General features: G+C 62.8%; 59 protein-coding genes (2 of these 59 cut by a window edge). 37 read left to right on the top strand and 22 right to left on the bottom strand.

Annotated features, from left to right (window positions below):
• On the bottom strand, positions 1-193 hold the 5' portion of the coding sequence (locus tag BLU15_RS06390; RefSeq protein ID WP_034789298.1) for a nuclear transport factor 2 family protein. It extends 203 nt beyond the left edge of the window; the window shows 193 of its 396 coding nt (coding positions 1-193); it begins with the start codon at positions 191-193; its stop codon lies beyond the left edge, outside the window.
• Entirely contained in the window at positions 190-804 is a 615-nt protein-coding gene (gstA, locus tag BLU15_RS06385) for a glutathione transferase GstA (RefSeq protein ID WP_060516537.1), read from the bottom strand. The genes BLU15_RS06390 and gstA overlap by 4 nt, the downstream gene beginning before the upstream one ends.
• Positions 805-941: 137 nt before the next feature.
• Here gstA and BLU15_RS06380 point away from each other — a divergent pair, with 137 nt between their 5' ends.
• Positions 942-1,373 carry a winged helix-turn-helix transcriptional regulator gene (locus BLU15_RS06380; RefSeq protein WP_051659156.1) on the top strand — a complete coding sequence of 144 codons (432 nt, stop codon included), beginning with the start codon at positions 942-944 and terminating at the stop codon, positions 1,371-1,373.
• Here BLU15_RS06380 and BLU15_RS06375 read toward each other — a convergent pair.
• The gene (locus tag BLU15_RS06375; RefSeq protein WP_090294693.1) at positions 1,333-2,265 is read right to left on the bottom strand and encodes a LysR family transcriptional regulator; all 933 of its coding nucleotides are present in this window, start codon (positions 2,263-2,265) and stop codon (positions 1,333-1,335) included. The genes BLU15_RS06380 and BLU15_RS06375 overlap by 41 nt on opposite strands.
• Positions 2,266-2,400: 135 nt before the next feature.
• Here BLU15_RS06375 and BLU15_RS06370 point away from each other — a divergent pair, with 135 nt between their 5' ends.
• The 3 genes from BLU15_RS06370 to BLU15_RS06360 all read left to right on the top strand — a co-directional run bounded on the left by BLU15_RS06370 (position 2,401) and on the right by BLU15_RS06360 (position 4,074).
• Positions 2,401-2,673 carry a DUF2798 domain-containing protein gene (locus tag BLU15_RS06370; protein WP_060516228.1) on the top strand — a complete coding sequence of 91 codons (273 nt, stop codon included), beginning with the start codon at positions 2,401-2,403 and terminating at the stop codon, positions 2,671-2,673.
• A 164-nt stretch (positions 2,674-2,837) separates the two neighbouring features.
• Positions 2,838-3,203 (top strand): SH3 domain-containing protein, encoded by a 366-nt coding sequence (locus tag BLU15_RS06365; RefSeq protein WP_090294691.1) that lies wholly within the window; start codon positions 2,838-2,840, stop codon positions 3,201-3,203.
• A gap of 112 nt (positions 3,204-3,315) precedes the next feature.
• A complete protein-coding gene (locus tag BLU15_RS06360; RefSeq protein ID WP_090294690.1) occupies positions 3,316-4,074 on the top strand; it encodes a class I SAM-dependent methyltransferase in 759 nt (252 codons plus the stop codon).
• Positions 4,075-4,138: 64 nt separating this feature from the next.
• Here BLU15_RS06360 and BLU15_RS06355 read toward each other — a convergent pair whose 3' ends face one another.
• Together BLU15_RS06355 and BLU15_RS06350 are read right to left on the bottom strand one after the other, a co-directional pair.
• Complete coding sequence (locus BLU15_RS06355) at positions 4,139-6,298, bottom strand: inverse autotransporter beta domain-containing protein (protein WP_162731932.1); 2,160 nt, start codon at positions 6,296-6,298, stop codon at positions 4,139-4,141.
• 166 nt (positions 6,299-6,464) lie between these two features.
• Positions 6,465-7,304 carry an SDR family oxidoreductase gene (locus tag BLU15_RS06350; protein WP_090294686.1) on the bottom strand — a complete coding sequence of 280 codons (840 nt, stop codon included), beginning with the start codon at positions 7,302-7,304 and terminating at the stop codon, positions 6,465-6,467.
• Positions 7,305-7,434: 130 nt separating this feature from the next.
• Here BLU15_RS06350 and BLU15_RS06345 point away from each other — a divergent pair, with 130 nt between their 5' ends.
• Positions 7,435-7,791, top strand: a complete 357-nt coding sequence (locus BLU15_RS06345; protein WP_090294685.1) for a winged helix-turn-helix transcriptional regulator — start codon at positions 7,435-7,437, stop codon at positions 7,789-7,791.
• A 61-nt stretch (positions 7,792-7,852) separates the two neighbouring features.
• On the opposite strand, the gene BLU15_RS06340 is transcribed toward BLU15_RS06345, so the two are convergent.
• Entirely contained in the window at positions 7,853-8,731 is an 879-nt protein-coding gene (locus BLU15_RS06340) for a VOC family protein (protein ID WP_090294683.1), read from the bottom strand.
• Positions 8,732-9,031: 300 nt separating this feature from the next.
• On the opposite strand from BLU15_RS06340, the gene BLU15_RS06335 reads away from it, so the two are divergent.
• On the top strand, positions 9,032-9,454 hold the full coding sequence (locus BLU15_RS06335; protein WP_029742913.1) for a universal stress protein: 423 nt from the start codon (positions 9,032-9,034) through the stop codon (positions 9,452-9,454).
• A 65-nt stretch (positions 9,455-9,519) separates the two neighbouring features.
• Complete coding sequence (locus tag BLU15_RS06330; protein WP_029742914.1) at positions 9,520-9,864, top strand: TraR/DksA family transcriptional regulator; 345 nt, start codon at positions 9,520-9,522, stop codon at positions 9,862-9,864.
• A gap of 2 nt (positions 9,865-9,866) precedes the next feature.
• Here BLU15_RS06330 and BLU15_RS06325 read toward each other — a convergent pair whose 3' ends face one another.
• Positions 9,867-10,337: a GNAT family N-acetyltransferase gene (locus BLU15_RS06325; RefSeq protein WP_090294680.1), complete on the bottom strand. Its 471-nt coding sequence runs from the start codon at positions 10,335-10,337 to the stop codon at positions 9,867-9,869.
• Positions 10,338-10,580: 243 nt separating this feature from the next.
• Between BLU15_RS06325 and BLU15_RS06320 the strand changes: the two genes are divergently transcribed.
• Positions 10,581-11,237: a PAQR family membrane homeostasis protein TrhA gene (locus BLU15_RS06320; RefSeq protein WP_029742916.1), complete on the top strand. Its 657-nt coding sequence runs from the start codon at positions 10,581-10,583 to the stop codon at positions 11,235-11,237.
• Positions 11,238-11,244: 7 nt separating this feature from the next.
• Here the strand turns inward: BLU15_RS06320 and BLU15_RS06315 are convergent, their stop codons facing one another.
• From BLU15_RS06315 to BLU15_RS06305, 3 genes are all read right to left on the bottom strand, one after another.
• Positions 11,245-11,769 carry a hypothetical protein gene (locus tag BLU15_RS06315; protein ID WP_060604052.1) on the bottom strand — a complete coding sequence of 175 codons (525 nt, stop codon included), beginning with the start codon at positions 11,767-11,769 and terminating at the stop codon, positions 11,245-11,247.
• Between the two features lie 106 nt (positions 11,770-11,875).
• Positions 11,876-12,283, bottom strand: a complete 408-nt coding sequence (gene msrB / locus BLU15_RS06310; protein ID WP_034789321.1) for a peptide-methionine (R)-S-oxide reductase MsrB — start codon at positions 12,281-12,283, stop codon at positions 11,876-11,878.
• A gap of 85 nt (positions 12,284-12,368) precedes the next feature.
• The gene (locus tag BLU15_RS06305) at positions 12,369-13,961 is read right to left on the bottom strand and encodes an EAL domain-containing protein (RefSeq protein ID WP_244546711.1); all 1,593 of its coding nucleotides are present in this window, start codon (positions 13,959-13,961) and stop codon (positions 12,369-12,371) included.
• Between the two features lie 423 nt (positions 13,962-14,384).
• On the opposite strand from BLU15_RS06305, the gene BLU15_RS06300 reads away from it, so the two are divergent.
• Genes BLU15_RS06300 through mnhG form a run of 7 tightly spaced genes read left to right on the top strand, consistent with a single transcriptional unit; the run spans position 14,385 to position 20,317 of the window.
• Positions 14,385-16,745, top strand: a complete 2,361-nt coding sequence (locus BLU15_RS06300; RefSeq protein ID WP_090294679.1) for a putative monovalent cation/H+ antiporter subunit A — start codon at positions 14,385-14,387, stop codon at positions 16,743-16,745.
• Positions 16,742-17,161, top strand: coding sequence for a Na(+)/H(+) antiporter subunit B (locus BLU15_RS06295; protein ID WP_034789325.1), 420 nt, complete (start codon positions 16,742-16,744; stop codon positions 17,159-17,161). Before BLU15_RS06300 ends, BLU15_RS06295 begins: the two co-directional genes overlap by 4 nt.
• Complete coding sequence (locus tag BLU15_RS06290) at positions 17,161-17,538, top strand: Na+/H+ antiporter subunit C (protein WP_060604062.1); 378 nt, start codon at positions 17,161-17,163, stop codon at positions 17,536-17,538. The genes BLU15_RS06295 and BLU15_RS06290 overlap by 1 nt, the downstream gene beginning before the upstream one ends.
• Before the next feature lie 7 nt (positions 17,539-17,545).
• On the top strand, positions 17,546-19,108 hold the full coding sequence (locus BLU15_RS06285) for a Na+/H+ antiporter subunit D (RefSeq protein ID WP_090294677.1): 1,563 nt from the start codon (positions 17,546-17,548) through the stop codon (positions 19,106-19,108).
• The gene (locus BLU15_RS06280; protein ID WP_034789330.1) at positions 19,105-19,581 is read left to right on the top strand and encodes a Na+/H+ antiporter subunit E; all 477 of its coding nucleotides are present in this window, start codon (positions 19,105-19,107) and stop codon (positions 19,579-19,581) included. Before BLU15_RS06285 ends, BLU15_RS06280 begins: the two co-directional genes overlap by 4 nt.
• Entirely contained in the window at positions 19,578-19,961 is a 384-nt protein-coding gene (locus BLU15_RS06275) for a cation:proton antiporter (protein ID WP_090294676.1), read from the top strand. Before BLU15_RS06280 ends, BLU15_RS06275 begins: the two co-directional genes overlap by 4 nt.
• Positions 19,958-20,317: a monovalent cation/H(+) antiporter subunit G gene (gene mnhG, locus BLU15_RS06270; protein WP_060584314.1), complete on the top strand. Its 360-nt coding sequence runs from the start codon at positions 19,958-19,960 to the stop codon at positions 20,315-20,317. Before BLU15_RS06275 ends, mnhG begins: the two co-directional genes overlap by 4 nt.
• Positions 20,318-20,438: 121 nt before the next feature.
• Here mnhG and BLU15_RS39840 read toward each other — a convergent pair whose 3' ends face one another.
• On the bottom strand, positions 20,439-20,630 hold the full coding sequence (locus tag BLU15_RS39840; RefSeq protein WP_210187433.1) for a hypothetical protein: 192 nt from the start codon (positions 20,628-20,630) through the stop codon (positions 20,439-20,441).
• Positions 20,631-20,718: 88 nt separating this feature from the next.
• On the opposite strand from BLU15_RS39840, the gene mucR reads away from it, so the two are divergent.
• On the top strand, positions 20,719-21,150 hold the full coding sequence (mucR, locus tag BLU15_RS06265) for an exopolysaccharide biosynthesis transcriptional regulator MucR (RefSeq protein ID WP_034789336.1): 432 nt from the start codon (positions 20,719-20,721) through the stop codon (positions 21,148-21,150).
• 132 nt (positions 21,151-21,282) lie between these two features.
• On the opposite strand, the gene BLU15_RS06260 is transcribed toward mucR, so the two are convergent.
• The 3 genes from BLU15_RS06260 to BLU15_RS06250 form a co-directional block, all read right to left on the bottom strand.
• Positions 21,283-21,705, bottom strand: coding sequence for a SufE family protein (locus BLU15_RS06260; RefSeq protein ID WP_034789482.1), 423 nt, complete (start codon positions 21,703-21,705; stop codon positions 21,283-21,285).
• Positions 21,706-21,879: 174 nt separating this feature from the next.
• Positions 21,880-22,590 carry a hypothetical protein gene (locus tag BLU15_RS06255; protein WP_090294674.1) on the bottom strand — a complete coding sequence of 237 codons (711 nt, stop codon included), beginning with the start codon at positions 22,588-22,590 and terminating at the stop codon, positions 21,880-21,882.
• A gap of 185 nt (positions 22,591-22,775) precedes the next feature.
• On the bottom strand, positions 22,776-23,222 hold the full coding sequence (locus BLU15_RS06250) for a DUF5330 domain-containing protein (RefSeq protein ID WP_060604068.1): 447 nt from the start codon (positions 23,220-23,222) through the stop codon (positions 22,776-22,778).
• A 641-nt stretch (positions 23,223-23,863) separates the two neighbouring features.
• On the opposite strand from BLU15_RS06250, the gene BLU15_RS06245 reads away from it, so the two are divergent.
• The 5 genes from BLU15_RS06245 to BLU15_RS06225 all read left to right on the top strand — a co-directional run bounded on the left by BLU15_RS06245 (position 23,864) and on the right by BLU15_RS06225 (position 27,789).
• The gene (locus BLU15_RS06245) at positions 23,864-25,429 is read left to right on the top strand and encodes a sensor histidine kinase (RefSeq protein ID WP_082572955.1); all 1,566 of its coding nucleotides are present in this window, start codon (positions 23,864-23,866) and stop codon (positions 25,427-25,429) included.
• Positions 25,401-26,363, top strand: coding sequence for a peptidoglycan-binding domain-containing protein (locus tag BLU15_RS06240; RefSeq protein WP_060584318.1), 963 nt, complete (start codon positions 25,401-25,403; stop codon positions 26,361-26,363). Before BLU15_RS06245 ends, BLU15_RS06240 begins: the two co-directional genes overlap by 29 nt.
• Before the next feature lie 78 nt (positions 26,364-26,441).
• Positions 26,442-26,801: a DUF1491 family protein gene (locus BLU15_RS06235; RefSeq protein ID WP_090294672.1), complete on the top strand. Its 360-nt coding sequence runs from the start codon at positions 26,442-26,444 to the stop codon at positions 26,799-26,801.
• 65 nt (positions 26,802-26,866) lie between these two features.
• Complete coding sequence (locus tag BLU15_RS40820) at positions 26,867-27,403, top strand: MerR family transcriptional regulator (protein WP_090294671.1); 537 nt, start codon at positions 26,867-26,869, stop codon at positions 27,401-27,403.
• A complete protein-coding gene (locus BLU15_RS06225; protein ID WP_143034201.1) occupies positions 27,319-27,789 on the top strand; it encodes a hypothetical protein in 471 nt (156 codons plus the stop codon). Before BLU15_RS40820 ends, BLU15_RS06225 begins: the two co-directional genes overlap by 85 nt.
• Positions 27,790-27,851: 62 nt before the next feature.
• On the opposite strand, the gene BLU15_RS06220 is transcribed toward BLU15_RS06225, so the two are convergent.
• The gene (locus BLU15_RS06220) at positions 27,852-28,925 is read right to left on the bottom strand and encodes a DUF2336 domain-containing protein (protein WP_090294808.1); all 1,074 of its coding nucleotides are present in this window, start codon (positions 28,923-28,925) and stop codon (positions 27,852-27,854) included.
• Between the two features lie 294 nt (positions 28,926-29,219).
• Here BLU15_RS06220 and BLU15_RS06215 point away from each other — a divergent pair, with 294 nt between their 5' ends.
• From BLU15_RS06215 to BLU15_RS39465, 3 genes are all read left to right on the top strand, one after another.
• Complete coding sequence (locus BLU15_RS06215; protein WP_090294668.1) at positions 29,220-29,921, top strand: SH3 domain-containing protein; 702 nt, start codon at positions 29,220-29,222, stop codon at positions 29,919-29,921.
• A gap of 154 nt (positions 29,922-30,075) precedes the next feature.
• Entirely contained in the window at positions 30,076-30,357 is a 282-nt protein-coding gene (locus BLU15_RS06210) for a hypothetical protein (RefSeq protein ID WP_060516210.1), read from the top strand.
• 322 nt (positions 30,358-30,679) lie between these two features.
• Positions 30,680-30,850 carry a hypothetical protein gene (locus tag BLU15_RS39465; protein ID WP_164475067.1) on the top strand — a complete coding sequence of 57 codons (171 nt, stop codon included), beginning with the start codon at positions 30,680-30,682 and terminating at the stop codon, positions 30,848-30,850.
• A 182-nt stretch (positions 30,851-31,032) separates the two neighbouring features.
• Here the strand turns inward: BLU15_RS39465 and BLU15_RS06205 are convergent, their stop codons facing one another.
• The 3 genes from BLU15_RS06205 to BLU15_RS06195 form a co-directional block, all read right to left on the bottom strand.
• Positions 31,033-31,578: a DUF1254 domain-containing protein gene (locus tag BLU15_RS06205; protein WP_034789350.1), complete on the bottom strand. Its 546-nt coding sequence runs from the start codon at positions 31,576-31,578 to the stop codon at positions 31,033-31,035.
• Complete coding sequence (locus tag BLU15_RS06200) at positions 31,571-32,158, bottom strand: DUF1214 domain-containing protein (protein WP_034789353.1); 588 nt, start codon at positions 32,156-32,158, stop codon at positions 31,571-31,573. Before BLU15_RS06200 ends, BLU15_RS06205 begins: the two co-directional genes overlap by 8 nt.
• 156 nt (positions 32,159-32,314) lie before the next feature.
• Positions 32,315-34,531, bottom strand: a complete 2,217-nt coding sequence (locus BLU15_RS06195; protein ID WP_090294666.1) for a transglycosylase domain-containing protein — start codon at positions 34,529-34,531, stop codon at positions 32,315-32,317.
• 152 nt (positions 34,532-34,683) lie between these two features.
• Here BLU15_RS06195 and BLU15_RS06190 point away from each other — a divergent pair, with 152 nt between their 5' ends.
• Complete coding sequence (locus tag BLU15_RS06190; RefSeq protein ID WP_034789489.1) at positions 34,684-35,151, top strand: YcgN family cysteine cluster protein; 468 nt, start codon at positions 34,684-34,686, stop codon at positions 35,149-35,151.
• 56 nt (positions 35,152-35,207) lie between these two features.
• Here the strand turns inward: BLU15_RS06190 and BLU15_RS06185 are convergent, their stop codons facing one another.
• Both BLU15_RS06185 and BLU15_RS39460 read right to left on the bottom strand, forming a co-directional pair.
• A complete protein-coding gene (locus tag BLU15_RS06185; RefSeq protein WP_034789357.1) occupies positions 35,208-35,546 on the bottom strand; it encodes an MmcQ/YjbR family DNA-binding protein in 339 nt (112 codons plus the stop codon).
• Positions 35,547-35,859: 313 nt separating this feature from the next.
• Entirely contained in the window at positions 35,860-36,000 is a 141-nt protein-coding gene (locus tag BLU15_RS39460) for a hypothetical protein (protein WP_164475066.1), read from the bottom strand.
• A gap of 808 nt (positions 36,001-36,808) precedes the next feature.
• Between BLU15_RS39460 and BLU15_RS06180 the strand changes: the two genes are divergently transcribed.
• The 12 genes from BLU15_RS06180 (at position 36,809) to BLU15_RS06125 (ending at position 51,302) form a co-directional block, all read left to right on the top strand.
• Complete coding sequence (locus tag BLU15_RS06180) at positions 36,809-37,063, top strand: hypothetical protein (protein WP_034789359.1); 255 nt, start codon at positions 36,809-36,811, stop codon at positions 37,061-37,063.
• Positions 37,064-37,203: 140 nt separating this feature from the next.
• A complete protein-coding gene (gene feuP, locus BLU15_RS06175) occupies positions 37,204-37,875 on the top strand; it encodes a two-component system response regulator FeuP (protein ID WP_034789361.1) in 672 nt (223 codons plus the stop codon).
• The gene (locus tag BLU15_RS06170; protein ID WP_034789363.1) at positions 37,865-39,250 is read left to right on the top strand and encodes an ATP-binding protein; all 1,386 of its coding nucleotides are present in this window, start codon (positions 37,865-37,867) and stop codon (positions 39,248-39,250) included. Before feuP ends, BLU15_RS06170 begins: the two co-directional genes overlap by 11 nt.
• Positions 39,251-39,487: 237 nt before the next feature.
• On the top strand, positions 39,488-39,928 hold the full coding sequence (locus BLU15_RS06165; RefSeq protein WP_034789364.1) for a membrane protein: 441 nt from the start codon (positions 39,488-39,490) through the stop codon (positions 39,926-39,928).
• A gap of 130 nt (positions 39,929-40,058) precedes the next feature.
• Complete coding sequence (gene ccmI / locus BLU15_RS06160; RefSeq protein WP_034789365.1) at positions 40,059-41,201, top strand: c-type cytochrome biogenesis protein CcmI; 1,143 nt, start codon at positions 40,059-40,061, stop codon at positions 41,199-41,201.
• Entirely contained in the window at positions 41,198-41,650 is a 453-nt protein-coding gene (gene ccmE, locus BLU15_RS06155; RefSeq protein ID WP_034789366.1) for a cytochrome c maturation protein CcmE, read from the top strand. Before ccmI ends, ccmE begins: the two co-directional genes overlap by 4 nt.
• A complete protein-coding gene (locus BLU15_RS06150) occupies positions 41,647-43,635 on the top strand; it encodes a heme lyase CcmF/NrfE family subunit (protein WP_034789367.1) in 1,989 nt (662 codons plus the stop codon). Before ccmE ends, BLU15_RS06150 begins: the two co-directional genes overlap by 4 nt.
• Positions 43,632-44,087 carry a cytochrome c-type biogenesis protein gene (locus BLU15_RS06145; protein WP_034789377.1) on the top strand — a complete coding sequence of 152 codons (456 nt, stop codon included), beginning with the start codon at positions 43,632-43,634 and terminating at the stop codon, positions 44,085-44,087. Before BLU15_RS06150 ends, BLU15_RS06145 begins: the two co-directional genes overlap by 4 nt.
• A gap of 327 nt (positions 44,088-44,414) precedes the next feature.
• The gene (locus BLU15_RS06140; protein WP_090294665.1) at positions 44,415-45,974 is read left to right on the top strand and encodes a Do family serine endopeptidase; all 1,560 of its coding nucleotides are present in this window, start codon (positions 44,415-44,417) and stop codon (positions 45,972-45,974) included.
• A 189-nt stretch (positions 45,975-46,163) separates the two neighbouring features.
• Entirely contained in the window at positions 46,164-46,862 is a 699-nt protein-coding gene (locus BLU15_RS06135) for a response regulator transcription factor (protein WP_034789385.1), read from the top strand.
• A complete protein-coding gene (locus tag BLU15_RS06130; RefSeq protein WP_090294664.1) occupies positions 46,859-48,265 on the top strand; it encodes a sensor histidine kinase in 1,407 nt (468 codons plus the stop codon). Before BLU15_RS06135 ends, BLU15_RS06130 begins: the two co-directional genes overlap by 4 nt.
• A gap of 82 nt (positions 48,266-48,347) precedes the next feature.
• Positions 48,348-51,302, top strand: a complete 2,955-nt coding sequence (locus BLU15_RS06125; RefSeq protein WP_090294662.1) for a bifunctional [glutamine synthetase] adenylyltransferase/[glutamine synthetase]-adenylyl-L-tyrosine phosphorylase — start codon at positions 48,348-48,350, stop codon at positions 51,300-51,302.
• 59 nt (positions 51,303-51,361) lie between these two features.
• Here BLU15_RS06125 and BLU15_RS06120 read toward each other — a convergent pair whose 3' ends face one another.
• Complete coding sequence (locus tag BLU15_RS06120; protein ID WP_060604093.1) at positions 51,362-53,689, bottom strand: PAS domain-containing sensor histidine kinase; 2,328 nt, start codon at positions 53,687-53,689, stop codon at positions 51,362-51,364.
• A gap of 182 nt (positions 53,690-53,871) precedes the next feature.
• Positions 53,872-54,546: the 3' portion of an aminopeptidase N gene (pepN, locus tag BLU15_RS06115; protein WP_090294806.1), read on the bottom strand. 1,974 nt of this gene lie beyond the right edge of the window; the window shows 675 of its 2,649 coding nt (coding positions 1,975-2,649); its start codon lies beyond the right edge, outside the window; its stop codon occupies positions 53,872-53,874.

Here is a 54,546-nt window from a genome sequence, read left to right as displayed (position 1 = left end):
GTTTTTCGACGATCGGAAAGTACCTGTTCATGTCGAGTTCGAGCAGGGTTCCGTCCGTTGCGGTGGCATAGAGCGCCTTCGGGTGGAAGACTTGCCTGAGAATGTCGGTGTCGCTGCGATAGAGCCCGTCGAAGTAGCGTTGCAGGACGTGGACGATGGCTGCGAACTGCGGATCCTTCGGTGACGCGCTCATGCCGCGACCAGGCCTTCCGCCTGCATTGCGCTGCGCACGGCAGGACGTGTGCCGATCCGTTGCATGTAGGCTGCGAGATGCGGCCATTGCGTGAGCGCGATCCCGGTGCCGCTGCTCCAGTTGACGACCGTGAAGAGATAGGCGTCGGCGACGGAGAAGACCTCCCCGAGCAGGTAAGGGCGCCCGTCCGCGAGCAGGCTTTCGACATGGGTCAAGCGTTTCGCCACCTGCAGCGTGGCTGCCTCCTTTGCATCGGGGGATGCGGTCGGGTCGAACAGCGGCGAGAAGGCCTTGTGCAGTTCCGATGAGATGAAGTTCAACTGTTCCTGAAGGCGGGTGCGCGCCAGCGTGCCGTTTTCAGGCGCAAGTTTCGCCGCCGGAAAGCGATCGGCGATGTACTGCACCACAGCAGCACCTTCGGTAACGACCTCGCCGCTTTCCAGCACCAGCGCCGGTACGTAGCCCTTGGGGTTGACCGCCTTGTAATCCGCACCGGTCTCGGTGCGATGAGTCTTGGTATCGACCCGGACGATCTCGAAATCGGCACCGGCCTCGTGCAGGCTGATATGGGGGGAAAGCGAACAGGCGCCGGGGGCGTAATAGAGCTTCATCATCTGGTTCCTTCTGAAATGATTGTCCGTTTGTCGAGGACGGCGGAACCTAAGCGGAAGCGGTAACCTTTGTATATCAGATAACCTTATGTTACCTCCCTTTCCGGTTTCCCCGCGGTAACTGGAAAGTTTTGCCCATGAGCTTGAAAATTCGGAAAAATCGGGCCGCGGCCTTGCCGCCGAACTGCCCGGTCGGCGAGTGCATGGTGCTACTCGGCGGCGCATGGACGCCGAACATCCTCTGGTCCTTGAGCGCCGGGCCGCGCCGCTTCAGCGAACTGAGGATCGACGTGCCCGGTATTTCGGCAAAGGTGCTGAGCACTCGGTTGAAGGAACTTGAGGAGAAGGGTGCTGTCGAGCGGCGGATCATGCCGACGTCGCCGCCTTCCGTGGAATACAGCCTCAGTGAGCTCGGCGCGGAGTTCATCCCGGCCATCCATGCCATCGTCGAGGTCGGCTATCGGCTGAAGCAGCGGCGAGGCGTCGAGGTCGTGCGCAAGGAAACGGCTGCCGCTCCGGTCCCGGTCACTACCAGCGCCCCTTCAGGCTCTGCACCGCATGCTCGATGAACGCGCGCACCTTCGGCGTTTGCGCCTGGCGGTCGGCAAAGCAGGCATAGAAATCGAAGGGCTCGTGGTCGGTGCTGGCCAATCCCTCCTGCGGCAGTTCGCCGAACAGCGGCACCACCAGCCCGCGTTCGATCAGCGGCGCTGCGATGAAGGCGCCGAGCCGGGTGATGCCGGCGCCGGCGATCGCCATCTCGGCGAGCGTGTCGATATCGTTGCTGACGATCGTCGCCTTCAGTTCCGGCTCGAAGCGCAGGCCGTCGCGGGTAAACGCCCAGCGAAAGATCCGGCCATGCCCCGCATAGCGGTAGACCAGGCAATCGTGGTGCACGAGATCTTCCGGTTGCTGCGGGCGGCCGCGTCGCTCCAGATAGGAGGGGGCTGCACAGATGATCATCGGCACGGAGGCAAGCTTGCGGGCAATCAGCCCCTGTTCGAGCTGCAGACCGAAGCGCACGCTGATGTCGATGCCTTCGCCGATATGATCGATCTCGCGGTCGGTGACGACGAGCTCGATCGAGACATCCGGATACCGGGCGGCGAAGGAGGGAACGAGCGGCGCCACCACATGGCGGCCAAAGGCGACGGATGAGGCGATCTTGAGCGGCCCGCGCGGCTCGGTGCTGAGTGCCGAAACGGCGGCGGCTGCAAGCTCCAGCTCGTGTACGACGCCGCGCACCCTCTCGTAGTAAATCCGCCCGCTCTCGGTCAGGCCCAACTGGCGCGTGGTGCGGCTGAGCAGCCGGCTGCCGAGCGTTCGCTCCAGGCGGGCGATGTTCTGGCTCGCGGAAGCGGGTGTAATCCCGAGCTTTCGTGCCGCCGCGGCGATGCTGCCTTCCTCGACGCTCCTGACGAAACTCTCGACGCCGCGCAAAGTGTCCATAATCCAAACCATCGAATAGAAACATCCATTCGATGGTTTTGCCTGTTTCTGAACAAGGCTGCAATGGCCTACCTGGCTGCGACGCGATCCGTATAGTGCGGCCAGAAACGAGGGGGTGGTCCCCTCGATCAAACCAGGAGACTTCTGATGGAAGACACCCTATCGGCGCCGCGGCTCGCGCGCAGCCGCAAGCTACCGCCGCGTGCGGCCCCCGTTGCCTTCGCCTTCTTCATGTCGGCGATCATGGCGTTCCTGATGTGCTGCGTCATCGTCGGCGTCAACACCGGCATCGACGCCGGCTACCCGGCCCGCGTGCTCGGTTCCTACGCGCTCGCCATGCCCGTCGCCTTCGTCTGCGTGCTCATGGTCCGCCCCGTGGTCGCGCGGCTGGTCGGCGTCGTCTGCCGCCTGCCGGGCTGACAAGACCCCGTCCCGGAAAACCGGGGCGGGCGGCATGCCCACGTCGTCATGGGATAAGGGGCGCTCTCGTCGTGAATCCATTCAGTTGCAATTCAGCCGAGGGGTCGCATTCTGTTTTCTGCCGCAACGACTGGCGGTCTGATCAAGGGGCAATGGAGATGGGCATGTTGAACAAGCTGGTGCAGGCGGCCATTCTGGCCGGGTCGCTCTCCACCGCACTTCCCGCTACCGCAAGCACGTTCGCCGCCTGGGAAGTGTCCGGGGTCGACTGGAACGACGTACTCAACGCGCGCGCCTGGCCATCCTCCTCCTCGGCGATCCGCGCCGGCTATCCCAACGGCACGAAACTGCAGATGACCGGCCGCTGCATGAACGGTGTCGATCTCAAGCGCATCGCCCGCTGGTCGGCTTCGGCCCAGCGCCAGGCCGTGCGGGCCACCTGGTGCCAGATTTGGCACGATCCGCAGCGCAGTGGAAACTGGCAGGAGGGCTGGGTTTACGGCAAGTTCATCCGGCCGGCGCGCTTCTGACACGTTTGGGCGGTGACGATAAAGCGTCGGCGTGGCTGGCAAACAACAGCCCTGGTCGCATACTCCCGTATAAAGCACAGCGTTGCTTTGTTTTATCGGGAGCAGAGGTATCGTGAACAATACCTATGGCAGACTTGCCTCTCATGTTTATAATTTAGACAAATATATTGGTAAGTCTTTCGGCGACATCGAGTATTATCGGCAGAGGCTCGAGGGCTATCGTGGGCCGATCCTCGAACCAGCCGTCGGCAACGGCCGAGCGCTGATCCCGTTGCTGGAGGCCGGTTTCGATGTCTGCGGGTTTGATGCCTCGCAGGACATGCTCGACTATTGTCTCGCCCAATGCGCCGGCCGCGACTTGGCGCCGGCCCTGTCTCGCCAGACCTTCGAGACCTTCACCTATGCAAAGCGCTTCGATGCGATTGTCGTGCCCGCCGGTTCGTTGCAGCTGATCGCCGACCATGCAGCGGCATCAGCCGTGCTGAAGCGCTTTTACGATCACCTGGCGCCGGGTGGTCGATTGATCTTCGATCTTTACCCGGGCGACATGGTCGCCGACCTGCAGCCGAATATCCGCAGCTGGCAAACGGAGGCGGGCGACGTTTTGACCCTGACCAGCCAGCGGGTGAAGACCGACATCCTCGGCCAGACGACCGTTTCGCACCTGCGCTACGACCTCTGGCAAGAGGGACGGCTGGCGTCGAGCGAGCTCGAATTCTTCACCATGCGCTGGTGGGGCGTTCAGGAAATGGCACTGACGCTGCAGGCAGCCGGTTTCGCCGATATCGTCGTTTCCGGCGATTATGCCTTCGGTAGAGTTCCACGAGATGGTGACCACGTGGTCACCTTCGAATGCCGACGCCCGGTATAGATCGCGCGGCGAAGCAAACCGGACAAAAGAGCCACGCCCGGTCGCCCGGGCGTGGCTTCGGTTATCAGCGGCAACGGGCCGCGGCGTTGCCCTGATCGAGCTTCACGCCGTTGACGGTCAGCACCGAACCCGGCGACTGGGTAATCGTCCCGGCCGACCAGCCGTTGTCGAGCAGGCAATCCTTCGGCGTGTTGCTCACGCTGACATTGCCGACGATGTCTTCGGTCGGGCCCGAGAAGTAGAGGCCCGCCTTGCCGGCTTTGTCGACGGTCATGTTCTTCAGCACGACGTCGCGCACCGGTCCTCCAAGGAACTCGAACTCGTTGCCGTAGATGAAGGCGCCATAGGTGCCGGCATTCGTTACCTTGACGTCCTCGAGCGAAATCCCGGAGACGGGATTGAAGAAGATGCCGGCGTTGCGGGTACCGTCGACGGTCAGTCCCTTGACGTTGACGTTGGTGGTCGTCGCATCGAGGTTCGGGCTCGAGACCAGCATCAGACCGTTGATGCCGCCAAAGAGCCGCATGTTGTTGATCGCGACGTTGGAGGTGCCCTGCAGCACAACGAGATCCATGTCCCGGTCCTGCTTGGCATTGTCGACCGTTACACGGTTGAGCCTGACATCCTTGCCGGCGACGAGCAGCACGCCTTCGCGGCGGGAGTTGCTGATCGTCACGTTGTCGAGCGTGACGTTCTGCGTGCCGGTGACCAGTTCGTAGTCTGTCCGTCCGACCTTCCTGAACTCGCCGCCGGCAAAGACCCCATAGGTGACCTTGTCGATGACAGTGTCGCGCACCGTCACGTTTCGGCTGCCGACGGAGCTGACGGCGGCATAGGGCGCCTTGTTGGGGTTGTAGATCGAGAATTCGCAGGTCGTGTTGTTCTCGCAAATGTAGAGGTCGTGGATGCGGCTGTCCTGAACCAGTGCGCCATTAACGCGCGTGAAGCGAATGCCGTCGTGGTTGGTGGCGGCAATGTCGACCTTGTCGACGGTGACATCTGCGGCGTTCGTGGCCGAAATGCCGGCTAGGCCGCCGCGGACCGAAAGCGACGAGATGGTGCTGCCCGACGCCATGGCAATCACGTCCTGGGCCGGGTTGTAGCCGGTGATCGTGGTGGCCGCACCCTGATTGACGAAGGTTGCGGTCGCGCCGCTGCGCGCGCCGCTAACGGCAATTGCGCCGCCGCCGCCAAGGAGTGTCTGGCCGTTGCCGAGCGCGAGTGTGCGGTCGAGACCGAGGTTGCCGTCCGCGAGGATCAGCGCGTCGGCGCCGGCAGCCCCGATCAGGGCGTTGATGTCGGAGGCATTGCCGGAAGCCGAGGAAACGGTCACCACCCGGCCGGCGTTACGGCCGGTGCCGGCAAGCTGCGCGGCCTCGACATCGCCGGTGGCGCCCGCATGGGTGCGGATGCGGGTGGCGCGCTCGACACGCTGGGTCATCGGATCGAAGGCGTCGGCGGTCGAGCCGGTCGCGCCGAACGGGATGCGCAGCCGTGCCATGACGGCGCCCTTCAGCTTGTCCTCGTTGTCATAGGTGCCGGTCACGCCGAGCGAGACGGTCGATCCCTCGGAAAGGCCCGGCAAGTCGGCAAAGGTCAGTTCCGCACGCAGCTTGGCGCCGAACATGTCGCCGAGGTTGCGGCCGCCATACCAGTAGCTGCCGCCGAAAACCTTCAGCTGAACGTTGGAGTCTTCCGCAAAGACAGGCAGGCGCCCGCCGATTTCGGCGTCGATGCCGCGTCGCGCCCGTTCCTTGCCTTCCTGGAGGACGAGCACGTGGTCGCGCACATAGGCGGCATTGAAGGCGCTCAGCGTCTTGGCGCCGGTCAAAGGCAGATAGAAGTTGCTGCGCATTTCGAGGTCACCGCTGAGCGCCTCGAAGCCGAAGGACAGCTGGCTGAAGGCGTTGCCGTGGTCGCTCTTCAGATAGTCGTAGTAGCCGTAGCCGCCGATGACCCATTGGTCGTTGGCACGGAACCGATAGCCCACGCCGACGGAGCCCTGGCGGACGGAATCGTTGGCAATGGCCCCGCGTGTATCGATGAAAATCGCATCGCCCGAATCGAGCACGAAGGGGAGGAAAAAGCCGCCGCCGGCAGCTGACCCGCCGCTGAAGAAGCCGCCTTCGATTTCCGCCTGCGGACGAAAATCCACCGCCAGCGCGGGGCTCGAAAGAAGGGTGCTGCTCGCCAGGGCAGCCGCAAGAAAATTCTTATTTTTCATATTATTAACTCCGCATGAATGCGACCTTGGGCGAGGCCGATTGGGCATGCGGTTAAAATATGTGAGTATAATACTCAAGTTTATTGATCGGTTGTCTGGGAACTATCCAGCGGCGTGTTGACGCAGGCCGCCCGCGCGGGAACGAGCGGCCATCGTCCGGGTTCGGTCAGGCCCTGAGAGCCTCGGCATTGTCCTTGGCGTAGGTTTCCAGGCTACGCGGCTCGTGGCCTGTCAATATCTTTACGTCGCCGGTAGGGTTTGCCACCCAGCCTTCGCGCACGGGATGGAAGATCGACGCGAGGAAGCGGGCGTAGTCCTCGGGCACCCCGGCGCCGACCAGCACGCCGACGAAGGTCTCGTCATCGACAGGCGTGTAGGCGATGGGCTTAACGGTCACGCGTGACAGGATCGCTGCCGCCTCGCCGTAGCTCAGCGCTTCCGGCCCGGTGAGGTTGAAGGCGCGGCCGTTGAAGGCTTCGCTGGTCAACGCTGCCACGATGCTTTCGGCAATGTCGCGTGTATCGATGAAGCTCGTCTTGCCTTCGGCCGCCGGAACCGCGATCGCGCCGTGGCGGATACCCTCGATCCAGTAGCTCTGGAAATTGTCGGAGAACCAGTTTGGCCGGAGGATGACGAAGGGTGTTCCGGTTTTCTCGAGCTGCAGCTCAAGTTGGCGATAGGGGATGTTGTCGTCCGCATCGACGCCGATGACGGTCATCAGCACGACCTTGATGCCGCGCGCGGCAGCGGCGGCCATGATCGGTCCGACCAGCCCGACCGGGTCGAGATATCCCGCCGGTGTCAGAACGAACAGGCGGTCGACGCCGTCGAGCGCCGGGCCAAAGGTCGTGGCATCCTCGTAGTCGAAGGCGACGGCTTCCGCGCCATCAACGGCTGTCGCCTTTCGGGACACAGCCCTGACCGTTTCGCCACGCGCGACCAGCGCCCGTACCACCTTGCTGCCGATCGTCCCGTTCGATCCAAGAACCAGAATCTTGCCTGCCATCACCGTTCTCCTAAGTATCCAAATGAAACCATGTTGCGGATGGACACTGGATATTGGTCCGGGAAAATGCTGTAAAGGAGGCAGTTTTTGGTGACATGGTTTCCGCTCGGAAACCGCGATGGGGTGCCCGATGGAGTACGACGTCTATATCCAGACCTGTCCGACCCGCCTGGTGCTGGACAGGCTTGCCGACAAATGGGCCGTGCTGGTGCTTGGAAAGCTCGATGAACAGCCGGTGCGCTTCAACCAGTTGAAGCGCGAGATCGACGGCATCTCGCAGAAGGTGCTGTCGCAGACCCTGAAGAAGCTGGAGCGGGACGGGCTCGTCAGCCGCAGCGTCTTTGCGACGGTGCCGGTGACCGTGGAACATGCGATCACGCCGCTCGGTCGCACGCTGACCTCGACGGTCGCGGCGCTGACGCGCTGGGCGGAGGAGAACATCGAGGCTGTGCTGCAAGCCCAGCAAAAATACGACCGCAGCACCTGAGGCGGCTGCGGCCGGCAAGTTTGCCACTGGCGCAAAGGCGCCTGTGGCCTGGGAGAGAGGATCAGGCGACGAGCTTGAGGCCGATGCCCCAGGGGTCGACGAGGCTTTGGCCATTGCCGTTGCGGCTGACAGCGATTTCCAGCGTATCGAGCTTCGCGAGCGCCGCTGTGAGCTCGCCCGGCTCCTTGTACTGGATCGTATAATCCGAAAGTCCGGTCATGTGGCCTTCGCGCTTCGGCGCACCCCGCGAGTTCCAGATATTGGCGGCGACGTGATGGTGGTACTTGCCCGCGCCGAAGAAGCTCGCGCCGGGATAGCGTGCCATCAGCCCCAGGCCCAGCACGTCGCGGAAGAAAGCATCGGCCTGAGGAATATCGGACACCTGCAGATGGATATGGCCGATGGCCGTCCCGTCCGCCATGCCGCCCCAATTGTCCTTGGGTGCTTCGTCGTAGAGCGCCTGCAGATCGAGCGGCAGCGTATCCATGCCGACGGTCCCATCCGGCTTAAACGTCCATTCGCTCCGCGGCCGGTCGCGATAGACTTCGATGCCGTTGCCTTCCGGATCGGCGAGGTAAATCGCCTCGCTGACCAGGTGGTCGGACGCGCCCTGCAGCCTGATATTGTTGTGCGCGATATGGGCGAGCCAGCGGCCGAGTTCTTCGCGGCTCGGAACAAGAAAGGCGTTGTGGAAGAGGCCAGGCGTGTTGCGTGGCGCCCGCGCGGCGTTGCCTTCGGTCGTCAGGGTCAGCAGCGGGTGGCCATTGACGCCCAGCGTCTCGCCGCTCTTGCTCGCTTCGATCGGGCTCAGGCCCATGATCTTCTGATACCAGGCGGACACGGCCGGCAGATCCTGGACGACCAGATGCGCATGCTCGACATGCGCGGGCATGGCAAGCGCATGGTCGGTTGGCATGTCGAAAGTCTCCTGCGAGGTCATGTCTGTCTCCTTGGCATCGAAGCTACGGCCGGTTCGCCGTTTCAGTTTCATCGAAACTGTTGGGAATATGGGCCGCCTCGTTCGTTCACGGAAGCCTGTCAGTCACTTGATGTTGTGTTCGACGCGCGTTGACAGTGGTTGTCGTCGCCCTACCTCATTTCGAGTGGGGCCATGCGCGCGCAGCGCTTTCGATTTGATTTCAATCAAAGCCGAAGATGCCGTCGAGGCGCAATCTTGAGACGAGGGATTGGCCTGTGGCAACAGCCTGGCGATCCGCGTGGGCAACAGAAGGAGTACAGCATGTACAAGAAGATCATCGTCCCGATTGCCATGGATCAGCTCGAACACGGCGAGTCCGTGCTCGGCATTGCCGAAAAGCTGATCGATGAGGGGGGCGAGATTATCCTGCTGAACGTCGTCGAGGATCTGAACGCCTATGCGCAAGGCTACATGATCGTGGATTTCCCGCTGGAAATGGTCGAGGAATCCCGAAAGCAGGCGTTAAAGACGCTCGAGGCGCTCAAAACCAAGCATGGGATCAAGGGCCGCATCGAAATCCGCACCGGCGGGGCCGCCGGCACCATTAACGCCCTTGCCAGCGAAGAAAACGCCGATCTCGTCATCATCGCGTCCCATCGGCCGGGCCTCATCGACTACTTCATCGGATCGACGGCAAGCCGGGTCGTCAGCCATTGCCCCTGCGCCGTTCTCGTCGACCGGTAAGCCACGAACAACAAGAGCGCATGCGGCGCGAGACCTTCGCGCCGCCACCGCCAAGGAGTCTTCAGATGGACAAACATGGGCTTGACGACTTTCACGACCGCCTGACACGCCGCAAGGCGGAGCTGCAGGGGCGTCTGGTCAGGATCGAGCACGATCTCGATGAGCCGATGAACGCTGATGTCCCGGACCGGGTGACCGAGCGGGAAGGGGACGAGGTTCTCGAAGGCCTTGGTCTTGCGGGCCAGGAGGAGATCCGTGCGATCGATGCCGCGCTCGATCGGATCGCCGCCGGCACCTTCGGAACCTGCGTGCGCTGCGGCCTGCCGATTTCGGCGGCGCGCCTGCAGGCTGTGCCTCATGCGCCACTATGTCAGGAGTGCGCGGCCGAGGTCGCCCGCGGCGGGCGTTGACGTCAGGCGGTCGGACCGCTCCCCAAATCCACTTTCAGTCGGGGAAGGAACCGCCCGGGGATCACGCTCGACGCGACGACCCCGTCATCGATTGCCCCCATGCGGCGGTAAAAGTCGGCAGCGCCGGGATCCGCATCGATCGTCATGACCATTGCGCCGCGCTTGCGGGCGGCTGCGACGCACCAGTCGAAAAGCTGCCGGCCAATGCCTGCCGCCCGTGCTTCCGGCTCGATGAACAGCTTGTCCAGTTCAACCACCTGTCCGCTCCCGCGGACCTGCGCCAGACCGAGGATGCGCTCGCCCTCCATGGCGACCTGAAGCTCCGAATCCATCCAGTCGTCGGCTGTGAGCGTCAAAGCCGCCCGGCATGCCTCAAGGAAGGCGGCGTCATAACCCCAAACGGCCTTTGATCGCACGCAGAGGTCGCTGAGCGCGGCCGCCTGATCCGGCTGAGGGCTACGCAAGACTGACATGATGATCCTCCCGATCGCATCCTTCGGCCGTTCATGTGGTCATCGCCGTGGCCTTCGGCAAGTCTCCCGTCAAACTTCTCAGACCGGTCATGCGATTGTTGTAATGCGTTGCAAAAGTTGATGCTTTTGCCACGTCCCTGCTTCTTTGCCGCGGCGCGGCCTTGTGGCAGGATGGTGGAAACGTTGCGGTGCGATGGGGCATGCGCGCCGCCGGAGAAGAAAAGGCTCGGGGAGAGGGAAGACGTGGAATTCGCAGGCGTCAAATGGAACTATGACCGTTCGGAACTGATTGCCGACGGCATCGTTCACGGCATCGGCCTGGCGGCTGCCTTGGTTGGCGTGACCGCGCTGATCTTCTACGCAACGCTGTGGAGCACGACCGGCCAGCTTGCCGCCGCCGCCGTCTATGGCGCGGGACTGCTCGCGACGCTCTCGATCTCGTTTCTTTACAACCTCTATCCGGTTTCGCGCACCAAGTGGTTCCTGCGCCGCTTCGACCACTCCTCGATCTTCGTACTGATCGCCGCGACCTATACGCCCTTCCTGCAGCGCGGCCTCGATGATCCCTTCCTGTTCGTGATGCTGATCGGCATCTGGGCGATCGCCGGCCTGGGCGTCGCCATCAAGTGCTTCTTCCCGGGCCGCTTCGACCGGCTGGCGATCCTGCTCTATCTCGCCATGGGATGGAGCGGCGTGCTCGCGGTCGGCCCGCTGCTGTCGGCGCTGACGGCAACGACGCTCGTGCTGATCCTGATCGGCGGCATCATCTATTCTGCCGGCGTGATCTTCCATGTGTGGGAAAAGCTGCGCTTCCAGAACGCCATCTGGCATGGCTTCGTCGTAACCGGAGCGGCGGTACACTATTCGGCCGTGCTGACCTGTTTCAGCGCCGCGTCCTGAGCGGCGATCAGTTTGGCGCTTCGCCGGCGGCCGCGGCGACCGGTGGATGCTGGCAACCTTCTGAAGGTCTCAGCGCCTCTGCCATGCGCGAAATCACGCCATCGAAGCTGGTGAGCCGGGTCTTGCGGTACTGCAGGCGGAAATAGGCGGCGCTGCCGTCACAGAGCGCGATCGCCCGGGTATAGAACACTTCGTCACCGCGCGCGCCCGAGAAACTCGCCCAGGCGGCCGTCACACGCGAATAGGAAATCCGCCAGTCACCCTCCCGCTCGTAGCCCATGCGGTCGTTGACGTCGGTCTCGAAGTCACCGTCCATGAGCGTGCTGCCAAAGACCGAAAGGGTCGCGCCGTTGTCGTTGGCGTGAAAACTCGCGCCATCGCCATTGTCGCCCTGGCTCTGCAGCTCGAAACCGGGAGGAATGTCGAGCACGTAGCCAAAGCGGGCGTTGGCGTAGGGAACCCAGTCTTCGGCCGCCGCCGCTGTGAGGGCGGAGGGAAGCAGCAATGCGAGTGCTGTCAGGATGCGTAGCATGCGGACCTCCTCTCGCTTGCTCGATCTATAGCTTCTAGCGCGGCTGGCGCCATGGGACCGTTCCCGGCGGAACAGCATCCCATGCCACTCCTTCCGCGCCCCGGTGTCAATCCTCGGTAAACGTCATCGCATGGCCGTTCAGGCAGTAGCGCAGCCCCGTCGGCGGCGGGCCGTCGGGAAAGACGTGGCCGAGATGCGCATCGCAATCGGCGCAGCGGATTTCCGTGCGCACCATGAAGTGGGAGCGGTCCTCGATCTCGCGGATCGCCTGATCGTCGACCGCGGCGAAGTAGCTCGGCCAACCGCACCCGGAATCGAACTTGGTGTCGGAGCGGAACAACGCCCGGCCGCAACAGACGCATTCGTAGGTGCCCGTCTGTTTGTTGTTGAGGAACGGACCAGTGAACGGACGCTCGGTGCCCTGCTGTCGCGTGATGCGATACTGCTCCGGCGAGAGCTGTGCCCGCCATTCCGCATCGGTTTTCACCACTTTCGGCGTCTTTACGGTCGTCATGAACGTCTCCTGTCGTTGCCGCGACTATATAGGAATGCAGGACCGCGCGCGCAAACATCACCAGGCCGCGTCCGCGTGAAGGGCCTCAAGCGATTTCGCGGCGGATCACCGCCGGCCCGGCCCCGAGCCTGCGTTTGCTGTCATTGTAGAAGGCAATGAACTCGGCCGCCGGCAGCGCCTTGGAGAACAGCCAGCCCTGGCCGTATTGCACGCCGCGCCCAATGAGATAGTCGGCCTGTTCCTGCCGCTCGATCCCCTCGGCAACGATGTAGAGATCGAGCGAATTGGCGATGTCGATGATATGCGGCGTGATCGAGCTGGTGGCCGAATCGGTGCCGACCGTATCGATGAACGACTTGTCGATCTTCAGCGCATCGAGCGGTAGCTCCTGCAGGTATTGCAGGCTCGAATAGCCGGTGCCGAAGTCGTCGATAGCCACGGAGTGGCCACGCCGGCGCGCCTCCTCGATCGTCGCCCGGGCGGATTTGACGTCCATGAAGCCGCGTTCGGTTGCCTCCAGCCAGATCTGTTCTGTAAGCACGCCGGTGTTTCGAAGCGCCGCCTCCATTACCGGCAGGATGCGTCCGGATTTCAGGTCGTCGGCGGCGAGGTTGATCGCGATGTGCAGCGAGCGGTCGGCGACGAGCACGCTCTTCAATTCGGCGATCATCGCAATGAGGACCTGATCGGTGATTTCCTCGATCAGTCCGTTTTCTTCCGCAAGAGGGATGAAGAGATCTGGCCGGACCATCTGCCCATCGGGGCGCCGCCATCGCACCAACGCCTCCGCGCCGACGCAGATGCCGCTCTTGAGCTCGATCAGCGGCTGGTAGTGCACAATGAACTCGCGCCGCTGCACGGCAATCGAAAGCTCGCCAAGCGGCGACAGACGACGCCGGGATAGCCAGACGACAAGCCCGACCATCAGCGCCGCGACCAGCGCCCCGACTGGCAGGAGCAGCAGGCGTTCCCGATCCATGTCGCTGAGAATGGCGATGCTGGGCGCAGTGGCAACGGCGATCCAGTCGGCGTCCCGTGATGTTGCAAACAGGTCCTCGGCATTGCTGCCGGTCTTCGGAAGATCGGCGAGCCGTTCCGTCAGCGACGGGTCAGGATCGTTGAGGGTGCTGACCAGCACGCCGTTTTTGGTGGCGACAGCAAGCCGGGTGCCGGGCTCGGCGATCACGTCGACGAACCGGACCGGGTTGGTCAGCACCGTGTAGGAGCGATACCGGAACGCCGTCATGGGCGCGCCGGTGCTGATTGTCGGATACATCCGCGGGATGACTTCGACGCCGTTGCTCGCAAAGAAATCGGCAGGCGGCGAGCGGGTGAGCCGACGCGGCGGGTAACCCCACGAGGTGCATCTGAGCAACCCGTTCTCGAAGTAGCCGATATCCTCGATGGCGGTCGTGTTGACGACGAGGGAGCGCAAGGCTGCGATATGCGTGGCCATGCATGGCGGCATGTCGAACCGGTCGGCCGTCTTCAGCGCCCGGGACGCTTCTCCGAGCGCGGCGTCTGCGCGCATGATGGCATAGTCGGCCAGGCGGGCGAGCCGGGCCTGTTCGCCGCGCACGGCGATCGACCAGGAAAGATAGTAGGCCGCAAGCATCGGCAGGATCGCGCCGAGGGCGGCCAGGATACTGGCGATGACGACTATGCGAGATCGTTCCAAGCGGGTCCCGCCCTATTCGAGATAGTGATGTTCTGTTCCGTGCCTGTCGTTATCGATACTGAAGCGGGCAACCGCTTCTGAGCCGTTGCAAGGTCTGCCGGCGGAGGCTTGTGGTCGGTTCGCTCTGAATTGAGAAAGTCTGCAAATACAACTATCACGTCTTGCAGTTCCGTTTCCAGAACGTTCGATCTATCCCCCGCCGCCCGATGAATATTTTGCTAACAGCATTTTAATTGTTGTTGGCGGACACCGCGTAAATCGCGCGAATCTGGTAATGCAAGGCCTCCGCTTCGGTTCGTCCGGCCGAACTGACGGATATATAACGCCGATTTTATCCGGATAAGGCTTGAGACCCCAACACCCTTCTTTTATGTCGGGAGTCCGATCGATCATACGATGAAATAAAAGGAGCAGGCCAGGACGATGGATGTTGCGGCCCTGACATTTCTGGCCCTCGCACTGCCTTTCGTCGCGGCATTGCTCGCGCCGCTTCTGACACGTCTTCTCGGGCACAACGCCGCCTGGGTGCTTGCGCTGTTTCCCTTGGCGATCGTGCTGCACTTTATCCGTTTTTGGCCGGAAGTCGCCAAGGGCGAGGTGGTTACGGGCGGCTATGCCTGGATACCCTCGTTCAACGTCAGCTTTTCCTGGCTGATCGACGGCCTGTCGCTCACATTCGTCCTGCTGATTGCCGGCATCGGCGCGCTGATCGTGCTCTATTCCGGCGGCTATCTGAAAGGCCACCCGCAGCAGGGGCGGTTCTTTTCCTTCATCCTGATGTTCATGGGCTCGATGCTCGGGGTCGTCGTCTCCGACAGCTTCCTGATGCTCTTTGTGTTCTGGGAACTGACCTCGATCACCTCGTTCCTGCTGATCGGCTTCGATCATTCGCGCGAGGCGGCAAGGCGCGCAGCCCTGCAGGCGCTGGTCGTAACCGGAGGCGGGGGCCTGTTCCTGCTTGCCGGACTGCTGATCATCTGGAATGTCAGCGGCGTCACCCAGCTCTCGCTGCTGTCTGCCTTCGGGTCGGAGATGCGCGAAAGCCCGTTCTATCTGGCGGCGCTGCTCCTGGTACTTGGCGGCGCCTTTACCAAGTCGGCCCAGTTCCCCTTCCATTTCTGGCTGCCGAACGCGATGGAAGCCCCGACGCCCGTCTCGGCCTATCTGCATTCGGCGACCATGGTGAAGGCCGGTGTCTATCTGCTGATGCGGCTGAACCCGGTGCTCGGCGGCACACCCGAATGGCAGATCCTTTTGCCGCTCTTCGGCGGCGCCACACTCGTCATCGGCGCGGCGCTCGCTTGCCGCCAGACTGACCTGAAGCTGATGCTCGCCTACACGACGATGGCGTCCCTCGGCCTGCTGGTCATGCTGACAGGGCTTGGCGCACCCCACGCGATCGAAGCGGCGGTGCTCTATCTTGTCGCCCATTCGCTGTTCAAAGGCGCCCTGTTCATGGTCGCCGGCATCATCGACCACGAGACCGGCACGCGCGACGTGACGAGGCTCGGGGGGCTTCGCTCCGCCATGCCGCTCACCTTCGTCATAGCGCTTGCCGCGGCATTCTCGATGGGCGGGCTGTTTCCCTTCTTCGGCTTCATCGCCAAGGAGGAGATCTACTACGCACTCTCAGGCTTCGATCGCCGTTCCCTGGTCTTTGCCGCGATTGCGATCCTCGGCAATGCACTGATGTTCGCGGTGGCCTTTGCCGTCGCGCTCAAGCCGTTCGTCGGTGCAAAGATCGAGACGCCGAAGGCGGCCCACGAGGCTCCGATCTTGCTCTGGCTCGGGCCGGCGCTGCTTGCCGCCAAGGGGCTCTCCGCGGCGCTGCTTTCCGGACTGACGCATGAACTGGTATCGACGCCGATGGCGTCGGCGATCGCGGGCGAACCCCGTGCGGTCACGATTTCGGTCGTTCCTCACGTCGGCTTGCCCTTGATCATGTCGATCGTGACCGCAGTCATCGGCATCGGCTTTTATCTGAAGCTAGACCGTGTGCGTGCCTTCATGGCGACGATCCTTGCCGATATCGGCTGGGGTCCGGATCGTGGCTTCGACCAGTTCATCCGCGAGCTCGTTCGTTTCTCCGTCGCACTGACCCGCCGGCTGCAATCCGGGCGCCTCGAAGTCTACATGACCGCGACCTTCATCCTCATTGCCTTCGTGCTTTTGGTCGTGCCGATCGCCTATGGCGAGTTCCCGCGCCCGCCGCTCTTTGCCGCCGACGTGCCGCTGCATGAATTGGCGATCATGGCGATCGCGGTCATCGGCCTCATCGCGGTGGTGCTTGCTGCCGACCGGTTGACCGCCATCGTTTCGCTCGGCATCCAGGGCTTTGCCGTCGCGGTCATCTTCCTGCTCTATGGCGCGCCGGATCTGGCCTTCACCCAGTTCATGATCGAGACGCTTTCGGTCGTCGTCCTTGCGCTTGTGATGACGCGGCTCCGGTTGTCGCCGTCGGACCATCGTCCGCTTGCGCAAAAAATCCCGGATGTCGCGATCGCCCTTGCCTGCGGTCTCGGCTTCGGGCTGATGCTGTTGAAGGTGACGGGTGTACCCTTCGATGCGACGCTCACCGACTTCTTCAATCTCTACTCGAAGTCGATCGCCCACGGCGCCAATGTGGTGAACGTCATCATCGTCGATTTCCGCGGCACGGACACGCTGGGCGAGATCGCAGTGGTGATGGTCACGGGTCTTGCGATCCTGTCCTTGGTTCGCTTGAGGGCGGGTTCGCTGCGGCGCGTCGCCGATAACGATCCGGATGCGGAGGAACGCGCATGAAGTCGGTGATTTTCCGCGCCGTCGCGCCGTTCCTGACGAGCCTCATGGTGCTGTTTTCGATCTTCGTCCTGTTGCGCGGCCACAACGAGCCGGGCGGCGGTTTCATCGGCGGCTTGATCGCGGTGTCGGCGCTGGCGATCTACGGCATCGCCTGCGGTGTCGAGACGGTGCGCCGTGCGATCTATTTCCACCCGATGGCGATTGCCGGGGCAGGCCTCCTGGCCGCGACGGTCGCCGGCCTGATCTCGATCGCCGCCCGCGTTCCCTTCATGACCGGCCTGTGGGTCTATCCCTCGGTGCTCGGCCTGGAAGTACCGCTCTCGACGGTGATGCTGTTTGATTGCGGCGTTTATCTCGTGGTCGTCGGCGCGATCAGTTCGATTGCGCTTTCGCTCGAAGAGCGGGGAGGCGAATGATGGAAGCCTGGTTCGCTCTGCTCGTCGGCATCTTCTTCACGGTCGCCGTCTATCTGCTCCTGTCGAAGTATGTCATCCGGGTGCTGCTTGGCGTTGCCATCCTCGGAAATGCCGTCAACCTCCTGATCTTTACCGGTGGCAGGCTCACGCGTGGCATCCCGCCGGTCGTTCCCAGCCACAAGGATGCGCTCGTCGGCCCCGCCGCCAACGCCCTGCCGCAGGCGCTGATCCTGACGGCGATCGTCATCTCCTTCTCCTTTTTCGCGTTCCTGCTGGTTCTTGCGTGGCGGGCATACGAGCAGCTGCAAACCGACAATACCGACGAGATGCGCGTTGCCGAGCCGAAGGACGAGCCGGCTGCGCCGCTTGGATACTGACCGACCCATGGCCGCTACAACCTCTCCCCCCGCAGATCTCTCCGCCGCGCTCGTGCTCGAGCCCGTCGCGTCTGCCGACTGGCTGGTGATCCTGCCAGTTGCCTGGTGCCTCGCAATCGGCGCCCTGCTCGTGATGCTGCGCCGGAAAATTGATTGGCATCCCTACATCGCGGTTGCCGGCCTGGCCGGGCTCGTCATCATCGACGCGCTCCTACTTCGCCATGTCCTTGCAAGCGGACCGGTAACGATGGTCATGGGGCGCTGGCTGCCGCCTTTCGGCATCGCCTTCACCGTCGACCTGACCGGCGCGCTCTTTGCTTTGACGGCCTCCGTCGTGGCGCTTGCCGGCGGCGTCTATTCGCTCGCCGACATCAACGACAGCGGTCGGCGCTACGGCTTCTATCCGTTCCTGATGCTGCTGATGGCCGGCGTCTCCGGCGCCTTTCTGACCGGCGATATCTTCAATCTCTATGTCTGGTTCGAGGTGTTGCTGATCTCGTCCTTCGGCCTGATCGTGCTCGGCTCTGAACGCGAACAGATCGACGGAGCGGTGAAATACGGCTTCCTCAACCTGGTCGCGACGACCCTGTTCCTGATCACGACCGGCTATCTCTATGCGAGCTTCGGCACGCTCAACATGGCCGATATTGCCCGCAAGGCCGAGGGGCTCGCGGGTACGGCGCCGCTGATGACGCTGACGGCGCTGTTCGTGCTTGCCTTCGGCATGAAGGCTGCTGCCTTTCCGGTGAACTTCTGGCTGCCGGCGTCCTATCATACGCCGCGCGTGGTCGTGTCGGCGCTCTTTGCCGGTCTGCTTACCAAGGTCGGGATCTACGCCTTGATCCGCGTTACCGTCATGCTGCTGCCGGTCGAGCGCGAAGAACTGAGCTTCGTCATCGCCATTGCCGGCGCGCTGACGATGCTCGTCGGCGTTCTGGGCGCGTTGGCGCAGACGGATTTCCGCCGCATGCTCGGCTATCTCGTCGTCTCCGGCATCGGCTCGATCCTTGCGGGTGTCGCCGTCGGCGGCCCGGGCGGCATCGGCGGCGCGATCTTCTACGCGCTGCATTCGATGCTCGTCATGACCGCGCTTTATCTCGCGTCCGGTGTCGCGGCGAGGCTCGGCGGCAGCTTCTCGCTTGTCTCTCTGGCGGGCCTCTATCGCCGCCATGCCGGTTTCGCGGCGCTGACGCTCATGCTTGCCTTCGCCGTCTCCGGCCTGCCGCCGTTCTCCGGCTTCTGGCCCAAGGTGATGCTGGTCAAGGCGGCGCTCGATATCGGCGCCTGGTGGCTGGCGGCCGTCCTGCTTCTGACCGGCTTCCTGACGACCATCGTCACCGGCCGCTTCTTCCTGCTCGCCTATTGGCGTGATGCGGCCTCTGGTGAGGGCGGCGCTGCGTCTGCGACGATCGCGCCGGCGGCACTTCTGCCGCTTGCAGCCTTGACTGTGCTGGCGCTCGCGATCGGTCTTTATCCGGAGCCGTTGCTTGCCATGGTTCAGAGTGCAGCGGCGGGCCTTTCCGAGCCGTCGGCCTACCTGGACTCGGTCTTCCCGGGAGGTGCCCCGTGACCAAGTTCCTGACCATCAATCTCGTGTTCACGGCGATCTGGGGCGCCATCAGCGCCAGCTTCTCGCCGGCCAACCTGATCCTCGGTTTTGCCGTCGGAGCACTCTCGCTCTTTCTCATCCGGCGCGAGCTTCAGCCGGTTGCCTACCCTGTGCGCCCGATCAAGCTTTTCCTGCTGACGGCGCTGTTCTTCAAGGAACTGGCAATTTCGGCGACCAAGGTCGCCTTGCTGGTCATTCAGCCGAAGATGGTGTTGAAGCCCGGCATCTTCGCCTATCCGCTGACGGTCAAGAGCGACTTCGAAATCGCGCTGCTGGCCAATCTCATCACGCTGACGCCGGGAACGCTGTCGGTCGACGTCTCCGACGACCGCCGCACGCTCTATGTTCATGCGCTCGACTGCGCCGATCCGGGCGGCCTCAGGCGCGATATCGCCAATGGCTTCGAGCGCCGGATCAAGGAGGCCTTCGAATGACCCTGTCGGCGCAGATCCTCGCCCTTCCCACCGGCTTTGCCTTTGTCGTCCTGTCCGCAGCGCTTCTGATAACGGTCTGGCGCATCATCCGCGGCCCGACATTGCCGGATCGGGTGCTCGGCCTCGATATGCTGGTGGCGATCGCCATCGGCCTCATCGCCGTCGTCGCCATACGCACCGGCTTCAACCTTTACATCGACATTGCCATCGCGCTCGGCCTTGTCGGTTTCCTGGCAACGGTCGCCTTCGCCCGCTTCGTCCTCGCGCGCGGCCTCTCGCCGGAGAGGGCGGCTGTCGAAGGGGGCGGAGTGCAGGTCAAACGCGCGTCGGCGACGAGAGGCAAATCGACGCAGCGCAAGCGCAAGGGGGCGCGCCGATGAGCCCGGTCCTCGAGATTGCCGTCACCCTGCTGGTCGCCGTTCTGTTGGTTGTCGGCGCGATCTTTTCGCTGCTGGCGGCGATCGGCATCATCCGTTTCCCCGATCTCTATACGCGCATGCATGCGGCCTCCAAGGCCGGCACGATCGGATCGGGCCTGTTGCTTCTGGGCGCAGGCGTGCATTCTCTCGATCCAGCCATCTTGATTCGCGCGCTCGCAGGCTTCTTTTTCTTCGTTCTGACTGCGCCGATCTCGGCTCATCTCCTGGCAAAAGCCGCACATCAGGTAGGTTACAGACTGACAAAGCTGTCTGTCATAGATCAGCTTCCGCAAAAGGAAGAGCCGCGTCGCGACTGATCGACGACAGTTCTGAAACTGTATTTCAGAACATTACGATCGAGTGTGGCCATTTTAGCAATTTGGAGATAAACTTGCTAAGTGTCGCTAAATTTATGTTTGGATTTTTCGCGCATCGATGTTAATCGAGTAAATGTAAAGTGTCGTCGTGGAAAATACTTTGATCTGAAATTCCAGCTTGAGTTGTGAATGCTGATTGTTGCTTTGAGAGTTCGGTCGTCACCGGTGACTCGGCAGCAGGTTTTGTAATCAAATTCCAGCTCTTGATATCGCGGCCGGTGTTTCTCCTTGCCGCGTTGATGGTCCATCCCAAGGCAGCCAAGGCTTCCTGACGGCTCTTGCAAGCGTTCCTCCCCCGAAACGCCGTTTCGGGTTGTGCTTAAGTCCGATAGGAGAAAGAAATGACTGAAACAGCGCTTGGCGCGAGCCATGAACTTCTGGTTGAGCTGACGGCGGAAATCGTTGCCGCTTACGTCAGCAATCATGTGGTTCCGGTCGCCGAGCTTTCCACGCTGATCGCAGATGTGCATTCGGCGCTGAACAACACGGCGGCTCCCGCGCCGGTCGTCATCCCCGTCGAAAAGCCGAAGCCGGCCGTATCGGTCCGCAAGTCCGTTCAGGACGACCAGATCACCTGCCTCGAATGCGGCGGCACCTTCAAGTCGCTGAAGCGCCACCTGATGACCCACCACAATCTGTCGCCGGAAGAATACCGCGAGAAGTGGGACCTGCCGACCGATTACCCGATGGTCGCGCCCGCCTATGCGGAAGCACGTTCGCGCCTCGCCAAGGAAATGGGTCTCGGCCAGCGCCGCAAGCGTCGCGGCAAGTAAGACTGGTCGTCCCGCGGGCCCAATTGCCCCGCGCATGACGGATATGGGCATGTTCACAAAGGCCGGACCAGAGTGTCCGGCCTTTGTGTTTCGATGGCAATGGAGAAGGTCGTGCGTCCGGCCCCGCGCTGTTCAAGCCGCCAGGCGAAGCTCCGCCTCGTTCTTGATGCGGCGGATCATCGAGCGCAGACCGTTGGCGCGCTGGGTCGACAGATGCTCGATCAGGCCGATCTTGCCGAAGGTGTCGATCGCATCGATACGGGCGATGTCGGAGGCATGTTTGCCGGAGTAGATGGCAAGCACGATGGCGACGAGCCCGCGCACGATATGGGCGTCGGACTCGCCCTCGAAATTAAGGACGGGATCCTCGGGATTGCCGGCCGCATTGGTGACGAGCCAGACTTGGCTGGCACAACCCTGAACCTTGTTTTCCTGCGTGCGCTTGGCCTCGGGCATTTCCGGCAGCGCTTTGCCGAGCTCGATCACATAGCGATAGCGATCCTCCCATTCTTCAAGAAAGGCGAAATCGTCGATGATCTGGTCGAGCGTCGTCATGGTCCGGTCCATTCGTCGGGAGATTATAGGCTCGCCGGTCCTTGCCGCGAACACTTTCATTCCTGTTCTTGCCCGCCGCTTTCACGCGCTCGAGCTTTCAGCCTTCATATAGGCGATGGCAGAGCCATTGAGAACCGGCAAATATACGACGGATGCGGAGCACCTATCTCTTGGTCAGACCGAGATGCTTGTCGGGATACTGATTGAAAAGGTCACGTTGCCGCCAGCGCCCTCGATATTGCCGGTGGCGGCCGAAAGCGACTGGCCGGCGGTCCGGGCCTCATCCGCATCGCGGCCGGATCCCTTGGCGCGTAATTCCTGCTCCGCCTTGCGCAGCAGTTGCTTCACTTGTTCGGCAACGGATTTGAGTTCGGCTGCCACCTTCGCCAGGGGATCGGAGCCGCCGTCATCCCCGCCGAATTCGCGATAGGCACGCTCGGCAAAGCTTGTCCGTTCCGAAGAGGGCTCAGCCTCACCGCCGGTCACGGGGGCATCGGTTTGCGCGCTGGACGCATCTGCTTGCACGGTGCCGGCATCGGCAAGCACGGCTGCGGCCGAGGCGGATGCGACGCCGCTTGCCGCTCCCCCGCCGCCGGCGCCGGCCAGCTGTTGGGCGGCCGTGCCGAGCTGTTGTGCAAGCTGCTTGGCGAGCCTTGCAAGCGTTTCCGGGTCCGATGCGAAGAACCGGAGCATGCGGAGCTGCTCCTTGACTTCGTCGAGCTTCTTTTTAGCGGCAGCGGCGCGGTTCGCAGCACTTTCGTCATCGCGGCCAAGAAGCAGGGCGGTCGAGGCAGGGCTCTTGCTTTCGCCAACTGCGCCGGGGGCGGCGCCGGACGCCGCCGGGCGTGTCACGCTGGCGTTCGAGAAAAGCCCATAAATCTGCATTGTCTGCCTCCAGCCGTCGGTGCGGCGGACCTAAGCAGGCAGGGCTTGCGTGTGGCTGTGCGGCGAGAAAATCAGCGGTTGCGGGTGCAAAAAAGAAAACGCCGCGAGGGGATGGGATCCTCGCGGCGGCCGCAACGGGACGGCAAGTCAGGCAGTAAGTCAGGAATGTGCAGGATGCGGCGCGGTCACTGGATAACGGCAGCCTTGGGGTCGAGGCGCTTTTCCGGAACCGGGGTGCGCTTGAAGACCGGTTCGGCGTCGAGGGTGCTGACCTCGGTCGCCGGAGCTGCCACGTCGGCAGCCGGCGTGACCGTACCGGTCGTCACCTTGGCATCCGGCGTCGTGGCATCGGTTTCGGCAAACTGTGTGTCGAGGAATTCGTAGGCGATGCGGGCGCCTTCGCGGGCTCGGTGGCCGAGGGCAACGAAGGTTTCGGCACCCTTCTGGCAGACATCCGGCTTCTGGATGCAGATGGCGCTGATGTATTGGAACGCCTCATTGGCAGCAGAGAAGGTGTCGCCGAGTTCTACTTTCGGGGCGTGTTCGAGTTTCTGCGCGCTCGAAGGGTCGAGGAACGGCAGCAACACCAGTACCAGCGAAAACCAGAATGTCGCCTTGATGAGAAACCACATGTTCTGCCCATCCTTCGTTCGGCTGCCGCGGCCCGCCAGTCTTGTAGCCGGCTTTTGCACCTTCGACATCCCGCAGCGCCGTGGTATCCCCTGATACCCGTTCACGCCACCTTCTAATCCTTGGAGCCTGCCGGCGTTCTCTTGGTGCCCGGCCCCTTGTTGAGATCGACATTACGGCGGGAATCACAAGACGGCTTTTCGAAATCGAGCGGCATTTGCTTCAAATTTTAATGAAATGCCGGTGTCCGGCGATTTGCAGGGCATTTGTGTCGCATTTTAGCGTTCGCCGTTAAGGTTCGTGGCAGAGCCGGGCGCGGCAACCCCGAACGCAGCGGCAATCGCACGCCAAAAGCCGCGCCACAATCGTTAACACAGTGCAGAAAATGCACAGAAATCCGTTGCTTACGCCCCATTAACCACAAGAAATGAAGGTCGCCCGATTTGGCTCAAAACGGGATTTTTCGACCGTTTCGCACGGTTCCGGCACGGCCGCGTTTATTCTTTCATTAAGCCGGGGGTGCGAGATTCCGACATGTCACGAGGCGGCTTGAGTCTCGATCCAAAGGGTCGTGAAAACAGAGAGCGTCGGCCTCGCAAGAACAACAAATGTAGCAGGGTAAAGCGTGAGCGTATTGCGTAACATGGCTGGCAGATGGACGTCCCGTGTGGACGAGGTCGCGGCCCTGTGGCTTCCCCGTCGTGAGGCGTCTTCGCCGGCCGATCTCCGCCATGCGAAGCGTTTGCGCACGCTGGCAGCGGTTTCCCTGACGGCCCTGCCGGTGGTGCCGCTTGCCCTGTCGCTCGCCATGCCCGTGTCTTCGGCTCTTCCTTTGGGCACCGCTCTTTGGGCCTCGGCCTCGCTGCTTGCGGCTGCCGGCGCGATTGTTCGCGGCCGCGCGCCGGAAGATGTGGCACCGCCATTGGAGCCGGTCGTTCCGGATCTGTCTGCCGCCTATGACCTCTTTGCGGGTCTGGTGACTGTGCATGATCTGCGCGGCAACGTGCTTTCCGTGCACGGCCGCGACGCGGCCGAGCATCTGACCCTGATGCGCGATCCAGCGGGCCGGGGTTTCATCGAGCAGATCCACATATCCGATCGCATCACCTTCCTGAGCGCGATCGACATTCTTCGCCAGGGCGGCGACCGGGCGACGGTCGACATCCGCATCGAGCGGCGCACGCTGCCGATCGAAGGCGAACAGTTTGTCTATATGTCCTGTGAGCTGGCGCCGCTGCGCGACGACAATGGCCGGCTGGTCGCGATCCTCGCTCAGTCGCGTGATGTCTCGCAAGAAGCGGGCCTGCGCGCCGAAGCTGCGGCCAGAACAGCCGAGGCGGTATCGGCAAACGATGCCAAGACGCGCTTCCTTGCCGCCGTCAGCCATGAACTGCGCACGCCGCTCAATGCCATTCTCGGCTTTTCCGACGTGCTTGCCGGCGAGTATTTCGGCAAGCTCGAGAACGATCGCCAGCGCGAATATGTGGGCCTGATCCATAAGTCCGGCGAGCACCTGCTTTCCGTCGTCAACACCATGCTCGACATGAGCAAGATCGAAGCCGGTCGCTACGAGCTGATGCCCGAGCCCTTCGGTGTGGCCGAAGCCGTTTCCGCCTGCGAGGCGATGTTGTCGCACCAGGCCACGGAAAAGGGCGTGAAGCTTGCAAGCCGCATCACCCGCGGCATCGGCGAGATCAACGCAGACCAGCGCGCCTTCCAGCAGATCCTCATCAATCTGGTCGGCAATGCCATCAAGTTCACCGATCAGGGCGGCGTCGTCACGATCGATGCGGAGGCCGACGGCGCGATGCTGAAGCTTTCCGTCAGCGATACCGGCATCGGGATTGCGGCCGACAAGCTGGCGCTGCTTGGTCAACCTTTTGTCCAGATCCAGAACGATTATACTCGCCGCTACGAAGGCACCGGCCTTGGCCTCTCGCTGGTCAAGGGTCTGGTTGCGTTGCACGGCGGAGAGCTTTCCATCCGTAGCCGCGAAGGCGAGGGTACCGTCATCGTCGTCACGCTGCCGCGTGATGGCTCCGGTATCGCCTGCGCGGAGCAGGAAGAAGCGCGTACGCCGGTGACGGTGGAATTTCCGCCGCGCCTGAAGGATTGTGATGTCGCCCCGGCCGCCGAAGGGGGGCGGTTCGAGGGGAAAAGCTTGAACGAGGAACGGGGATATGGCACCGCGCAAGCGAAAACAGCCTGACCGGAAAAAGGCTGCGCGGCAAACGCCCGGCCTGGCCGTGCGCGGGCTGGTCCTTGCCGGACGGGGTGCTGGGCTTGCCGGTCGTCTGATGGCGCGCCATCCGTTGGTGTCCGGTGGCTCGGCCGCCTTCCTCGTCGTGTTCTCCTTCGTTGCGGCCAATGCCATGTGGTATCAGCACGGCACGCACCCGTCGCCGCTGTTGCGCACCCGCGTCCCGCTCGTCAGCGCCGAAACGGCGCAGCGAATCGCCATCGCCAAGGGCGAGGAGATCGAGCCGCGAAAGGTGACCACCTTCGTTATCGAGCGCGAGGGTGAGGCAAAGGCTGAAAACGTCGAGGATGTGATCGCGTCTGCCTCCGCGGACGTGGCGTCGGAAAAGCCGTCGCCCGAACGGGTCGCGAGCGTGCCGGATCCGGCGCAGTCGAAGCTTGTCTCCGAGATCCAGAAGGAATTGGGCCGGATCGGCCTTTATGACGGCGCGCCGGACGGACGGAGCGGTCCGCGCACGGCAGCAGCGATCCTGCGGTTCGAGGAGCGAGCGGGTCGCACGGGAACCGGCGCGGCGAGCGTCGAGCTGCTGCAGGCCTTGAAGTCTGCACCGGCTGAAAAGGCCGCCGCGGTTCCGGCTGGACGGCCGCTTTCCGAAACGAAGGGCGGGGGCGTGGAAATCGATCCGGTCGCTGCGGCCATCCGCTCGGCCGAGAAGGAAAGCACCTTCGTTCCGCGTGCGGAAATTCCGGTATCGAGCGAACTGGTGCTGAACATCCAGAAGGGTCTCAGCAACCTTGCCTATGCGGACGTGGCGGTCGACGGTGTTGCCGGAGAACAGACGCGGGCAGCCATTCGCCACTTCGAAAAGCACTACCGCCTGCCACAGACCGGCGAACCCAATCCCCAGGTGCTGAAGAAGCTCAAGGAAATCGGCGCGCTCTGACGCATTTAGTGCACGCTCGCGCCTGTCGTCGCTCAGCTGCGGTTTGCCTCCTTCGCTCCGCGCGTGTATCAGCCTCCCATGCGCCTGAAGTCCTACATCTTCGTCTCGTCCCTGCTGCGTCGTGCGTTTTCGCTTGGCGGCTATGCCGCGGTGCTGCGCAAGGGAGCAGAGGACGCCGGCGCGATCTTCATTCGCCAGCGGACGCGTTTGGGCACCGAGACGCTCTTTGCCCCGGCGCCGCAGAATTTCTTCGCCGACGAGATTGATCTCGGCCGCAAGTTCGAAGTGCGGCTCAGCGACAGCGACGCCGAGCAGGTCGACGCGGCGCTTGCAAGCGAGATCCGCTTCGATCCGGATTGCTGGATCGTGGAGATCGAGCTGGACGACCGCGGCGATCTGTTCGAGGTCGTTGCCGAAGATGGAAAAGGCCGGCCCTGACGCCGTCTTGCCGAATGCGCCGACCTGCTTGACTCTCCACTTGGTGGAGGCGGTAGGACGCGTTTATGGACGATCAGATCTTTTCGATAGGCGAAGTTTCGAAGCTGAGCGGCGTACCGGTCAGGCGGCTTCGGTTTTACTCGGACAAGGGGTTGCTGCCACCGTCCACACGGACGGAGAGCGGTTACCGCATGTATTCCGGGGCCGACCTGGCGCGGCTGGACCTCGTCCTTGCCCTGCGTGAAGCGGGCGTGAGCCTCGCGGACATCAGCAAGATCCTGGCCAGCCGAACCTCGTTTACCGACGTTCTGGCTTTGCGGCTTCGAACGCTCGAAACGGAAATCCGGTCAAAGCGCCGGATCGCCACGGCCTTGAGAATGGCTTTGAGGATCCATGAACCCTCCCCAACGGATCTCAGGAGATTGTGGATCGTGACCAAAATTTCAAAGACGGAATTTCGTGCCGCGCTCGAGCGTTTCTATGATGACGTCGCCGGCGGCGCGCCGATGGATGCGGCGTGGAAGACGAAAATGATGGATGCCGGTACGCCGGCCTGCCGGACGACCCGACAGCCGAACAGGTCGACGCCTGGGCGGAACTGATGGAGATGCTGTCGGACAAGGCCTATGCCGCTGAGATGCGCGCCCACATGTCGGACCTGTGGACGCAGGAGTTCGATCCCGCCGCCTACGCTCAAGCCGCCGATGCCACCTTTGCGCGGGTGAGAGCGGCGATCGACAATGGCCTGGGGCCCCAGTCGGCCCTCGGCAGAGAGATCGCTGCCGAGTGGCTGGCGCAGTCGGCAAGGGCGATGAAGCGGGCTCCGGATCAGGTTTTCCTGGATTGGCAGCTCGAACAGTATCGCAAGCACCACGCCCGTTCGGCGCGTTACCAGGAATTGATGGCGGTGTTGCAGGGGCAGGCGCCGCAGGCTCCGACCGGTCGTGAGTGGAGCTGGATCATCGACGCGATGAAGCAGCTTTTCTAGGGCGGGAAGGTCGGCTCCATCGCCGAAGTTGCAAGACATGCCCGCATGAACGGCAGCATGTGTCAGCCGCGGCGGCGGCCAAATAGTCGCTGCGGCTGGCCGTTGACGGACGTTGCTGCAACTTTGCGCGGGCCAACGTGGCGCGTGTCGTTTGCAGTATTTTCGGCAAAATAGGCTTCGTGCCTTGCCGCGGGCGCCGCGTTTTCGGCTTCCGCCTCGAGCCAGGCATCGAGCTGCGCGCGACAGGCGGTGCGGTCTATGGCGCCAATCAAGGCGGCGGCATGGCTGGTTTCGCCAAAGGGCTCGCGAAGATGTGGATAGAGGGCCTGAAGCACGAAGCCGGCATCGGCCACATCGACGTCGAGTGCGACCAGGCTCGTTGCCAGCATCTGTCCGGAAATATCGAGCAGGATGCGCTCGACCTGCGCATCCCTGGTGCCGAGCGCCTGACCGAGGACACGCGAGAACAGGATAATCTCGCCGCTCCTCGCAAAACGCACGAGCAGAGCGGCATGTACGTCTGTCATCGTCGCGGACGACGGCGTCTGTGGAATATTTTGCGGACGGGCGCCAGCGAGCGCCTTGATCTCGCGGCGAAGCGCCTCTTCGCGCGCTGTACGCAATGAAGCGGCTTCGTCTTCCTGGCTCGCTTGCTCTGCTGCTGCCGCTTTCACGGCGCTGCTGCGCGCTGCCAGTCCCGGCGGGTTGTGATGTTCGACGAGCGCATCGACGACGAGCGGAGAGAGGTTCGGGCGGCGGCCAATGGCGGCGGCATGTTCCGGCCCGCGCTCACGGATGATCGTTATCAGCGTACGGTCCGCGATCGCCTTCGAACGGGTCAGGAAAATTGCCGCGATGGCGATCGGCATACCGCCGATCAGCGCTGCGACTGTCTCTGGAATTTGCTGGCATTGCGAAAGGGCGGCTGCAGCCTGCCGGCGGGCTTCGTTGCTGGAACCAAGGAAGAGCGGCTCGAACAGCTCGGCAAATTGCTTCATGTCGGACTTGCGGGGAAAACGCAGGCTTTCGAAACCGGTGACGGTCGCCATCAGGACGACGTCCTTCAAGCGGCCAGTCTGTGGCCTTTCCAACTCACGAAAGCGATCCGTCACGATAATTCCCTGCACGCAAAACATGATCGCCATTGCCGGCGATCCGGAACGGCACACGTCGCAAAAATTAGAAGAAAAGCGTTAGCGTACTGTTAACTATGGATGTTGGAGCTTTATTCAGGCTTGCGGCACACCGAGGGCGGGCGGAGCGCCTACGGATCGCCGCGCCGGCACCGCAAATCTCGGGGACATCCGCGGCCGTAGCCATAAAAAATCCACATGCTGTCATGAGTTATCGCGGCGACGGTGAAGGGCCCGGACGCCCGCCGACGTTGGGGGCCGTGTGAAGAGGGGCCTCTCCATGGGAGATATGGAACTGTGAAGAAATTTATTCTGCGCGCAGCGGCGGTCTGCGCGCTCCTTGTGGCTCCGGCGATTGCGCAGGCTGCCGAGGGTTTTGCTACCGCCAACGTCAACATGCGCTCCGGTCCGAGCACGCGCTACCCGGCGGTGTCGATGATCCCGGTTGGCGAATCAGTCGAAATCCATGGCTGCCTTGCGGATCTGCCGTGGTGCGACGTGTCGTTCTACGGCGGCCGTGGCTGGGTTGCCGGCCGTTATGTCCAGGCCGACTATCGACGCAACCGCGTCTATGTCGAACCGCGTTATTATCGCCCGCTCGGCATTCCGACGGTTGTCTTCCAGTTCGACAGCTATTGGGACCGCAACTACCGCGGCCGCGATTTCTATCGTGAACGCGATCGCTGGCGCCGCGGACCGGATTGGGTCGATGACCGGCGTGATCGCCGCGATTGGGAGCGGCAGCGCGAGCGCGAGCGCCGTGACTGGGAGCGTGAGCGGCGCAGCAATCAGCGCGACTGGGAGCGCCGGCAGCGCGACGAGGACAAGTGGCGCGACGACGAATGGCGCCGTCAGCGCACGGAACGCGAGGATCGGCGTGATTGGGAACGCCGCGACGACGGCGTGCGCGTGCGACAGGACGACGGCACCGTCTATGAGCGCGCCCGTCCGGCTCCGATGGTTCGCTGCCAGATCGACGATCCCTACTGCGAGAACTGATCCGCACACGGCGCGTCGGCGCGCCTTGTCTGATGGGAAAAAACGGGCGGCCCTGGTCGCCCGTTTTGCGTTTCGCGAACCTGCTTTCAACGGTTTTTGGCGGAACCAAACGCCAGCCGGCGCGTTGAGCCCGCGCAGACAAGGGAGCGTTGTAATGGTCGAAAAGAAACTGCAAGCGGTGGAAAAAGTTGCCGTGAGTGAAGCCGAATCGGACGCCCGCGCCGAGGTTGACGCACAGATCGCCGAGCTGCGCGCGGAAATCGCCCGCCTGACGGAAGCGGTCACGGCGATCGGAACGAGCACGAAAGCGGTTGTGCAGGGCGAGGCGGATCTTCTGGCTGAGCGCGTGCGCGAGCGTGTGCGCGAAGAGCCTCTGTCGACCCTGGTTGCCGTTGCGGGCGTGTCCTTCCTGTTCGGTTTGATGTCCCGGCGCTAGCGGGTGAGGCGGGTCTTCGCCCGGATTGCCGTTGTTACCTTGGATACATCGCCGGGACCGTTCGACAGACATACTGAACGCAGGTTGGGGTTGCAGATCGTTTATTAGTAATCTGTTAACCAACCTGTGGCTCAATCGAAGCGGACCCGGTATCATCGGGTCGCGTCGTGAACCAGAACAGCAACATCCGGGCGACCGGAAGAAGGAGCAAACGAGAAAGGCGCGCCTGTCCAGGAAAGATCTGGGAAAATGCGCTGGCCCGAGAAGGGCAGGGTGAAATCTGTACGGTAGTTCATCCGTCTCAAGATTTGTGGAGACGAGCATGGCAGACGTTATCAGAATTCAGGACCGCAAGGTTCGTATACCGCCGCACCGGCCTCCGGCCATTTCGGGTGGAGCGAAAGTGCTGCTGTTCACCGGCATCCGCTACGAGCGCCTCGATCGCGACCCGCAGCCGACAGCGCCGGACGGACGCCGCATCAAGAAGCAGTGAGCCGCGGCACTCCTGCGTATTAGGCCACACAAACGGTCGCGTTCAAGACACTGTCCTTGCCCGGTTCTGCGGGCTCATCCCCCATGCACTGCTGCGCCCGACGGGGCATCGAATCATCGCCGCGCATCTCGGCGTGGATTTTCTTAGCTTGCCGCTGTTGCTCGACGACCATAGCGGATGGTCTAGCGACGGAACGGTTCGCAGGTCGATTCCGCAAGGAAGTTCCGGACCTGCTCTTCAAAGCTGTCGACCGGCGCCATCGCTCTCAGCACGGCAAAGCCATCCTGTTCCTTCATCTCGACCATGATCGATTGTGCAAGCGCCTGTGGCGGAGATTTTCGCAACTCGACCAACTGGATTGGCGTTGCGACGACAAGGTCCAGTTTGCCGTTGACCGCCGTGTGGTCGTTCATGCTGAAGACCTCGTTCGAATTGCCGTCGAAGACGGCGAGCGACCAGAACGGCACGTTGCCGCTTGCGAGGAAACGCGCCGGTCCATCCGAGATCGAGAAGCTGCAGACCGCGGTTCTCAGATAAGGATCGTCATTGGCAAGGCCAGTCGGCCCTGGTGTGCTGGTCAGCGCAAAGAAGCTGTCCATCTCCAAAAGCCCGAGGATGCGGGTATAGGCATCGCGGCCGGTGAACTGCGGCAGCGCCAGCACGATGATGATGTGCAGCAGGGCGGCGCCGACCAGACCGAGAATTGTGGCGAAGAGCACGCTACGCATCGCCGCAACCCGTCTTGGTGATAACCGGCATGGCGAGATCGATCAGGCCGGACGAGCCGGCCGTCGGCGTATCGAGCAGCGTCAGCACCAGCCGGAACGTGCCCGAGTGGCGCACGGCCAGCCAGTTGTCGGGCTTCGCATTCGGCGACACATGGATGCTGAAGTTGCTGTTTTCGCCGCGCAGAACGCTCCAGGAATTGAGCGCCGAGGGGAGGTCGGAACCGGGCCTCAGTGGCAGGCCTTCGGCATTTGCGGCGTAAAGCGTCCAGAACCGGGCCTGCGGCGTCAGCCCCGCAACATCATAGGAGCAGGCCGCCTGAAGCTTCTCGCCCTTGCTATCGACCTGGGCACTGAACATCAGCCCTTCGGCGCCGCCATAGAGCAACTCGCCGGCGCGCGCCCGATGTGCCTTGGCATAGGGGTCGGCATTGGCCGTCTGCGCCTCGGGAAAGGCGACCCAGGGGCCGATCGCGATCGAGCCGAAGCCGACGGTCGCTTTCAACGCCCATACCGCCGAGGCGATGCCGCCGCCGAAGGCGATGGCAAGGGTAAGCGCGACGAGGAAGGGGATTCGAAACAAGGGCGACTCTACCGGATATGGTCCTGCGGCGTAGCACCGCCGCGTTGACACCCTATGTCGCCGAAATCCGCGCCCGGCGCAACGGCGACCGCGTCGCCGGTCCCGAACCCGACACCGCAATCGCGAAGCGGAAGAAGAGTGGACATGCCCGAAACGTCAGTTGCTGGCGGCATCGGGCTTCGCCTGTGCGGACCGTGGTTCATCATCCGCGCCGAGAGAGGCAAGCTTGCCGCCGGCCTTCTCGGGCGCCTTCAGTGCGGGGGCCTTTTCGAAGGTCTCGCCGATGCTGCGCAGCAGCCGGGTGACATCGGTCGAAAGCGAGCGTGGCCGCACCAGCGGCGGCAATGCGTTTTCGTCCGGCTTCGCGGTTGCCACCTGCGGCGGCTGCTTCGCCGGCGCCGTCGGCGCGGTGATCCCCGGGATCGTCCGGTGTTCGATGCCCTGTTCGGCGTAGTCCATCAGCCGCTTGAAGGTCATCGCCGGCAACGAGCCGCCGGTCATGTTGTTGGTCGAGGTGTAGTCGTCGTTGCCGAACCAGACCGCGGTCGTATAGTCGCCGGTGAAGCCCACGAACCAGGCGTCGCGATAGGCCTGTGTTGTGCCGGTTTTGCCGCCGACGACGATGCCGTTGTCGAGCGCGGCCTTGCGCGCCGTACCGATGACCGGGATCTGCGTCAGCATGGAGTTCATCGACGTATTGGCGGTTTCGGAGAGGATGCGCCGGGCCGGCGGCTCGTCACGTCCGAAATCGTAGAGAATGTCGCCGTCATAGTTGAGGACCTGGCTGATCCCGTGCCGGCGTGACTGCATGCCACCGGCTGGGAAGACCGCGTACGCCGTCGCCTGGTCGAGCACGGTTACTTCCGAGGTGCCGAGCGGCATGGTCTTGTCCGTGCGGATCGGCGTCTCGATGCCCATGTCCTTGGCCGTCTGGGCGATCAGGTCAGTGCCGAGCTTGTCCTTGGCGAGGCGCACGGGAATGGTGTTGATCGACTTGGCGATGGCCGTCAGGATGGTGATGCGGCCGGCATAGCTGCGGCCATAATTCTGCGGCGACCATCCGCGCCAGGTGATCGGCGCGTCGACGACAACCGTTTCCGGCGTCATGCCCTTTTCCATCGCTGCCGCGTAGGTATAGACCTTGAAGGAAGAGCCCGGCTGACGCAGGGCCCGTGTCGCACGGTTGAACTGGCTCTCGCCATAGTCGCGGCCGCCGACCATGGCCCGCACGGCGCCGCCGTTTTCGACCATCACCAGCGCACCCTGCTTCACGCGGAAGCTCTCGCCATATTGGCGCAGGCTCGATTCCACCGAATCTTCAGCGGCATTCTGCAGGCCCATGTCGATCGTGGTGCGCACGATCAGCGAATGCTGTGCGAAGGGGCGGGCGATGCGCTGGACTTCGTCGAAAGCCCAGTCGAGGAAGAAGTCGGGCGCCTTCACCTGGGCGCGGTCGATGACCGTCGCCGGGTTGAGGCGTGCGGCGATCACCTGGCCTTCGGTCATCAGGCCGCCCTGGACGAGGTTGGTCAGAACCTCGTTGGCGCGTCCGCGTGCGGCCGGCAGGTTGACGTGCGGGGCGTAGCGGGCTGGCGCCTTGAAGAGGCCGGCAAGCATCGCGGACTCGGCAAGGCTCACGTCGGTGATCGACTTGCCGAAATAGAACTGCGCCGCGGCTGCCGCACCGAAGGTGCCGCCGCCCATATAGGCGCGGTCGAGATAGAGCCGGAGGATTTCCTTCTTCGACAGGTTGCATTCGAGCCAGACGGCGAGGAAAGCTTCCTTGATCTTGCGCTCGATCGTCCGCTCGTTCGACAGAAAGAGGTTCTTGGCGAGCTGCTGCGTCAGTGTCGAACCGCCCTGGACGACTCCACCGGCGCGTGCATTTTCGGTCATGGCGCGGGCAAGGCCGAGGAAGTCGATGCCCCAATGGTCGAAGAAGCGCCGGTCTTCGGTCGCCAGCACCGCCTTGATCAGATGATCGGGCAGCTCGTCGATCGGTACGGAATCTTCGTGGATGATGCCACGATGGCCGATCTCGTTGCCGTAACGATCGAGGAAGGTGACGGCGAAATCGCTCTGGGCACGCCAGTTGCCCTTGGTTTCCTCGAAGGCCGGAAGGGCGAGCGCCAGCATCAGCACCGAACCGACAGTGCCCCAGTTCATGCCTTCGCCGAGCACCTCGAAGACGGCTTTTTTCCAGCCCGTCACGCGGAAGCGGCGGAAGAAGATGGTGGTGTCTTCCCACCATTGCCCCAGCTTGAAACCGGCATTCCAGACTGAGGAATCGATCCAGGAGTCGATCCTGAGAAAGATGTGCCGTTTCTTCGGCCGATTATCGTCTTTCCTCGGTTCCCGCACGGTCTCAACCACCTGAAGGCTCTACGGCATCATGCCGGCGCCATGTAATATTTGCACGGCGTCAAATTCCAATCTACTTGCATATCGCGCCGCCGGCCTTAAAAAACCGGCAATTTTCTGCGAAATTTCTGTATCGCGAGCGATTTGACGAAAGTGTGATGACGATGGGCGAAATGCCTTTCTGGAAGGCGAAAAGCCTTGAAGACATGACCGATACCGAGTGGGAAAGCCTCTGTGACGGCTGCGGCCTCTGTTGTCTCAACAAGCTCGAGGATTGGGACACCGGCGAGATCGCCTGGACCTCGATCCGCTGCACGCTTCTCGACGGCGAAAGCTGTCGCTGCAAGGACTATCCCAACCGCCAGGCGACCGTGCCCGACTGCATCCAGCTGACGCCGAAGGCCGTGCGCGAGATCACCTGGCTGCCGCCGACCTGCGGCTACCGGCTGGTGGCTGAAGGGCGCGATCTCTACTGGTGGCATCCGTTGATTTCGGCCGATCCGGAAACGGTTCACGCCGCGGGCATTTCCGTCCGCGGCCGCACCGTTGCGGAAGACGGCATCGACGTCGACGACTATGAGGATTATCTCGTCACCTGGCCGCTGGAAGTGGGGCAGGAAAACGTGGAGTGACAAGGGGTTAGTCGAGGCGGCGGAATCGTTTTGGCAGTGTGTCGGCCGCGACGCCTCTAATGGCTGCCGCCGTTCTTCTTGACGAGGCTCTTCGGCGCAACGTTGCGCCACGCCGTCTCCATCGACTGCCGCACGAGATCCTCGTCGGCCTGGACGAAATAGAGCGAGGTCCAGCCACGGTCGCCCCAGCCGCCGGGCACCGCGGCGCAGACGCCGGGTTCCATCTCCAGAAGCATGCGCTGCTGATCCGGTGTGAACTTGAAAACGGCGCGCCCGGCTTCCGGCAGGCTCATGAAAATACGCTTCCCAACGCGGAAATCTCGCGTTCCGAAATGCGCATTCTCCTCCGTTCCAGGCAGGCTTAGCGCGAGTCTTTCGATCTCTTCCGTCAGCATGAAGAAAGATTAACATGCTTTTGCCGAATGGCAAAAAGGCTGAAAATCACTACAAAAATTGCAAGGAGTGTCCTTGAAGCGCGGGCTCGAGAAGGGCGCTGGCGGAGCCTGATCGGGCTGCGTTTATGGCCTTTGCGGTCAGTGGTCGATCACCCACGGCATAGGGCCGGAAACGCCGCGACCGGCGGTGGTAGGCTCACCGCCGGTTCGCTACGGAATGTCGAAGAACGCCTTAAACAGGCGCTGTCCGACGACAATCTATGGATATGGAGGTGAAGGGCCGTGACGCCTAGGCGCGCCACTCAGGCGGGCCTCATTCGGCCGGTGCGACCGGCTTCGGCGTTGCCTCGCTCGCGGCGCGCATCTCACGCCATTCGCTCTCGAAACGGTCGAGCAACGATTGCGGTACTTTGGACTGCTGAGATGCGGGCTGGTTGTTTGCGAGCGTCTGCATGCGATCCTCCCGGGTTCTGTGACGGTTTCATGATGTAAGGTGTGGCGGACAATTTCACATCGCAAAGGCTTTGTAAATCAGTGGCTTAAATCATTTAAACGATTGAAAAATCTTTAAATCGATTAATTTTTCGTTTATACACAGCACGCATCGCGCCCGGACGTCAACAGGTTTAAGTTGCAGGTATTTTTGAAGTAATTTACGCGCATAGATTGCGGCAAAGGGCCAACCGTTTCGCGGCTCTCTATTAAGAGAGAAACGGTGCTGCGGCGTGATCGGTGCCGTCATGACGGATTGCGTCGACTGGTTCGAAGGACACGATGGCTGAGCCTTGTTCGGGAGCGGCGCCGACGGACCTGAATCAGTTTCTGAGATGTTTGATTCACGCTGCGAGCGACAGCCGCCAAAGGATTCAAAAGAATCGAGAAAATGCGTGCGCAGCCATGCCGCGCTTGATCGGGAACGGGTTCTTTCGCGTTAGCGCATGCCGGCGAAGAGATGCTAGCGAAACATGCTTAACGAAAGCTGACCGTTGGCTGGCGTCGTCTGGTGGCCTTGGGTTCCGGGCCGTGTTCCTCGCGTGATTGCGTCGCTAAAACTGTCGCAGGAAGCGGCTATGGCTTGGCAAGGGAATGAGCAATGCGGGTTTCCACCAGGGAAGAATCGCCGCAATCTAAGGTCGGATTTCGGGGAAGGTAATGCGTTTCCCGGTAGTGCCTGCCGGTCCAAATGGCCGACATTCATTTGCCATTCAGCCTCGTTCGGTTATTGCTTCTGCCATGATGCTTCCCAAGTCGAAAGTGCGTTCATGTCTTCACCAGTGATCATAGCCGCGCTTGCTGCAGGCCTCGCCGGCTTCAGCCCGCCTGCGATCAGCGTGCCGTCGGATATTGTCGTTCGTGTGTCCGGCGATTGCAGCGCGGCTGCAGCGCAGGTCGTTGCCGACACTGGTGGCGAGTTGCTGTCGGCACAGCCGACGTCCGATGGCCAGTGCGTGATCACCGTGCTTGTTCCTGGCAATGGCGGTAGGCCGAAGAAGGTCACCGTCAAGGTGCCGATGTAGGCTATCCCTGCAGCGCCGCGTGCCGTATCAGGCGTACGAAGGTCGCTGTAGCACTTTGAATGGCTGCGTGTTCTTATCCTTAAATCAGCCAGATTTGGCGAAGCATGCAGCAGGATGGCCGCGAGAGGAAGTAAAGACGGATGCGCATTCTGATTGTCGAGGACGACGCCAACCTGAACCGGCAGCTCGCCGAGGTGCTGAAGGAGGCCGGCTACGTCGTTGACCAGGCCTATGATGGCGAGGAGGGGCACTATCTCGGCGACGCCGAGCCCTATGATGCCGTGATCCTCGATATCGGCTTGCCGGAAATGGACGGCATCACCGTGCTTGAGAAATGGCGCGGCGACGGCAAGACCATGCCGGTTCTGATCCTGACTGCGCGTGATCGCTGGAGCGACAAGGTGGCTGGCATCGATGCCGGCGCCGACGACTATGTTGCCAAGCCCTTCCACGTCGAAGAAGTTCTTGCCCGCATCCGCGCCCTGATCCGGCGCGCCGCCGGCCATGCGAGCTCGGAGATCGTCTGCGGCCCAGTGCGCCTCGACACCAAGGGTTCCAAGGCAACGGTCGATGGCGTCGCATTGAAGCTGACGTCGCACGAGTTCCGGCTGCTCTCCTATCTCATGCACCACATGGGCCAGGTCGTTTCGCGCACAGAATTGGTCGAGCATATGTACGATCAGGATTTCGATCGCGATTCCAATACGATCGAAGTGTTCATCGGCCGGCTGCGCAAGAAGATCGGCAACGATCTGATCGAAACGGTGCGCGGTCTCGGATACCGAATGCAAGCGCCGGGCAATGGCAATTAGATCGCTCACCGCACGCGTTCTGGTGGTTTCCACCGTCTGGGCGGTGGTGGCTCTCGTCGTGATCGGCGTGGTGATTTCCGAGCTTTATCGCCAGGGCTCCGAGCGCGGTTTCAAAGACCTGCTGCGCGCCCAGCTCTTCAACGTCGTCAACTCGATCTCCGTCAACGAGAGGACGGTGCTGTCGGGCAGTCCGCAGCTTGGCGACCTCCGGTTTTCGCAGCCGCAGACCGGCTGGTACTGGATCGTCGATCCGATCGGTGAGTTCGATACGCCGCCCCTGATCTCGACCTCGCTCGGCAACGGCAAGCTACCGATCGCCAGCGTCGACGAGGTGCCGTTCGATACCGGCTATGTCCGCTTCTACACCACCAAGGATCCCTTCGGGAACGAGGTCGAGGTCTCCGAGACCGAGGTCGTTCTCGACATCCAGGGCCATACGGCGCGCTTTCGCGTGGCGGGCAACCGCGACGTGCTCGAAGCCGATATCAACCGCTTCACCCGCAACCTGACGATCGCGCTCTCCATCTTCGGTCTGGGAGGGCTCGGGGTCAACGCGCTCACCATTCTCTTCGGCCTGAGGCCGCTCGATGAGGTCCGGCGCTCGATGGAAAAGATCCGCGCCGGCGAAAGCGAACGGTTGGACGGCGCTTTCCCGCGTGAGATCCAGCCGCTCGCCAACGAGGTCAATGCCCTGATCGACAGCAACCGCCGCATCGTCGAGCGCGCCCGCATGCAGGTCGGCAATCTTGCCCATTCGCTGAAGACACCGATCGCGGTCCTGCTCAACGAGGCCCGGGTGCTCGAGGCATCGCATGGCGAGTTGGTGCGCACTCAGGTCGATGCAATGCAGACCCAGGTTCAATCCTATCTGAGCCGCGCCCGGATTGCGGCGCAGCGCGAGTCCGTGCTGGCGCGGACCGAAGCACAGCCGGCGCTCGAACGCCTCGTGCGCGTCATGCGCAAGCTCAATCCGGAAAAGCAGGTCCATCTGTCGATCAACCCGCCGGGACTGGTTCTTGCCATGGAGCTGCAGGACGTCGAGGAGACCGTTGGCAACCTGCTCGAAAATGCCGCCCGCCACGCCCGTGGCGAGGTGTGGCTGAATGTCAGGCCGGCACCGAGCGAGGTTCATGCCAAGGAGCCCGGCCGGCAGTGGATCGTTCTCGACATCGACGACGACGGGCCGGGGCTCAATCCCGACCAGATCGCAGTGGCGATGAAGCGCGGCAAGCGGCTCGACGAAAGCAAGCCCGGAACCGGGCTCGGTCTTTCGATCGTCAGCGAGATCGTCCGGGAGTATCAGGGCACCATCACCCTGTCGCGACGGGACGAGGGAGGGTTGCGTGCGGAACTGGTTTTGCCGGCGGCCGTTTAGAGGGTGATGAGGAAATGCGCGGGTCCGGCGTCGCTCGCTTGCGAATCCATCGTGATTTAGGGGTCACACCCGTGCTTGAAAATGTCACACCCGCAGGGCTCGCCGTTGCCTCGGCACGCGGGGAATGCCAAAAGAAAATCAAGGACTAGTCGTCATCGTGCTCGAATGGAACGAGCTTAAGAATGCGGCTTCGGATAGGATGATTGAGTGTCGCGGATCATGAGGAACCAGGCAGAAATGACACGGGCTATTGTCGTCGGCGGCAGGATCGTTGTGATCGCCTCGGCCGTCGCGCTTGCCGGATGCGGCACGACGGGCAGCAAGGGCGCGGCCGCCGGCCTCGGCTCGACGGCAACGCGTGGTGCGACCTCGACCAATTACATCGCGGCACTCCAGGGTGGGGTGATCGCGCGTCTCACCGATCTCGACATCGGGACATCCGACCGTCAGCGTGCTCTGGAAGCGGAGTACCGCGCACTTGAAGCGGCCCCCGGTGGGCAGCCGGTGACCTGGGACGGGCGCGGCGTCAACGGTTCGGTCGTTGCAGCCGCTCCCTATCAGGTCGGGTCGCAGAACTGCCGCCAGTATAGCCACACGGTTACCGTCAAGGGACAGCCGAAGACGGCGCGGGGTGCTGCCTGCCGCAACCCGGACGGCAGCTGGACACCGCTGACCTAAGGCGTAGCCGGTCGCGCTCTCCCGGATGTGCTCAGGCGGATCGAGCCGCCGTTGCGGCGAAACGCCTCAAATCTCCGTCATAAGGGGTTTTCGAGTTGGAATGGCATGGGGGCCATAGTATTGAGCTTCCATGTTGTTCTGGATCCTCGTCGCCACTCTGACGGCGGCTGTTGCTGTCGTGCTCATCCTTCCGCTGCTGCGGGCGGGGGAAGCCCCGTCGTCTCCCCACAGCCATGATGTCGAGGTCTATCGCGACCAGCTCGAAGAGTTGAAGCGGGACCAGGATAGCGGCCTGATCGGCGGCGACGACGCCGAGCTTGCGCGCGCCGAAGTTGCGCGCCGGCTGCTGGCCGCTGGCGAGAGCGACAGTGAGGCGATTGCGGCTGCCGCGCCGCGCCGCGGTGTCAGCCGTCTGGCCCAGGCCTTCGTGCTTCTCTGTCTTCCGGCCGTCGGCCTCTGTCTTTACTTGCTGACGGGCAGCCCGGGCATGCCGGCGCAGCCGCTGGCCGCCCGCCTGGCCGATCCCAATGGCGACATCAACATCCTGATTGCCAAGGCTGAGAATCATCTGGCGGTAAACCCGAATGATGGCGCCGGCTGGGACCTGCTTGCGCCGATCTACATGCGCAACGGCCGTGTCGAAGATGCGGTCGATGCCTATGACCGGGCGATCCGCCTGCTTGGCCCGACGCCGGCACGTCTCGGCGGCTATGCCGAGGCGATGGTCGTGCAGTCCGACGGCGTCGTGACGAGCAAGGCGCAGGACGCGCTGAAGCAGGCGCTGACGCTCGATCCCAATGACCCGCGCTCGGAATTCTATCTTGCCCTCGGCCTCAAGCAGGAAGGCAAGAAAGCGGAAGCGCTGACTGCCTTCAACCGACTAGTCGCGACATCACCCGCCGACGCGCCCTGGCTGCCGCTCGTCAAGCAGCACGTGGCAGAACTGGGGGGCGCCGGCGCCACCAGCGCTGCAGCGCCCGGCAATCCAAGTGCCGATGACGTGGCCGCCGCCGAAAGCATGAGCGCCGGCGATCGCCAGGAAATGATCCGGGGCATGGTCGGCAGCCTCGAAAGCCGGCTGAAGGAAAATCCGGATAATCTCGAAGGCTGGGCGCGTCTGATCCGCTCCCATGTTGTCCTTGATCAACGAGACAAGGCACTGGCCGCGCTAAGGGAGGGCCTGAAAACCTTCCCGGCCGATGGTGACGGCGGCAAGCAGCTGCTGGCGCTGGCGCGTGAGCTCGGGATTGCCACCGACGGAGTAACGCAATGACGCGCAAACAAAAAAGACTGGCGATCATCGGCGGCGGTGTCGGCTTCCTGGTGCTTGCAGCCTTCCTCGTAATGTTCGCCTTCAGCCAGGCGATCGCCTATTTCTATGTGCCGAGCGACCTCGAAAAGGCCAACGTACCGCCGGGAACCCGCATCCGCCTCGGCGGTGTCGTCGAAACCGGCTCCGTCAAGCGCGGCGACGGCAAGACGGTGACCTTCACCGTCACCGATACGCTGAGCGGCGTGCCGGTCACCTATACCGGCATCCTGCCTGACCTGTTCCGCGAAGGGCAGGGCGTGGTGACGGAGGGAACCTTCGTTGCCGGAAGCTCGGTCTTCGTGGCCGATTCCGTTCTTGCCAAGCATGACGAGACCTATATGCCCAAGGATGTCGCCGACCGTTTGAAGGCGCAGGGCGTCGAGCTCAGCGGGAAGGAAACCATCAAGTGATCATCGAGCTCGGACACTACGCTCTGGTTCTGGCGTTGGCGACGGCGGTCATTCAGGCCGCCTTACCGATCCTTGGCGCACGATTGAACGATCGCGGCCTGATGGAACTCGCATCCAGCGCCGCCGTCGCCTGCTTTCTGCTCGTCGCTTTCGCTTTTGCCGTCCTCACCTTCGCCTATGTGACCTCGGATTTCTCGGTCCGCAACGTCTGGGAAAACTCCCACTCGCTGAAGCCGCTGATCTACAAGATCTCGGGCGTCTGGGGGAACCATGAAGGCTCGATGCTGCTGTGGCTGTTGATCCTGACGTTCTTTTCGGCGCTGGTTGCCGCCTTTGGGCGCAACCTGCCGGAGACGTTGAAGGCAAACGTACTCGCCGTGCAGGCTTGGATCGCGATGGCCTTCGCGCTCTTCATCCTGCTGACGTCCAATCCGTTCGCTCGGCTGATGCCCGCGCCGGGCGAGGGCAAGGACCTGAACCCGATCCTGCAGGACGTCGGCCTCGCCATTCATCCGCCGTTGCTCTACCTCGGCTATGTCGGTTTTTCGGTCTGCTTCTCCTTTGCCATCGCGGCCTTGATCGAGGGCCGCATCGACGCCGCCTGGGCTCGCTGGGTCCGTCCCTGGACGCTTGCCGCCTGGACCTTCCTCACCGCCGGGATCTCCATGGGTTCGTACTGGGCCTATTACGAGCTCGGCTGGGGTGGTTGGTGGTTCTGGGACCCGGTCGAAAACGCCTCCTTCATGCCGTGGCTCGCGGGGACGGCGCTTTTGCACTCGGCGCTGGTCATGGAAAAGCGCGAGGCGCTGAAGATCTGGACCGTGCTGCTTGCGATCATGACCTTCTCGCTGTCGCTGCTCGGCACCTTCCTCGTGCGTTCGGGTGTCCTGACTTCGGTCCACGCCTTCGCCACCGACCCGACGCGCGGCATCTTCATCCTCGCCATTCTCGTCTTCTTCATCGGCGGTGCGTTCACGCTCTTCGCCCTGCGCGCCTCGCACCTGAAAGCCGGCGGCATCTTCGCGCCGATCTCGCGTGAGGGTGCGCTGGTCTTCAACAACCTCATCCTGACGACGGCGACCGCGACGGTCCTGACCGGCACGCTCTATCCGCTGGTGCTCGAAGCGCTGACCGGCGACAAGATCTCCGTCGGGCCGCCCTTCTTCAACATGACCTTCGGCCTGTTGATGCTGCCGCTGCTCTTTGCGGTGCCTTTCGGCCCGCTGCTTGCCTGGAAGCGCGGCGACCTTGCTGGCGTTTCGCAGCGGCTCTTCGCAGCGGTTGCCATCGGCCTGCTCTTCGGCGTCACCTATTATTACTTCATGAATGGCGGCCCGGTTCTGGCGCTCTTCGGCATTGCCCTTGGCGTCTACGTGATTGTCGGTTCGTTGACGGACCTGGCGCTGCGCTCCGGCCTCGGCAAGGTCGCAGGCAACGTCGTCTGGCGACGCTTCTCCGGCCTGCCGCGTTCGGCTTTCGGCACGGCGCTTGCGCATATCGGCCTCGGCGTCACCCTGATCGGCATCGTCGCCGTCACGGCCTTCGAGACCGAAACCGTGGTCGAGATGAAGCCCGGCATGACGGTGGATGCCGGTGGCTACACCCTGCGCTTCGACGGCATGCGCAATGGCAGCGGCCCGAACTATTCCGAGGAGTCCGGCCACTTCACCATCAGCCGCGGTGGCGCTGCGATTGACGACGTCTGGTCTTCGAAGCGTCTCTACCAGGCGCGCCGCATGCCGACGACCGAGGCGGGCATTCGCACCTTCGGCTTGAGCCAACTCTACGTCTCGCTCGGCGATCAGATCAGCGAAGGCGGCATCGTCGTGCGCATCTGGTGGAAGCCGATGATCCTGTGCATCTGGGGCGGTACCCTGTTCATGATGGCGGGTGGTTTCGTCTCCTTGAGCGACCGCCGCCTGCGCGTCGGCGCGCCGGCCAAGGCCAAGCGACCGAAGGCGGTGCCTGTGGGGGCTGCGGAATGAACCGTCTGCTCCTGGCACTCCTGCTGTTGCTCGCGCCTGTCGGCTCGGCCTTTGCCGTCAACCCGGATGAAGTGCTTGCCGATCCCGCGCTCGAAGCGCGGGCGCGGGCGATCTCGGCGGAGCTGCGCTGCATGGTCTGCCAGAACCAGTCGATCGACGATTCCAACGCCGAGCTTGCCAAGGACCTGCGCGTGCTTGTACGCGAGCGGCTGGCGAACGGCGACAGCGACAAGGCCGTCATCGATTACGTCGTGTCCCGCTATGGCGAATTCGTACTGCTGAAGCCGCGCTTCGAGACGAAGACCCTGATCCTCTGGGGCATGCCGGCGACCCTGCTTCTCGTCGGGGCGATTACCCTCGTCATCGCCTCTCGCCGTCGCGGCGCCCAGCCAAAGGGGACGCCGCTTTCCGAGGACGAGAAGGAAAAGCTGAAGAAGCTGCTTCAGCCTTAATGCAGCGCTCGCCGAACGCGCATTCGTTGGATCGGCTTCAGCACTAATCTCTTGATATCGCTTGAGATCCCTGCCGGTGGCGGGCAATTCCGTTCGCGCCAACGCGCAGTCCCCGGCAGGCCTTTGGCCGAGCCCGGGCCAGCTCTTCACAACATTACCAAAAATTCATTTTCCGGACAGAACTCAGTAAGGTCCCATCCGTTACATCTTTCGTCATCGGCTGTTCCTCCAGTCAGCCAAAACGAATTCCGCCTTCCCTGAGGCGGCTTCGCAACCAGGTTTCGGTGCCGTCTCCGATGGCATCTAGGAAGAGAAAAGGCAAAACGGATGTTTACGACCAAATCCCTGCGTCCCTCCCTCAAGACCGTTCTGAAGACCTCGACCATCGCCGGCCTTGCCGCCGTCATGCTGACCTCGGGTCTGCCGGCAAGCATCTCGCAATCCTTTGCCGATCCGGTGAAGGTGGAAGCGCCGTCGGTGCCGAGCTTTGCCAATGTCGTTGATGCCGTTTCGCCGGCCGTCGTTTCGGTGCGCGTCCAGTCGCGCGTCAACCCGGTGGCCGAAGATGGCGGCGACTTCAGCTTCGATTTCAACGGTCGCGGTTTCGACGATCTGCCCGACGATCACCCCCTGAAGCGCTTCTTCAAGGAATTCGGTCCGCGCGGCGATGACCGTGCCGACCGCGGCCCCAACCGCCGTGGCCCGCATGGCGAAGGCCGCCTGCGTCCGACCGCTCAGGGCTCCGGCTTCTTCATCTCCGAAGACGGCTACCTCGTCACCAACAACCACGTCGTTTCCGACGGTTCGGCCTTCACGGTCATCCTCAACGACGGCACCGAACTCGATGCCAAGCTGGTCGGCAAGGATAGCCGCACGGATCTCGCCGTGCTCAAGGTCGATGACAAGCGCAAGTTCACCTATGTCGGCTGGGCCGATGACAGCAAGGTCCGCGTCGGTGACTGGGTCGTTGCCGTCGGCAACCCGTTCGGTCTCGGCGGCACGGTGACCTCCGGCATCGTTTCGGCGCGTGGCCGCGATATCGGCTCCGGCCCCTATGACGATTACCTGCAGGTTGATGCGGCGGTGAACCGCGGCAACTCGGGCGGTCCGACCTTCAACCTCTCCGGTGAAGTCGTCGGCATCAATACCGCGATCTTCTCGCCGAGGGGCGGCGGCAACGTCGGTATCGCCTTTGCCATCCCGTCGACCGTTGCCAAGGATGTCGTCGCCGACCTGATCAAGGACGGCTCGGTTTCCCGCGGCTGGCTCGGCGTGCAGATCCAGCCCGTTACCAAGGACATCGCCGAATCGCTCGGCCTTTCGGAAGCAAGCGGTGCGCTCGTCGTCGAACCGCAGACCGGCTCGCCGGGTGAAAAGGCCGGCATCAAGAAGGGTGACGTCGTAACCGCGCTGAACGGCGACACGGTCAAGGATCCGCGTGACCTTGCCCGCAAGGTTGCGGCAATCCGCCCGGGCACCACGGTTGATCTGGCCCTGTGGCGCGACGGCAAGGCGGAGACCGTCAAGCTCGAAATCGGCACGCTGCCCAAGGACGACAAGGACGCTGCCAAGAGCCAGGACGACCAGTCCGAAGAAGCCCAGCCGTCGAGCGAGCAGGCACTGGCCGACCTTGGCGTCTCTGTCGTGCCGTCTGATGATGGCAAGGGCGTCACCATCGCCTCGGTCGACGAAGAGTCTGATGCCAGCGATCGCGGCCTGAAGCAGGGCGAAAAGATCGTCTCGGTGAACAATCAGGAGGTGAAGTCCGCCGACGACATCCTGAAGGTCATCAACACTGCCAAGAAGGACGGCCGTAGCAAGGCGCTCTTCCAGATCGAGGCCGACAACGGCAGCCGCTTCGTGGCCCTTCCGATCGACAAGGGCTGATCGCGGCAGTCAAATGATTGACCGGAGCGCCGCGATTTCCAAGTGATGTCGCGGCGCTCGCCGTTTGGAGCGGGATGTGAAAAGGTGTGTGCGGTTCTCCGCCCGCATCCCGCTTTTCCCTCACGAGAGCACTCGCCAACCCGGTTGTCGAAAGTCGAAACCGGTTGAGACAGACAGGGGTCCGGGACTATGGTCGCGCGTATGAAGATTCTCATCATTGAAGACGATCTCGAGGCGGCAGCCTATCTGGCGAAAGCCTTCCGCGAGGCGGGCATCGTGTCCGATCACGCAAGCGATGGCGAGAGCGGCCTGTTTATGGCCAGCGAGAACAATTACGACGTTCTCGTGGTGGACCGCATGCTGCCGCGTCGAGACGGTCTCTCTGTCATCACCGAGCTTCGTCGCAAGGACATCCACACGCCGGTGCTGATCCTGTCGGCGCTCGGCCAGGTGGATGACCGGGTCACGGGTTTACGCGCCGGCGGCGACGATTATCTGCCGAAACCCTACGCCTTCAATGAATTGCTCGCCCGTGTCGAGGTGCTTGGGCGCCGCAAGGGCACGCCCGATCAGGACATGGTTTACCGCGTTGGCGATCTGGAACTCGACCGCCTTTCGCATTCCGTGCGCCGGCAGGGAAAGGAAATTCCCCTGCAGCCGCGCGAATTCCGCCTGCTCGAATATCTCATGAAGAACGCCGGCCAGGTCGTCACCCGCACCATGCTGCTGGAAAACGTCTGGGACTACCACTTCGACCCGCAGACCAACGTCATCGACGTGCATGTCTCGCGGTTGCGCTCGAAGATCGAGAAGGATTTCGATGTGCCGCTGCTGCGCACGGTGCGCGGTGCCGGCTACATGATCAAGGATGACCGGGCGTCCGCATGAGCAAGCTTCGCGTTCTCTTCAGAACGACCGCAGTCCGGCTTTCCGCCCTCTACCTCATTCTTTTTTCTCTCTGTGCTGCCTTTCTCGTCTTCTACGTCACCGGCATGTCGGAGCGGCTGCTGCAGCAGCAGACCCGTGACGCGGTCACCGCCGAGGTGGCGCAGATCGAGCAGGTCTATAGCCGCGCCGGCATGAACGGCCTGTTGCGCTCGCTCGAGCGGCGGGCACGCCAGCCGGGAGCCAATCTCTACGTGATTGCGGGACCGAGCGGCGAAATCCTCGCCGGCAACGTCGCGAGCCTGGAGCCGGGCCTGCTCGACAGCGAAGGCTGGACCGAACGTCCCTTCGCCTATCAGCGCTATACGGACGAGAGCAAGAAGGACACCCACGTGGCTCTTGCCCATGTGCTGGTGCTCGACAATGGTCTGCGCATTCTTGTTGGCCGCGACCTGCAGGAGCCGCAGAAGTTCCGCGCCCTTGTGCGCCAGGCCCTGATGGTGGCGCTCGGCGTCATGGGGCTTGGCGCCCTCGTCATCTGGTTCGGCATCGGCCGCAACGCCTTGAAGCGCATCGACCGCATGTCGGAGGCGAGCACCAAGATCATGGCCGGCGATCTGTCGCAGCGTCTGCCGATGAGCGGCTCCGGCGACGAGTTCGACCGGCTGTCGGAATCACTGAACGCCATGCTCAGCCGCATCGAGAAGCTGAACGAAGGGCTGCGGCAGGTCTCCGACAACATCGCTCACGATCTGAAGACGCCGCTGACGCGGCTGCGCAACAAGGCGGAAGCCGCACTTTCCCGCAAGGGCACGAGCCAGCGCGGTGCGCTCGAGGAGATCATCGGCGAATCCGATCAGTTGATCCGCACCTTCAACGCGCTTCTGATGATTTCGCGCGTCGAGGCCGGCTCGTCCGTCGCCGAGATGAGCGACATCGACCTTTCGCAGATCGTCGCCGATTGCGTCGAGCTCTACGAACCGGTGGCCGAAGATGGCGGTCTGAAACTTGAAGCCGAAATCGCCCAGGATCTCGTGATTTCAGGCAACCGCGAACTGGTCGGCCAGGCCCTCGGCAACCTCATCGACAACGCGGTCAAGTATGCCGATGGCGCCGGGAACCCTCTGATCAAAGTCTCGCTCGAAAAGCGCGAGGGGAATGTGTTGCTGTCGGTTGCCGATCATGGAGCGGGCATCCCCGCAGCGATGCGCGACGAGGTGATCAAGCGTTTCGTTCGCCTGGATGAGAGCCGGTCCAAGCCTGGCACCGGCCTTGGCCTGTCGCTGGTCGAGGCCGTCATGGAAATGCATCACGGCGCGCTGCATCTCGCCGACACCGTTCCTTCCGCCGAAGATGGCGCCAAGGGGCTGACGGTTCAGATGGTTTTCCCGATGACTGCAACCTGATAGACCGGTTTTGGGAGAACGAGGTGGAGTGAGGCAGCGCGCAGTTGTTCCGCGCCGTCCGCTCCGGCCAGAGGGAGACGGCATGCAGGAACAGGTGCAGCAGTGCTGGGCGATCGAGACGACGCCGATCCGTCCGGCGACACAAGCCGATGCCAAGACAGCGCTTTCGGTCTTGAAGGATATGGCCAAGGGTCATGAAAAGGTCGCAAGCCTGCTTGCGTCCGAAACGCAGTTCAAGACCTTCATCGTCTCGGCCTTTGCCCTTTCGCCTTTTCTTCGCGACACCGGCGACAGTCGCCCCGCCATTCTCGAAGAGCTTCTCTCGACCGATCTCACGACTTTCCTGAGCGAGCGCGTGCGCGGAGCCCGCGATGCCTGGAAGCCGAATGAAGGCGGCGCGGCATTGCCGGATACCGAGATCATGGCGCGGCTCAGAAGGGCCAAGCGCGAACTTGCCTTCGCCGTCGCTCTCGCCGATCTCTCCCGCCATTTCGACGGGCGCGAGACCACCCGTTGGCTCAGCGAATTCGCCGGTGCGGCCGTGTCGGCGACGATCGACCATCTGCTCCTGAGCGCGCATGAGAGCGGCAAGCTTAAGGTCAAGGATGTCGCAAACCCGAGCGCCGGTTCCGGCGTCGTCGTGCTCGGCATGGGCAAGCTCGGCGCCTTCGAGCTCAACTATTCCTCCGATATCGACCTCGTTGTCTTCTACGATCCGCAATCCGGCATCATCGTCGATCGCGACGATGCCTCGGAAACTTTCGGCCGGCTGTTGCGCCGCCTGATCCGCATCCTGCAGGAGCGCAGCGGCGACGGATACGTCTTCCGAACCGACCTGCGCCTGCGCCCGGATCCGGGCTCGACGCCGCTCGCGATCCCGGTAGAAGCGGCGATGCTCTATTACGAGGGCAGGGGGCAGAACTGGGAGCGCGCCGCCTTCATCAAGGCGCGGCCGGTCGCCGGCGACATCGAGGCTGGCGAGCACTTCCTCAAGGATCTGGTCCCCTTCGTCTTCCGCAAGTATCTCGACTATGCGGCGATCGCCGACATTCATTCGATCAAGCGCCAGATCCATGCCCACAAGGGGCACGGCGAGATCGCGGTCAAGGGCCACAACATCAAGCTCGGCCGCGGCGGCATCCGCGAGATCGAGTTCTTCGTCCAGACCCAGCAGCTGATTGCTGGTGGCCGCATGCCGGACCTGCGCCAGCGCGCGACGGAGCCTATGCTGCGGGCGCTCGTCAAGGCCGGCTGGATCGACGAAGAGACGGCTGACGAACTCGTCGAAGCCTATTGGTTCCTGCGCGATGTCGAGCACCGGATCCAGATGGTGCGCGACGAGCAGACGCATGTCCTGCCCGAGACCGAAGCGGAACTGAAGCGCATCGCCTATATGCTCGGCTTCGAGGATACAGCCGCCTTTTCCAAGGCCCTCTCGCGCGTGCTGAAGACCGTCGAGCGTCGCTACGCTCAGCTTTTCGAACAGGAAGCCAAGCTCTCGACCGAGACCGGCAACCTCGTCTTCACTGGCCAGCGCGACGACCCGGACACGCTGGAGACGCTGAAGAAACTCGGCTTCCAGCGGCCGTCGGACATCTCCCACACGATCCGCACCTGGCACTATGGCCGCTACCGCGCGACACAGTCGGTGGAGGCGCGCGAGCGGCTGACAGAGCTGACGCCGGAGCTGCTGCGGGTTTTTGGCGAAAGCCGCCGCGCCGACGAAGCGCTGCTGCGTTTCGACAATTTCATCTCCGGCCTGCCTGCCGGCATTCAGCTGTTCTCTCTGCTCGGCAACAATCCGGGCCTCCTGTCGCTGATCGTCAATGTCATGTCGTCGGCCCCGAGGCTTGCCGAAATCATTGCCGCGCGCCCGCATGTCTTCGACGGCATGCTCGATCCGGGCCTGCTCGCCGAATTGCCGACGCGGGAGTATCTGGCGCCACGCATCGCCAACTTCGTCGGCGGTGCTCGCCATTATGAGGAGGTGCTCGATCGCCTGAGGATCATAGCCGCCGAGCAGCGTTTCCTGATCGGCATTCGGCTCCTGACCGGCGCGATCTCGGGCGCGCAAGCCGGCCGCGCCTTTACCGATCTTGCCGACCTCATCATCGCCGCGGCGGTAAAGGCGGTTGAGGATGAAGTTCGCTCCGTTCACGGCGATTTCCCTGGAGGCCGTATCGCCGTTGTCGGCATGGGCAAGCTCGGCAGCCACGAGCTGACGGCGGGATCCGACGTCGATCTGATCCTGCTCTACGATTACGACGAGACGGCAACCGAGTCCGACGGCGCCAAGCCGCTTGATCCGACGCGATACTTTACACGGGTGACGCAGCGCCTGATCGCCGCACTTTCCGCGCCGACGGCGGAAGGCATCCTTTACGAAGTCGATATGCGGCTTCGTCCCTCCGGCAACAAGGGGCCGGTCGCAACCAGGATCAACGCCTTTGCTAAGTATCAGCGCGAAGAGGCCTGGACGTGGGAGCATCTGGCTCTGACCCGGGCGCGCTGCATCTGCGGCGATGACCGGCTGATGGCCGAGGCCAACGGGATCTTCGCCGAGATCCTCGAGCGCAAGCGCGATGTTTCCAAAGTCAGCGCCGACGTGATCTCCATGCGCGAGATGATCGATAGCGAGAAACCGCCGAGCGACATCTGGGACTTCAAGCTGATCCCGGGCGGTCTCGTCGATATCGAGTTCATCACCCAGTATCTGGCGCTCGTAGCGCCGGCCAAGGGCGTTCAGCCGCTGACATCAGGCACCAACACCGCCGACGCGTTGAAGCTGCTTGGTGATGCGCTGATGAACCCGAACGATCTCGATGTTGCGCTGGAAGCGCTGCATCTTTTCACCGAATTGTCCCAGATCGTGAGGCTCTGCATAGAGGGCGAGTTCGAGCCGAAGGAAGCGCCGGCGGGCCTGATCGATCTCGTCTGCCGGGCAGGGGACTACCCGGACCTGAAAACCTTGGAGGGGGACGTTCGCAGGCTCTCCAAAGCCGTGCGCCGTGTCTTCCAATCGGTCGTTTCAGTGTGAGGGAGGGCAGCGGGTAAACGGACGGCGCGTGGAAGACCGCGCGCTGCTCCAGACCCGCTTTAACCGCGGTCCGGAATCCTGACCGAGATGATGGTCCCGACATTCTCGGTCGAGTGTATTCTCATGCTGCCGCCGTGCAGGCGGGTGAGTGAGCGCGAGATCGCGAGCCCGAGGCCGGATCCGCCCTTGCTCTTGGCGTACTGGCTCTGCACCTGTTCGAAGGGCTGACCGATCTTCTGCAATGCGTCGCGCGGAATGCCGATGCCGGAATCGGCGATCGTGAGCGTCACCGCGCCCGTCACCTTGCGTGCCCGAAGCGAAATCCGCCCGCCCTCATTGGTGAACTTGACCGCGTTCGAAAGCAGGTTGAGCAGCACCTGCTTCATGGCGCGGCGATCGGCGACCATGGTGAGGCCCGACGAGATCTGCTGCACGACGTGAATGTTCTTCTGCTCCGCCGGTATGGTGGTGAAGCGCAGCGTCTCCTCGATCAATGGCGCAAGGTCGATCGTCTCGCGGCTGATGCGCATGTGCCCGGCCTCGATCTTCGACATGTCCAGGATGTCGTTGATGACGTTGAGCAGATGTTTGCCGCTTTCGTGGATGTCGCGTGAATACTCGTTGTACTTCTCCGAGCCGAGCGGCCCGAACATCTGGTTCTGCAGGATTTCCGAGAAGCCGAGGATGGCGTTGAGCGGCGTGCGCAGCTCATGTGACATGTTCGCGAGGAACTCGGACTTGGCGCGGTTGGCCGCCTCCGCACGGTCCTTCTCCGCCTGGTAGTTCGAATTCGCGACCGAAAGCTCGGTCTTCTGCCGCTCCAGCGTCATGCGCGAGGCCGAGAGGTCGCCGATCGTCGCCATCAGACGCCGCTCGGATTCGCGCAGGCGCACCTGGTGCCGCTTCAGAAGCGTGATGTCGGTGCCGACGGAGACAAGGCCGCCGTCGCGTGTGCGCCGCTCGTTGATCTGCAGCCAGCGCTCGTCCGCAAGCTGGACTTCGCTCGTCTGCGACTGGTTGCTGTGATCCGGGTCGGCGATCCGCCGCTCGACCACCGGCCGTGCTGCCGCCGTATGCACGGCTATGCGTTCGGTGCCGGGCACCAGGACGTGGTCCGGAAGCTTGTAGGCCTCCTGGAAGTGGGTGTTGCACATGACGAGGCGGTCGTGCTTGTCCCAGAGCACGAAGGCCTCGGAGGTACATTCGATGGCGTCGGCGAGCCGCTGGTCGGCCTCCGCATAGCGCTGCGCAAGACGATGCTGTTCCGTCACGTCCATGGCGATGCCGATCAGATGCGCCCGGCCCGAGGCCGTGCGGATGATCTCGGCGCGGGCCCGTAGCCACACATAGTGACCGTCCGCATGCCGCATGCGGAACACCTGGTCGATCTGGCGCGCGTCGCCACGCGCGATCGTGCGCGCCACGCTGTAGATGCCGTGATCATCCGGATGCATCAGCCTTGCGGCGTCACCGAAGGAGAGCACGCTGCTTTCGCCCGGCATGCCGAGCATTTCGTACATCGAGCGCGACCAGAACAGCCGACGGTTGGCAAGATCGAAATCCCAGAGGCCGCAACGGCCGCGCGAGAGCGCCGTCTCGACCCGCAGGTTCGATTCGGCAAAGACCGAATCGGCGTCGCGGGCACGCTTGGCCTGGATGTAATAGGCGTAGAGCACCATCAACAGGATCGCCGAGATACCTGCAAACAGGGTGACGTTCAGCGAAACCTCGTCTCGCCAGGTCGTTTCGAGCTGGGTGACCGGCGTTGCGGCCAGCACGACGCCAGCCGCATCGGGCAGCTGCGCCAGCGCCACGATGTGGTCGGCGCCTGCGATCGCCGTCTTCATGACGCTCGAATGTTCGCCGAAATATTGCAGCGTCGCGATGTCGGGCGCGGCCGCAGCGAGCGTGCGGCCGATGAGCGGTCCACCGCCTTCCGTGCTTGCAAAGATCCGCCCGTCCTTGCGCACCGCGAGGATGAACGTTCCGGGATCGAGCATACCGGTCGGCAGAAACTGGCTGAAGCGTTGCTCCGCCTCGGCACGACGGCCCTCATCGAACAGCGCGACTCCGTCCGTCTGGAAGGCGGCGACGGCGATCGCCGCCGCAAGACCGACGGTCTGGCGCGAACTTTCCTCCATGCGGGCGTGCTCGTCCATGATGCTGGACATGCGCGAAACCGCAACGATGATCAGGAATGCAATGATCAGGATCGGGATGGAGCGCTTGAGAACAGGCTCCGCGTTTGCCAGGCGGCGTGAAGCCGGCCCGGCAAAGATCTTCGCCTGCGAGATAAACTCCTGCTCCAGGCCGGTAACGCCTGGAAGCTTGAGTCGCAACCGCCCGTCGGCTGCGCTCGCTGGTCGCGCGTCCGCCATCTTTCCCAATTGTCTAAACCCTCTGATGATTCGGCGCGCCGCTCGCCCGAATCTGACTCAATGAATCACAGGGCGATTCGCCTTGTCCAGAGGCACTGGTAAAGATTTGTTAACCATTTCTTATCGTTGGAAAATAATAGGCCGGGTCGCGTTAGCGACCCGGCCCCAGGAAAATCAGGCTTTGGCGATGCTCAGGCCTTGAGCATGCGCTCGACGATGTCACCGACATCGGCCGAAAGTTTCGACGCGCCGGCGATCTCTTTCAGCGCCTTGCGGGCATGCCCGGCACGTTTGTCCTCCAGCGAACGCCAGGAGCGCATGGAGGTCAGGATGCGAGCCGCAAGTTGCGGATTACGCGGGTCGATATCGAGGATCTGGCGCGCGAGGAAGCGGTAGCCTTCGCCGTCAGCGCGGTTGAACGCGGTCGGGTTGGCGAAGGCATAGGTGCCCACCAGCGAGCGCACGCGGTTCGGATTGTTGCCGTTGAACAGCGGCTCGTTCATCAGCGCCTTGATACGATCGAGCGTTCCAGCGCCCGGGATCGTCGCCTGCACGGCGAACCATTTGTCGATGACGAGCGCGTTGTCGGCGAAACGCTTGCGGAATGTTGCAAGCGCGTCTGTCGCCTCGGCCGAATCCGGGAAGCGGTGCGCCAGCAGCGCCAGCGCATGGCTGAGATCGGTCATGTTGTTGGCGGCCGCAAAGGCCTTCGCGGCACGTTCAGGGCCTTCATCGGCCTGAACGAGGTAGGTGAGCGCGCTGTTGCGCAGTGCTCGCCTGCCGGCGCTTGCCGCTTCCGGGCTGAACCCGCCGCTGGAGACGAGTTCGTCGGAGAGTTTGAGGAAGGTGTCGCGCCCGGCGGTCGC

The sequence above is a fragment of the Ensifer sp. YR511 genome (assembly GCF_900103045.1).
Classification (GTDB): Bacteria; Pseudomonadota; Alphaproteobacteria; order Rhizobiales; family Rhizobiaceae; genus Ensifer; species Ensifer adhaerens.
Note: the sequence above shows the minus strand (reverse complement) of the source record. Positions and strands in the feature narration are given on the sequence as shown.

Bases quoted from the DNA above. Each gene is read 5' to 3' on its own strand.
- gstA (WP_060516537.1), bottom strand. From the start codon at position 804: ATGAAGCTCTATTACGCCCCCGGCGCCTGTTCGCTTTCCCCCCATATC.
- BLU15_RS06380 (WP_051659156.1), top strand. From the start codon at position 942: ATGAGCTTGAAAATTCGGAAAAATCGGGCCGCGGCCTTGCCGCCGAAC.
- BLU15_RS06375 (WP_090294693.1), bottom strand. From the start codon at position 2,265: ATGGTTTGGATTATGGACACTTTGCGCGGCGTCGAGAGTTTCGTCAGG.
- BLU15_RS06370 (WP_060516228.1), top strand. From the start codon at position 2,401: ATGGAAGACACCCTATCGGCGCCGCGGCTCGCGCGCAGCCGCAAGCTA.
- BLU15_RS06365 (WP_090294691.1), top strand. From the start codon at position 2,838: ATGTTGAACAAGCTGGTGCAGGCGGCCATTCTGGCCGGGTCGCTCTCC.
- BLU15_RS06355 (WP_162731932.1), bottom strand. From the start codon at position 6,298: ATGAAAAATAAGAATTTTCTTGCGGCTGCCCTGGCGAGCAGCACCCTT.
- BLU15_RS06350 (WP_090294686.1), bottom strand. From the start codon at position 7,304: ATGGCAGGCAAGATTCTGGTTCTTGGATCGAACGGGACGATCGGCAGC.
- BLU15_RS06345 (WP_090294685.1), top strand. From the start codon at position 7,435: ATGGAGTACGACGTCTATATCCAGACCTGTCCGACCCGCCTGGTGCTG.
- BLU15_RS06340 (WP_090294683.1), bottom strand. From the start codon at position 8,731: ATGACCTCGCAGGAGACTTTCGACATGCCAACCGACCATGCGCTTGCC.
- BLU15_RS06335 (WP_029742913.1), top strand. From the start codon at position 9,032: ATGTACAAGAAGATCATCGTCCCGATTGCCATGGATCAGCTCGAACAC.
- BLU15_RS06330 (WP_029742914.1), top strand. From the start codon at position 9,520: ATGGACAAACATGGGCTTGACGACTTTCACGACCGCCTGACACGCCGC.
- BLU15_RS06325 (WP_090294680.1), bottom strand. From the start codon at position 10,337: ATGTCAGTCTTGCGTAGCCCTCAGCCGGATCAGGCGGCCGCGCTCAGC.
- BLU15_RS06315 (WP_060604052.1), bottom strand. From the start codon at position 11,769: ATGCTACGCATCCTGACAGCACTCGCATTGCTGCTTCCCTCCGCCCTC.
- msrB (WP_034789321.1), bottom strand. From the start codon at position 12,283: ATGACGACCGTAAAGACGCCGAAAGTGGTGAAAACCGATGCGGAATGG.
- BLU15_RS06300 (WP_090294679.1), top strand. From the start codon at position 14,385: ATGGATGTTGCGGCCCTGACATTTCTGGCCCTCGCACTGCCTTTCGTC.
- BLU15_RS06295 (WP_034789325.1), top strand. From the start codon at position 16,742: ATGAAGTCGGTGATTTTCCGCGCCGTCGCGCCGTTCCTGACGAGCCTC.
- BLU15_RS06290 (WP_060604062.1), top strand. From the start codon at position 17,161: ATGGAAGCCTGGTTCGCTCTGCTCGTCGGCATCTTCTTCACGGTCGCC.
- BLU15_RS06285 (WP_090294677.1), top strand. From the start codon at position 17,546: ATGGCCGCTACAACCTCTCCCCCCGCAGATCTCTCCGCCGCGCTCGTG.
- BLU15_RS06275 (WP_090294676.1), top strand. From the start codon at position 19,578: ATGACCCTGTCGGCGCAGATCCTCGCCCTTCCCACCGGCTTTGCCTTT.
- mnhG (WP_060584314.1), top strand. From the start codon at position 19,958: ATGAGCCCGGTCCTCGAGATTGCCGTCACCCTGCTGGTCGCCGTTCTG.
- mucR (WP_034789336.1), top strand. From the start codon at position 20,719: ATGACTGAAACAGCGCTTGGCGCGAGCCATGAACTTCTGGTTGAGCTG.
- BLU15_RS06260 (WP_034789482.1), bottom strand. From the start codon at position 21,705: ATGACGACGCTCGACCAGATCATCGACGATTTCGCCTTTCTTGAAGAA.
- BLU15_RS06255 (WP_090294674.1), bottom strand. From the start codon at position 22,590: ATGCAGATTTATGGGCTTTTCTCGAACGCCAGCGTGACACGCCCGGCG.
- BLU15_RS06250 (WP_060604068.1), bottom strand. From the start codon at position 23,222: ATGTGGTTTCTCATCAAGGCGACATTCTGGTTTTCGCTGGTACTGGTG.
- BLU15_RS06245 (WP_082572955.1), top strand. From the start codon at position 23,864: ATGGCTGGCAGATGGACGTCCCGTGTGGACGAGGTCGCGGCCCTGTGG.
- BLU15_RS06240 (WP_060584318.1), top strand. From the start codon at position 25,401: ATGGCACCGCGCAAGCGAAAACAGCCTGACCGGAAAAAGGCTGCGCGG.
- BLU15_RS06235 (WP_090294672.1), top strand. From the start codon at position 26,442: ATGCGCCTGAAGTCCTACATCTTCGTCTCGTCCCTGCTGCGTCGTGCG.
- BLU15_RS40820 (WP_090294671.1), top strand. From the start codon at position 26,867: ATGGACGATCAGATCTTTTCGATAGGCGAAGTTTCGAAGCTGAGCGGC.
- BLU15_RS06220 (WP_090294808.1), bottom strand. From the start codon at position 28,925: ATGTTTTGCGTGCAGGGAATTATCGTGACGGATCGCTTTCGTGAGTTG.
- BLU15_RS06210 (WP_060516210.1), top strand. From the start codon at position 30,076: ATGGTCGAAAAGAAACTGCAAGCGGTGGAAAAAGTTGCCGTGAGTGAA.
- BLU15_RS39465 (WP_164475067.1), top strand. From the start codon at position 30,680: ATGGCAGACGTTATCAGAATTCAGGACCGCAAGGTTCGTATACCGCCG.
- BLU15_RS06205 (WP_034789350.1), bottom strand. From the start codon at position 31,578: ATGCGTAGCGTGCTCTTCGCCACAATTCTCGGTCTGGTCGGCGCCGCC.
- BLU15_RS06190 (WP_034789489.1), top strand. From the start codon at position 34,684: ATGGGCGAAATGCCTTTCTGGAAGGCGAAAAGCCTTGAAGACATGACC.
- BLU15_RS06185 (WP_034789357.1), bottom strand. From the start codon at position 35,546: ATGCTGACGGAAGAGATCGAAAGACTCGCGCTAAGCCTGCCTGGAACG.
- BLU15_RS39460 (WP_164475066.1), bottom strand. From the start codon at position 36,000: ATGCAGACGCTCGCAAACAACCAGCCCGCATCTCAGCAGTCCAAAGTA.
- BLU15_RS06180 (WP_034789359.1), top strand. From the start codon at position 36,809: ATGTCTTCACCAGTGATCATAGCCGCGCTTGCTGCAGGCCTCGCCGGC.
- feuP (WP_034789361.1), top strand. From the start codon at position 37,204: ATGCGCATTCTGATTGTCGAGGACGACGCCAACCTGAACCGGCAGCTC.
- BLU15_RS06170 (WP_034789363.1), top strand. From the start codon at position 37,865: ATGGCAATTAGATCGCTCACCGCACGCGTTCTGGTGGTTTCCACCGTC.
- BLU15_RS06165 (WP_034789364.1), top strand. From the start codon at position 39,488: ATGACACGGGCTATTGTCGTCGGCGGCAGGATCGTTGTGATCGCCTCG.
- ccmI (WP_034789365.1), top strand. From the start codon at position 40,059: ATGTTGTTCTGGATCCTCGTCGCCACTCTGACGGCGGCTGTTGCTGTC.
- ccmE (WP_034789366.1), top strand. From the start codon at position 41,198: ATGACGCGCAAACAAAAAAGACTGGCGATCATCGGCGGCGGTGTCGGC.
- BLU15_RS06145 (WP_034789377.1), top strand. From the start codon at position 43,632: ATGAACCGTCTGCTCCTGGCACTCCTGCTGTTGCTCGCGCCTGTCGGC.
- BLU15_RS06140 (WP_090294665.1), top strand. From the start codon at position 44,415: ATGTTTACGACCAAATCCCTGCGTCCCTCCCTCAAGACCGTTCTGAAG.
- BLU15_RS06135 (WP_034789385.1), top strand. From the start codon at position 46,164: ATGGTCGCGCGTATGAAGATTCTCATCATTGAAGACGATCTCGAGGCG.
- BLU15_RS06130 (WP_090294664.1), top strand. From the start codon at position 46,859: ATGAGCAAGCTTCGCGTTCTCTTCAGAACGACCGCAGTCCGGCTTTCC.
- BLU15_RS06125 (WP_090294662.1), top strand. From the start codon at position 48,348: ATGCAGGAACAGGTGCAGCAGTGCTGGGCGATCGAGACGACGCCGATC.